We start from the raw sequence: 46,063 nt of genomic DNA, 5'->3' as shown, positions 1-46,063 counted from the left end.
AAAGCATGCCGCCAGCGTTCAATCTGAGCCAGGATCAAACTCTTCAGTTCAATTCCAAGCAAATTTTCTGGCACGCAAGATCAAAGAAACATCAAGATATCTCTCGTCTTGCAGTGCAAGTGTTTGGTCATCGACCGAGCACTTACACCTATCGGTTATTCGTTTTGTTAAAGAACGGTGCAGATCGCTGCGCTTCGTTTCCGCCGCTGCGTTGTCTGCTGAGGAGGCGAACTATACGTCACCCCCCTAAACCCGTCAACACCTTTTGTGAAAGTTTTTTGACGAAAGCCGCCTCCTGCAGGCTATCTCCATGATTTATATTGAATCATCCGCGCAAACAAACTTGAGACTCCCCGCCGGCACTGATAAGGACTGTCGCTTTCGGATTGAAAAAACGATAATTCCTCCCCTCGTCCGCCCTTCTAGAAGCACGACAATGCGCAACAAAACTTGGATTTTCGACTTGGACGACACGCTGCACCACGCCAGCGGCGGGATTTTCGCCCACATCAGCCATGCGATGTCCGCCTATATGATGAAACATCTGCAGGTGGACGCAGTGGAAGCGCGCTTGTTGCGAGAACGTTACTGGGCGCAGTACGGCGCCACCATGCACGGCCTGGTGACTCATCACAACATTGATCCGCACGACTTTCTATTGGAAACCCATAAGCTGGAGGAGCTGGAGCAGTGGCTGTTCGCCGAACACAATCTGGCGGAGTCGCTGCGCGCCCTACCCGGCCGCAAGGTGATTTTCTCCAACGGGCCGCATCACTATGTGGAGGGCATCTTGCAGCGTCTGGCGATAGAGCGGCACTTCCACTCCATATATGGCGTCGAGCAACTGGACTATGTGCCCAAGCCTCACGTGGGCGCCTTCCGTAAAGTGCTGGCCAGAGAGAAACTGGATCCGCGGCACTGCATCATGGTGGAGGACTCGCTGCCCAATCTGCTGACGGCGAAGAAGCTGGGCATGAAAACAATCTGGGTCAGCAAGCAGGTGCGGCGACCGGCGCATGTAGACATCCGCATCGCCTCCATAGGAGAGTTGGCGCGCCGACGCTGGGACTGAGATGAAAAAAGGCCGGTTTCCCGGCCTTTTCCTATATAGAGTGTCCCGCTTACTTCAACTTGATCTCGGACCACACCTTGTTCAGCTCGCGGCGGTCCTTGGCGTTCAGGTCTTTCAACTGCTGCAGGCGCGGCAGTTCGCCGGCGGTCGGGAAGATCGCATGTACCTTGGTCAGTTCCGGTTTAACGAACTTGCCGGCGGCGGCGTTGGGGTTGCCCGAGCCCATCTCGTTGGTCAGACCGGAAGCGTTCTTGCCGTCCAGCATGAAGTTGATGAACTTGTAGGCCAGGTCCTTGCGCGGCGCATCCTTCAATACCACAAAGTTGTCCAGCGACAGGGTGTTGCCTTCCTTCTGCAAGGAGAAGTTGACACCGAACTTGCGGCCGGCTTTCTTCGCGTCCTGCTGCGCCTGGTACATATCGTTGGAATAGCCCAACGCGACATATATATTGCCTACCGTCAACTCCTTAATGTAGGACTGATTGTTGAAGGCGGCCCAGTAAGGCTTGGCCTTCAGGATCACGTCGCGCGCGGCTTTCCAGTCCGCCGGGTTGGTCGAGTTGGCCGGCTTGCCCAGATACATCAAAGCGGCGGACACCAGTTCGCGCTGGGAATCCAGCACCGTGATCTTGCCCTTGAGCTTGGCCAATACGACCGGATCAAAGATCAAGGCCCAGCTATTGGCCTTGTCCAGCAAGCCCAGCTCTTTCAATTTGGTTTCGTTGTAGCCCAGCAGCGTGGTGGTGAAGGCGTAAGGGACGGAATACTGGTTGCCCTTGTCGAAGAAGCTGTTCAGATAGCCTGCGTTCAGGTTCTTGAAATTGGACAGCTGCTTTTTATCCAGCGGCTGAGCCTTGCCCTGCTTGATCAGCGCTTCCACCGCGAAGCCGGTGGGCACCACAATGTCGTAGCCCTTGGCGCCGGCGGCCAGCTTGGCCAGCATTTCTTCGTTGTCGCCGTAGAAGTCCTGAACCAGCTTGCACTTGCAGTAAGCTTCAAAGCTCTTGGCGGTGCTTTCCGACAGGTAGTTGTTCCAGTTGTAGAGGTGCAGTTCTTCCGCTGCGTACGCCTGAGCAGATACGGCCAGGGCAAGCGTCACGAGGACTTTTTTCATTGCGTTTTTCCTTCTATTCGCACAAGTGCGTTGCGACTACATGAAAAACCGGCCGGCTCCCTTGCGCCCGGCCGGGGCCCTACTACTTAAAACAGACTCTCAAAGCGTGTTTACGATCTCGCGAGCTAGAGCGGGACAAGGCGAAAACAGCTGAAGAAGCGGACTGTACATAGAGTACATGAGCATTCTGAAGGTGTTTTCAACGCCGTATCGCCGACGCGCAGCAAATCGTAAACAGGCTTTCAGCCATTGGCCCGCAACGCGCTGGGCGACACGCGCGAAGCAATGACGATCAGCACCAAGGTCAACAGCATTAGCAAACTGGAAACGGCGTTCACTTCCGGCGTTACCGCGATCTTGATCATCGAGTAGATCTCCAACGGCAGCATGCTGGCGCCGGCGCCGGCGGTGAAGAAGGTGATCACGAAGTCGTCGATGGACAGGGTGAAGGCCATCAGCGCCCCGGCGATGATGCCCGGCTTGATCACCGGCAGAGTGATCAGACGGAAGGCCTGAAACGGCGTCGCGCCCAGATCTCGCGCCGCTTCCACCAGGCTGTCGTCCATGCCCTGCATCCGCGCGCGCACCACGATGGCGACGAAACCGATGCAGAAGGCCACATGGGACAGCAGGATGGTGATCATGCCCAGTTCCAGAATGCCGAGGAGTTGGTTGACGATGACGAAGAAGATCACCAGCGACACCCCCATCAACAATTCCGGAATGGCGATGGGCGTCAGCACCAGGAAGGGCAGGAGGCGCAGCTTGTAGCGATGCATGGCGATGCCGGCCAAGGTACCCAGCACGGTGGAGCAGGCGCTGGCGATGATGCCGATGATTAGCGAGTTGGCCGCCGCGCTCAGCATCTTCTCGTTGTGGAACAGTTTGTCGTACCACTTGAGGGTGAAGCCCACCCATTCCGCATTGAGCCTGGAGTCGTTGAACGAGTACAGCACCACGATCACCAGCGGCAGATAGAGGAAGGCGTAGGTCAGCATCGCCGACGCCCACAACCAACGGGATTGTTTCTTAGCCACGTTTCTTGCCTCCTCTACCCACCATTGCGCCCAAGGCCGCAATCAGCAGCACGCCGCCCGTCAACATGATGGACAGCACCGAGCCAAACGGCCAATCGCGAGTGTCCAGTATCTGCTGCTTGATCAGGTTGCCTATCATGATGGAATCGGTGCCGCCCAGGATGTCCGGAATCGCGAACATGCCTAGCGCCGGGATGAACACCAGCGCGGAGCCCGCGAACACGCCGGGCAACGACAGCGGCCAGGTGACGCGCCAGAAGCGTTGCCAGACGTTGGCGCCCAAATCCTGTGCCGCGTCCAGCAAAGCCATATCGTGCTTTTCCAGATTGGCGTACAACGGCAACACCATGAAGGGCAGGTGCACATAGACCAGGCCGACGATGACGGCGAACGGGGTGAACAGCAGGCGCACCGGTTCAAAACCCAGCGAGGTCACCACCACGTTCAGCATCTTGGTGAACGCCGATTGCGGCCCCAGGATAATCATCCAGGCGTAGATGCGGATCAGGAAGTTGGACCAGAACGGCAGGATCACCAGCAGCAGCATCAGGTCGCGGTATTTCTTGCCGGAGCGGGCGATCAGCCAGGCCAGCGGGTAGGCCATCAGCAGGCAGACCATGGTGGTGATCCCCGCGTAGCCGGCGGATTTGATGAACAGCTCGATATAGAGCGGTTCCTCCACCAGCCGGTAGAAGTTGTCCAGGGTCAGATCCCAGACCAGCTTGCCTTCCTCGAGGTAATACATCGGCGCGAGGCCGCCGTAATCGCCCGGATTGCGGAAAGCCGCCACCACCATGATCAGCGACGGCACCAGGAAAAACAGGATCAGGTAGACCAGCGGCGGCCACGACAGCGCCCACTTGCCGAATCGATCTCGAATCGCCATGCGCGTTTACTCCGTCAGGAAGCTGCCGGCGTCGAAGCGCCAGGCCAGTTCCACGATGTCGTTGTCGTCAAAGAATTTGGCGACGCCCGGGATGCTGTTGGGCAGCATCGCTTCCACCATCACGCCTTCGCCCACTTCCACCACGTAGAGCGTGACGTCGCCCAGGTACAGGCAATCGTGAACGCGGCCCTTGAAATAAGCCTCGTCGTGGTGAGCAGGCAAGCTTTTGTCCAGCTTGACCTTCTCCGGCCGCAACGCCAGCCAGCCGGTCTGCCCTTCGCGCACGTCCGGCACGGTCAGACAGCGCACTTCGCCGCAGCCTTTCAGGTCCACCAGCATGGTGTCGCCGTCCACGCTCTTGACCTTGCCTTCCAGCACATTGCACTGACCGAGAAAGTCCGCGACGAAGCGGTTCTTGGGTTTGCTGTAAATGGTTTCCGGCGCGTCCAATTGCTCCACCTGGCCGTGGCTCATCACCGCGATGCGGTGGCTGAGCGCCAGCGCTTCGCCCTGGTCGTGGGTAACGTACACAAAGGTGATGCCCACTTCTTTTTGCAGATTGATCAGTTCCAACTGCATTTCTTCGCGCAGTTTGGCGTCCAGCGCGGACAAGGGTTCGTCCAACAGCAGCAGCCGCGGACGATCCACCAGCGCTCGGGCGATGGCCACGCGCTGACGCTGGCCGCCGGACATCTCATGCGGGTAGCGGTCGCCGAACTGGGTCAGGCGCACGTCTTCCAGCAACTCATCCACCTGAGCGGCGATCTTGACCTTGTCCCACTTGGCCATCTTGAGCGGAAAGGCGATGTTCTCGCGCACTGTCATATGCGGGAACAAGGCATAGCTTTGAAACACGGTGTGCACCGGACGTTTTTCCGGCTGCACCTGCGACATGTCTTGGCCATCCAGCAGAATCTGGCCGGAATCCGGCTGCTCGAAACCGGCCAACATGCGCAGCAAGGTGGTCTTGCCGCAACCGGAGGGCCCGAGCAGGGTGAAGAACTCGCCGGCTTCTACCGACAAGCTGACATTGTTGACCGCCGTGTAGTCGCCGAAGCGCTTGACGACATTTTTGATTTCAAGGAGAGCCATTATCTTCCCCGCCCAAGAAAAAGGGCGCCAGTTTAACAAAAAAGATAAAGCTGAGGCCGTTGAAATCCCTTGAAAATTCAAGACCTCAGCGCATTTTTTCCATTGTGCGTGCCAAGCGTTCGAACTGGGGCGGTAAGTTGCTATTTTCTCAGCAGAAAACCGCGCGCCGCCCGCTGGTTTTCGGTGCGGCGCAACATGGTTCCAATTCAAATAATTGATGCTTTTTGACAACAACTGTCGGCATCTCGCCGTCTACGAGCCGCCAAACAGCGCTTACCACTGCCCTTCGTTGAAGAAGCGGCGGTAGCGCTCCACCCAGCTCGAGATGTCGAAACCGTTGGCCTTCAGCCAGTCGTGGTTGTAGTAGCTGCCCAGGTAGCGGTTGCCGTCATCGCAGATCAGCGTGACGATGGAACCGCTGCGGCCCTGGCTGCGCATCTGCCCCACCAGCTCGCAAACGCCGTAAAAATTAGTGCCGGTGGAGCCGCCGCAACGGCGTCCCAGCACTTCTTCCAGAAAGTGGATGGCGGCGTAGCTGGCGACATTGGGCACCCGGATAACACTGTCGATGACAGTCGGAATGAAAGAGGGTTCCACCCGCGGCCGGCCTATGCCCTCAACCCCGGAGCCGCCTTCGCAGCGACAATCCATGCTGCCAGTATGGAAACTGTCGTAGAACACCGAGTTTTCCGGGTCCACCACGCACACCTTGGTCGGCAACTTCTGGTAGCGCACATAGCGGCCAAAAGTGGCCGAGGTGCCGCCGGTGCCGGCGCCGCAGACGATCCAGTCCGGCACCGGATTGGGCTCGTACGCCATTTGGGTGAAAATGGTGTCGGCGATATTATTGTTGCCGCGCCAGTCGGTGGCGCGTTCGGCGTAGGTGAACTGGTCCATATAATGGCCGTTCAGCTCCTGCGCCAGGCGTTTGGACTCGTCGTAAATGGTGGCCGGATCGTCCACCAAGTGGCTGCAACCGCCATAGAATTCGATGGCGCGGATTTTTTCCTGCGAGGTGCTCTTGGGCATCACCGCGATGAAGGGCAGGCCCAACAAGCGGGAAAAATAGGCCTCGGACACCGCGGTGCTGCCGCTGGAGGCCTCGATGATGGTGCTGCCTTCGCGAATCCAGCCATTGCACAAGCCGTACAGAAACAGCGAGCGCGCCAGCCTGTGCTTGAGGCTGCCGGTGGGGTGAGTGGATTCGTCCTTGAAATAGAGCTGTATCTCCGGCGCGCCGGGGATGGGCAACGGAATCAGATGCGTGTCGCTGGAGCGATTGAAATCGGCCTCGATCTTGCGCACCGCCTGGGCAACCCAATCAGTCATCTTGCTTCTCCAGTGTCGGAAAGTTCTCAATCGGCCATTCTAACGCGACAAGCAAGAAAAAACGCCCCGTAGGGCGTCTTGGGCTCGTAAAGGTTTTACGATCAGAACTTGGTGCCGAAGCCGATGCCGAATACCCACGGGTCGATCTTCAGTTCGCCCAGTTTGGCGCCGCCCAGTTGATCCGCGGTCACGTCGGTCTTGATCCAGATTTTCTTGACGTCCAGGTTGACGAACCAGCTTTTGTTGATCGCGTAGTCCGCGCCCAGTTGCAGCGCCGGGCCCCAGCTGTTTTTCTTCACGCTCAGATCCGTCACGCCGCCCACTTTCAGGCCGTCATTGTAGAAACGGGTGTAGTTGATGCCGGCGCCCACGTACGGACGGAAGGTGGCTTCCGGCGCGAAGTGGTATTGCAGGGTCAGGGTCGGCGGCAGCACCGAGACTTTGCCGACGGAGCCGAAGGCGTTGGTGGTGATTTCGTGGCGGGTGGTGCCCAGAATCAGCTCGGCGCCGATATTGTTGGTGATCATGTAGGTGAAATCGACCTCAGGCGCCCAGCTGTCCTTGGCGTCGACATTCAAGCCCGCCACCGCGCCGGAGTTGCTCCAGCTGGCGTCCGGGTTAACATTGATCACGCGGAAGCGCGCCAGGATGTCGCCTTGGGCGGCAAAAGCGCTAGCGGAAACCAGGCCGATCATTGCGGCGAGAGCGAGCTTTTTCATATTGGGTTCTCCTGTCATGTTTGGTCGAATGCAGGCCTGGCGCTTGCCGCCATCGTTGACTTTGACTGCGGGCAGCAGTAGCGTTCGGCGTCCGGTGGCAGATTATCCAAGCACCTAATATCAAACTTTGCGCCAGATCATGAGATGGTCATGAAATATGCAGATTTACGGGAGTTTGTCTCCCAATTGGAACAACAAGGCCTGCTGAAACGAATTGCGGCCCCGGTCTCCCCACATCTGGAGATGACCGAGATCGGCGACAGGGTACTGAAAGCCGGCGGTCCCGCGCTGCTGTTCGAACAGCCAGTCAAGGATGGCAAACGCTTCGATTACCCAGTGCTGGCCAATCTGTTCGGCACGCCCGAGCGCGTGGCGCTGGGCATGGGCGCCGCCGACGTGATGCAGCTGCGCGAGATCGGCAAGACCCTGGCCTATCTGAAAGAACCGGAGCCGCCCAAGGGCCTGAAAGACGTCTGGGACAAGCTGCCCTTGCTGAAACAGCTGCTGTCGATGGCGCCGAAGGAGGTCAGCAAGGCGCCGTGCCAGCAAATCGTCTGGGAAGGCGAGGAAGTGGATCTGGAACGGCTGCCCATCCAGCACTGCTGGCCCGGAGACGTGGCCCCGTTGATCACCTGGGGCCTGACCGTGACCCGCGGTCCCAACAAGAAACGCCAGAACCTGGGCATTTATCGCCAGCAGCTGATAGGCAGGAACCGCGTCATCATGCGCTGGCTGGCCCACCGCGGCGGCGCGCTGGATTACCGCGAATTCTGCCAACAGCACCCCGGCAAACCTTACCCGGTGGCGGTGGTGCTGGGCTGCGACCCGGCGACGATACTGGGCGCGGTGACGCCGGTGCCGGACAGCTTGTCCGAGTATCAGTTCGCCGGCCTGCTGCGCGGCAGCCGCACCGAGCTGGTGAAATGCCTGGGTTCGGACCTGCAAGTGCCGGCGCGCGCCGAAATCGTGCTGGAAGGCCATATCCACCCTGACGATACCGCGATGGAAGGCCCTTACGGCGACCACACCGGCTATTACAACGAACAGGACCGCTTCCCGGTGCTGACCGTGGACCGCGTCACCCTGCGCGAGAACGCGATCTACCACAGCACCTACACCGGCAAGCCGCCGGACGAGCCGGCGGTGCTGGGCGTGGCGCTGAACGAGGTGTTCGTGCCCATCCTGCAAAAGCAGTTTCCGGAAATCGTCGATTTCTACCTGCCGCCGGAAGGCTGCAGCTACCGGATGGCGGTGGTCAGCATCAAGAAGCAATACCCCGGCCACGCCAAGCGGGTGATGATGGGATGCTGGAGCTTCCTGCGCCAGTTCATGTACACCAAATTCATCGTGGTGGTGGACGACGACGTCAACACCCGGGACTGGAAGGAAGTGATCTGGGCGATCACCACGCGCATGGATCCGGTGCGCGACACCACCTTGATCGAGCACACGCCGATCGACTACCTGGACTTCGCCAGCCCGGTGTCGGGCCTGGGCGGCAAGATGGGCCTGGACGCCACCAACAAGATGCCGGGCGAAACCAGCCGCGAATGGGGCGTGCCCATCGTGATGGACGAGGCGGTCAAGCAGCGCGTAGACGGGATGTGGCGGGATTTGGGCCTGTAAGCCCGGAATACAAACGCCTGGCCTCTTTCGAAGCCAGGCGTTTTTTACGATTCAACGCGGTTCAAGCACTTCCGCCTGCAGCAACACGGCCTCGCGCCCCAGCAACGGATGGGTTAGGTAAGGCCCGACCCGATAGCGAATGCGCGAACCAGTCCGTTTCTTCAACGCGGCCACTTCCGCGGCCCCCAGGCCCTTGCCGTCGGTAGCGGGCTGGATGACGAAGGTGCCGCCATCCCCCTTTTCCACTCCCAAGCGCACCAGCGGCGGCGCGCCGACGGCCACCAGGGTGCCCTCCTCCCACGGCGGCAGCGACATCGCGCCGGCGCCGGCGCAAAGACCTAGCCACAGCAGCAGCCCGCGCATCATGGCTTGACCAGGATCAGATGGCTGTTGGCCGGCACCGTCACTCGCGCCACGCCGCGTGACAGCGGCAGGCTCTGCTTATAGGTTTCCGCCGTCGCCAACGCGCTCCAGCCGATTTCCTGCGCCTGGAACGGCACCGCCGGCAGCAACAAACTCTTGCCGTTGGGGAAGTACTGATTGGCCGGCAGGCTCAGCGTCTTGGCCGGGAAGCCGTAACCGCTGGCAGGATTGCCGCCCAGCGCCAGCGTGGTGTTGAGGCGCAGCATCAAGCTGCTGTAATCCCCGGCGCCCGCCGCGCGCAAACCATCGTTCAAGGCGCGCTCGCCGGTATTGGCTCCAGTCACCCACGGCTTCATCACCCCCGCGCCGAACTGGTGCAGCATCTGCATGCCCGCCGCCAACGCTTTCGGGTAGCAGGTGTAATTCGACGCCGCCACGCTCCAGCCCTTCAGATTGCAGGCCGGCCGGCGCAGGAAGCTTTCAAAGTCCCCGCCGCGGCGCAGGTCCGGATGGGAGTTGGCGTCGCTGCCGCGTCCGCCGGTGAAGGTGTCCGCCGACACCAGATAGCCCATGGTCTGGGCCGCCAGCTCGTTTTCCCACACCGTTGGACTGCCGGAGCCCGGCGGCTTGCGCAAAATCTTGTTGTAGGCGTAGAGCACGTGCAGGTATTCGTGAGCCAGCGTGGACAAGGCCAGGCTGGGGCCATTGCCCTTCATGCTCCAGTTGCGGCCCGGATCCGCCTGGGCGAAGGTATCCAGGTCCACGAAGGTGGCCAAGGCCTGGTTGCTCTTGCCCACCACGTCGCGGCACTCTTGATCCGCGCCGCACATGGTCGGCGCGGCCGACGCCAGCAAGGCGTTGGTCCAGCGCACATAGCCGAGCAAGCGGCTTCCATTGGCCTGATTCGGATCATTCAGCCGGCTCAGCACCAGATGCACGTCCTTGGTGTCGCCGGGCAGGGCCAGCGCGCGCCAGCCCGGATCGATGTCATCGCCCCAGGGCTCGCTGACGACCGAAGCTTCCAGCGGGTAGACGCTGTTGGCGAAGCGCTCGGCCAGCGCGTCGGCCTGATCGCTGCCGACGCTGACGTCCAACCCGTCCTGCGCCCACACATAGACCTTGCCGCCACCGTTGGGCAAATCCCGCATGGCTTGCAGGCTGGTGGCGCTGTCACTGTCCATATCATGCCAAACCCGTTTGTCGCCGATAACGTAGCTGGCCGCCTGCAAACTGGCCTGCTCCGCCAACAAGCGGTGCGAACCAGCGCCCCGCAACGACAAAGCGCCGGAGCGCGCCGCCGCGCCCACCGCGGCCGTCACCGCCTGGCTTTCCGCCTCCAGGCGCTCCGCGGCGGCGTCGGACCCGCCGCGCAGACCGGAGGCGCCGAGCTTGGCCTGGCTGGAGGTGTCGCCGGCGCTGACACGCGATACCACCATTTGCCAGGCGGCGCTCAAGGGATTGCCGCTGATAGAGACCGTTTGCGCCTGCGCGCCGGTATTGGTGTACTGGTAGACAGAGCCCGGTTGCGCCCTGCTGGCCGACGCCGGCAAACGGCACACATTGCCCGAGCACTGCAATGAGGTCACCTCCGCGCCGTCCGCCGCCAGCATCCTCCCAGATGCCGACGCTCCAGCGGCCGAACCGCTACTGCCGGCGCTGCCGCCGCCACCTCCGCCGCATGCGCTCAACAACGCTGAAATCACGGATACCGCCAATATTGTTTTTGTGTGTTTCATCCCTGTAGTCATCCATTTCATGTATTGAGAATGAGAAAAAATACTAATTCCATTCCAATGGCAATGACTACGGCAAATAATTACATTTTTTTATGATATTTGTTTAGTTAGAGTGACAGAAACCTACGCACAGCCGACGAAGCGCAAAGCGGGCAAGCCTGCTATCATCGCCAGGTCTTTGAATAAGGAGCTGTCATGTCCCTTCGCAACCCCAATTCCCCGCATCGCCTGAGCCGCCTGAAAACCCGTCAACGCAAGAAAATGCGCGTTGGCGAATTCCGCGAACTGGGCTTCCATCTGATCGCCTTGCTGCACGAGGGCGCGGATTCCGAAACCCTGCTGGACGCCTGGCTGGTCCAGGTGGACGACGCCGGCATCAGCTTCGGCGGCCATTTCGACGGCGCCGGCAAGCTGGAAGGCGTGGCCTTCCCGGTGGGCGAGGTCAAGATCAGCGACGAGTTGCGCCAGCAACTGCTGTCCTGGCTGCAAGCGCGCGCCGAAGTGAAATCGGTGGAAGGCGGCGAATTGATCGATCTGTGGCATAACCACTGATCTTCCTCCCTCCAATGTGAAAAAACCGGCTTCTAGCCGGTTTTTTTTATGCCGCGTCCAATGGACTGACCATCTGATAGCGTCAGGACAGCTTGCGGAACACTCTATAGCCGATATAGAGCCAGGTTTCCCTGGCCAGAAAGCGGGACCAACTGGACAGCGTCCGGTAGCGGCTGGATTGCGTGGGCGCGGGATAGGCGGTCAGGCCGATGTCGGTGGCCATCAGCACCGAGCGGCGCATATGCAGCGGATCGCTGACCAAGAGGAAGGAACGGATGCCGAACTGGCTGCTCAACTCGCGTGCGTTCTCCAAGTTTTGCCAAGTGGTGCGCGACTGGTTTTCCGCCAACATCGCCGTCATCGGCACGCCTTGCTTGGCGGCGAAGTCGCGGCCCACATCGGCTTCCGATGGATAACCCGGTTCCGGCGTACCGCCGGTGAACACGATCCAGCGCACCTTGCCGGATTTATACAGTTTGACCGCGTGGTTGATGCGCTCGCGGAACACCGGCGACGGGCGCTTGCCCCAAGCCGCCGCCCCCAACACCAGCGCCGCATCGGCTTGCGGTTCATTTGCGCTGCCGCCGAAATCGACAATGCTCCAGGCTACGTAGCTGAAGCCCAGCACCACCAGCAAAATCGCCAGCACAAAGCCTTTCAACATCAAACGCAAGTAGAGCATGGGTACCGCAAGTGAAGGGTGGAACGCCGATTGTACCCGTAAACCGGAGGCTAGCGGCAAGGCCGCACGCGCGGCGTCTACTTCTCCAATTCCCAAATCGCAGCCTGCAAGGACTCCATCCGCGCGGCGAGCGCCAGTTGCACGTCGTCCAACGCCTTGTTGTAAATGTCACTGCCGATTTTATCGGCGACGAAGTCCAGCAAAAATTGCGCGTCGAACTGCCCCAGTTCGATGCCGAACTGGTCTTGCGCATACTGTTGCAATTGCGGAGCCAGCGCTTGCAGCTGAGCGGGGGTCAACATTGAATGATTGGCCATGGCGTGCCGCCCTGTGCGATTGAAAGCCGCGATTATGGCGGCTATTCGCCGATGCTGGAAGCGGTTTCCCCACCCACTGTTAAGTGGACAGCGTCCGCCCCCATTTCAGCAGGCCCGCCCGCCACTGCCGCTGGCCGTTCAATTGCCAGGCAAGCAGTTGGTCGCCGGCCTCGCCGCGCCAGAGGGGATGCGCCCGCATTTCGTTGAGCAAGGCCTCCGCGGCCTGGCTGTCGTCAAAACACAGCGCCAGCCAATCCGCCCGCGCTCGCGTCAACACGCGGCGCAGCTTGTCCGGCCACGGCGCGGTGCCGCGCCACACCCCGACGCCGTAAAAACAGCCTGAGCGCAGCCATTGTCGCCGGATGCGCCACTGTTCGGCGCTCAGCGCGCACAGTCCGCGCGGAAACTCCAAGCTCCACCATAGCGCAGCTTGCATGTGTCGCCCTCTCAATTGTGCGGTGCACCATTTTTTATACCCGTATTCCGCTTTCGCCGCAAGCGCCGCCAGCGCGGATAAAAAAACAGGCCGCGCAAGGCGGCCTGATCAAGTTGAAACGCTCACAACGATAAGTCATACAAGGGAAATCAATTACACGGTCACCCAACGCGGCCGGGTCAGCTCTTCCGGCTTCAGCAGCAAATCCAGCTGCTCGCGGCTCAGCAGGCCTTGTTCCAGCACGATGTCGGCGACGCTGCCGCCGGTGGCGTGCGCCTGCGCCGCCACATTGGTGGCGGCGGCGTAGCCGATGATGGGGTTGAGTGCGGTCACCAGACCAATGGAGTTCTCGACGCTGGCGTGCAGGCGTTCGCGATTCGCGGTGATGCCTTTGACGCAGTTCTCGGTCAGCGTGGCGCAGGCGGCGGCCAGATGGCCCATGCTGCGGAACAGGCTGTAGGCGATCACCGGCTCGAAGGCGTTCAGCTGCAACTGCCCGGCTTCCGCCGCCATGGTGATGGTGACGTCGTTGCCTATCACCTCGTAAGCCACTTGGCTCACCACTTCCGGAATCACCGGATTCACCTTGCCCGGCATGATGGACGAACCGGCCTGCCGCGCCGGCAGGTTGATCTCGCCGAAGCCGGCGCGCGGGCCGGACGACAGCAGACGCAAGTCGTTGCAGCTCTTGGACAGTTTGACCGCGATGCGCTTGAGCACGCTGGACAGTTGCACAAAGGCGCCGCAGTCCTGGGTGGCTTCGATCAGATTCGGCGCGGTCAGCAAGGTGTGGCCGCTCAGCTCGGACAGATGCAGGCAGGCCAGACGCGCGTAATCCGGATGCGCGGTAATCCCGGTGCCGATGGCGGTGGCGCCCAGATTGATCTCCAACATCAGCGCGCTGGCTTCCATCAAGCGCTGCTCGTCCTCTTGCAGCATCACCGCGTAGGTCATGAACTCCTGGCCCAGCGTCATCGGCACCGCGTCCTGCAGCTGGGTGCGCCCCATCTTCAGGTAGTCCTTGAACTCGTCGGCCTTGACGGCGAAGGCCTCGCGCAACGCCGCCATCCGGGTCAGCAGCTTGTTGGCGCCCCAGAACGCCGCCAGCCGCAAGGCGGTCGGATAAACGTCGTTGGTGCTCTGGCACAGATTGACATGCTCGTTGGGGTGCAGATGTTGATACTCGCCCTTGGCGTGCCCCATCAGTTCCAAGGCGCGGTTGGCGATCACCTCGTTGGCGTTCATATTGGTCGAGGTGCCTGCCCCGCCCTGGATCGCATCCACCACAAACTGCTCATGCCAGCGGCCGGCGCGGATTTCCTCGCAGGCGGCGATGATGGCCTGGGCGATGGGCGCCGGCAACAGCCCCAGATCGCGGTTGGCCTGGGCGGCGGCCTGCTTGATACAGGCCAAGGCGCGGATCAGATCGCCGTAGCCGGCGATACTCTGGCCGGTAATGGGAAAGTTTTCGACTGCGCGCAAGGTGTGCACGCCCCAGTAGACATCGGCGGGCACTTCACGATCGCCTAACAGATCATGTTCTATGCGGGTCGTCATGGATGCTTCTCCTGATACGGATGACGCCACGCGCTCGCGTGGCTTGAAGCAGCGCACTCTATGCCATGCCGCGACGGCTGGCCAATTCGAAATGCCGATGGGGTCATGCAGGAAACGCATAACCTTGCCGGCGCCCGCAACGCGCCTGATCGCCCTCCTCAACAAGCCTGATATTGGCGCGTCAGATAATCCCAAAAAGCCTTCAAAGCCGGGCGCTGACGCTTCTGATCCACGTAAAGGCGAATGTCCATCTCCACCTGCCAGGACTCGTCGCCGGCGGCCGCCAACAAACCCTCCTGCGTCTCCCGGCGCGCCGAACTCTCCGGCAAGAAAGCCAGGCCATGCCCTTCCAGCACCATGTGTTTGAGGCCTTCCGCCATATCGGTTTCATAGCGCAGCGCCAACTTGGCCGGCTGCGGAGCGGACTCCAGGATCAGATCGCTCATCAACCGGAAATAGGCGTTGCTGGCGTAGCCGAGAAAGGGCAACGGCTGCTGCCCGCTGCCGGGCAGTTGGTAGCGCGGCCGACCGGCCTCCGCGATCGAGAACGGCCTCAGCCGCTCAACGCCCAGCTTCAGTCCCTGATAGCGGGCGTCGGTCAATTCCACCGGCTGCTTGGGATGGTGGTAGCACATCAATAGGTCGCTGCCGCCTTCCACGAAAGCCAGCAGCGCGTCGTGCACATTGCTGGCCTGCAACCTACAGGGCAAAGCGCCGTAACCGCTCTGCGCCTGGGACAGCCATTTGGGAAAGAAGGAGAAGGACAGCGTGTGCGGCACCGCGAACTCCAGCGTACCGGCGGCCAGCGGCTGCAAACCGCGCAACAGAGCGCGGCTGGTGTTGAGCTGGGACAGCATGGTCACCGCCTGCTCTCGAAACAGCGCGCCGGCCTCGGTCAAGCGCGTAGGATAGGTGGTACGGTCGATCAGGTCAGCCCCAAGCCAGCTCTCCAGCGACTTGATTCGCCGCGAGAACGCCGGTTGAGTCAGGTGGCGCAGTTCCGCCGCGCGGGTAAAGCTGCCGGTTTCCGCCAGCACTAGGAAGTCTTCAAGCCACCGGGTTTCCATCGCGCTGTTCCGCCAGGTTGATCAGGAGTTGCGATAGTAGCGCAAACGCAGCGCAAGCCGGCGACTTTGACCTGCTGCAAACCCAAAGTCATAAACCGGGGTAGAATAACGCAACTATCTGGCACCATCCGCATGCATATTACTCATTTCATCTGGCAAAAGCTGCTGGGCATGGCGCCCGGCGAGATCCAGAGCGGCGACACGCTCTGGCTGCTGAGCCCTCGCCAGCACATGCCCTTGCTGACGCAGCGACGCGCGCTGATGCTGGTCAACCGCTGCCGGCTGTTCGCCATCTTGTTCTCCGCGCTGACGCCGGCTTGGGCGGTGATCGACTTGCTGACCCTGCCCTATCCGCTGTCGCTGCAACTGGCGGCGCTGCGCCTGTTGGTCTCCGCCGCCTTCGTCGCGCTGGCGGTCTGGCAGCCGATGGATGGCCGCCTGCCCTCGGCCTATCGCGGCATCGCGCTCTTGTTCGCCATCCCCACCCTGTTCTACATCGCCTCTCACTTGCTGCTGCGCCGTTATCATCTGGAGGGCTTGTCCGCCGCCATCGGCGCCGGCTACGCCTTCCTGCCCTTCGTGCTGCTGGCCGGGCTGGCGATCTTTCCGCTGACGCTGCTGGAGAGCCTGGCTTTCGCCAGCCCGGCCTTGCTCGGCTTCGTGCTGACCAGCCTGCTGGACCTGAACGGCGACAACCTGCCCGGCTTCGGCGGCGAGTTCTGGCTCTTGTCTCTGCTGGCCGGCGTCTCCGCCATCGCCAGCGTCAGCCAGTTGGCCTTCATCATCGTGCTGGTCCACCAGGCGATACGCGACCCGCTGACCGGGATCTTCTCGCGCCGCAGCGGCGAGGAGATGCTGGGCTTGCTGGAATTGCAGGCTCAACGCAGTCGGCAACCGCTGAGCCTGGCCTTTATCGATCTGGATCACTTCAAGGCGATCAACGACCACTATGGCCACCTGGCCGGCGATCAGGTCTTGCGCCATTTCGCCGAGCTGATGGAAGGAAGGCTGCGACGCAGCGATGTGCTGGTGCGTTGGGGCGGCGAGGAGTTCGTGCTGCTGATGCCCGGCGCGCAATTGGCCCACGCGGCCCAGGTCATCGCCCGGCTGCGCGCCCAGGGCCTGGGCGAGCGGCCTGAAGGCCTGCCCCTGACCGCCAGCATCGGCGTGGCGGAGTTGTTTCAGGATGGCTGCGCCGATTGGCGCGCGCTGGTGGACCTGGCCGATACCCGCATGTACCGGGCGAAGCAAGCTGGGCGCAACCAGGTCGTGATCTCCGACTAACGCTTTACCCGCCGGGCGAGTTTGCTTATCGTTGACGGCATGACCGTTCTCACCGCCTCGTTCCGTCTCCGCCCTCGCGGCGTCACCGCCGCGCTGCTACTCAGCCTGTTGGCCCATGGCGCGCTGCTGTGGCTGGCCAAGCCCGGCGGCCGCCCGGACGCCGATGCGGCCCCGCCGCTGCGAATACAGCTGAATCCGCCTGCTCCGGCCGTTGCCCCGCCTCCGGCGCACGCCGTCGCGTCCGAGCCTCCATCCCCAAAACCTGCCGCGGCTCCGCGGCGTCCGCCGGCCGCGGCGCGGATAGACGCTCACGGCCCCGGCGAGCGTCGCCATCAAGGCGGGCTTGGGCGAAGCCAAAGCGAAGCTTCGGCCCCCAGCCCGGGCTTGACCTTGGGCGGCCTGCGCCAGCAAGTGCGCGAACAAGCCGCCGCCGCGCCGGAAAAAATCGCCCCGCTGCCGGCCGACCCCGCCAAAACGAAATTGGCCCGCTCTATCGAGCGGGCCGAAAAACCGGACTGTAAGACCCGCTACTCCTCATTCGGCCTGCTGGCGATCCCTATCTTGGCTGTGCAAAGCGCGCGCGAGGACGGCTGCAAATGGTAAGCCGCCCGTCTCACGAGGCCGCGTTCGCCTGCGTCACCCAGTCCTGAGTGGCCTTGGCCGCGTGGAACTCGCGCACCGCTTTTTGCAGCAAGGCAAACGCCGCGGGCGCGTCAAGACGTCCGCAAGCCTCGTCCATGCTCGCCAGCACCTCCCGCATTTCCGTTTCCGGCAGGCAGTATTCCTGGGCCCGCATGATGCGCTCGTGATCGGTGGCCAGCACGTTGTCGCCGATCAGCAACTCCTCGTACAGCTTCTCCCCCGGCCTCAGGCCGGTGATGCGGATCTCGATGTCGCCGCCGGGCCGGCTCGCGTCCTTCAACTCCAGGCCGGACAGATGGACCATGCGCCGCGCCAAATCGATGATGCGCACCGGCTGGCCCATATCCAGCACGAACACGTCTCCGCCGTCCCCCATCGCGCCGGCTTGTATCACCAGCTGCGCCGCCTCGGGAATCGTCATGAAATAACGGGTGATATCGGCGTGGGTCAGCGTAATCGGTCCGCCTGCCTTGATCTGGGCTCGGAACAAGGGCACCACCGAGCCGGAACTACCCAACACATTGCCGAAGCGCACCATGACGAAGCGGGTGGCGCTGCCGCGCGTGTGTCGAGTCTGCAGCGTCAGCTCCGCCATGCGCTTGGTGGCGCCCATCACATTGGTGGGACGCACAGCCTTGTCGGTGGAGATCAGCACAAAGGTGTCCACGCCGCAATCCTCGGCCGCGCGCGCGGTGGTGTCGGTGCCAAACACATTGTTGACGATGCCGGCTACGGGATTGTGCTCTACCATGGGCACATGTTTGTAGGCGGCAGCGTGATAAACGGTATCCACCTTGAAGGCTCGCATCACCTGCACCAGCCGCTGGTAATCAGTAACCGAGCCCAGGACCGGCGTGCGCGCCGGCGAACCCGCGGCGCGATCCAGCTCCTGATCGATGGCGTACAGTGCGTATTCTGACTGCTCGAACAGGATGATGCGCGCCGGCTGGTTCTTGGCGATCTGGCGCACCAGTTCGGAGCCGATGGAGCCTCCGGCGCCGGTGACCATTACCACCTTGCCGTGGATATTGCGCGCCAGCAGATCGGGCTTGGGCGGCACCGGGTCGCGGCCCAACAGGTCTTCGATCTCAACCTCTTTCAGCTCCTCCACCCTCGCCTCGCCGGACACCAGGTCCGCCATGCCCGGCAAACGCTTGATCGGCACCCGCAGCAGTTCCAGAGTTTCCAGTATCTCGCGCTGGCGACTGCGGCTGACCGAAGGCATCGCCAACAGAATGCACTTGGCCTCCAGGTCTTTGACCAGCTGCGGCAGATCACGCGGCGGATGCACCGCCACGCCGCGGAAGGTGCGGCGATGCAGTTCGGGGCTGTCGTCGACGAAGGCCATCGGCCGATATTCGCGGCCGGCCTGCAGGGCCAGCATCAGTTGCACGCCGGCATGGCCGGCGCCGTAGATGATCACGTGCTCACGCGGCGCGTCCACCGCGTCGATGCGGCGCACCAGGCCGCGCAGCAGAAAACGGCTGCCCCCGATATAGGCCATGGCGAACACCCAGAAGATGATCACCGAGGTGCGCGGCATCGCCCAGATGTGAGCCATCTGCAGCACCGCCTGCAACACCAGCACCGACAAGGTCACCCCGGAGAACACGGTCAGGATGATCTTGTCGTCCAGATATTTGAGCACCGCGCGGTAGAGGCCCAGCTTGATGAAGATGGGAATCGCCCACAGCGGCGGAACGATGAAAATCCACAAATGCGGATTAAGCTTGGGGTCCCAATAGCCGCCCAGGCGGAGGAAAACCGCGCTCCACAGCGCCAGCGGCAACAGCAGCGCGTCCATCAGCGCCAGCATCGCCATCTTGTTGTGGCGGGAGAAGGCGAGCAGTTTTTCAAACATGGTCATTCTTTCGCGTCCGGCGGCCGTTGATACAGCGCATCCGGACAACATTCCTCGTTATCTTGGCCATCGCTCAGGCTCAGCAGCGCAAAGCCATGCGTCTCGTAGAAGCGGCGCGCGCTTTGATTGGCCTGGAACACGAACAGCCGGCAAGCCGGCGCCGGGGGCGACAACAACCGTTGCAGCAGCATTCCGCCGACTCCCGCGCCGCGATGTCCGGCGCTGACATATAGCTGGTCCAGCCATAGCACATCGTCTTGCAGCGACGCGGCAGCGAAGCCGGCGATATCGCCGTTCCGTTCCGCCAACCATGCTCCGCCGGACGGCAACAGCGTGCCGGCGAACCAGGCTCTCACCTCCGCCTCGGCATGCGCCAGCGGCGCATAATTCATCTCGCGGCGACAGGCCAGATAAATGTCCGTCAGAGCGACGACATCGGCGGGTCCGGCCAAGCGGATGGAAACCGTCATCGACTGACGATCTTCATCAGCGTGGCGACGATGATGCGGACATCTTCAAACAAGCTGTGGCTTTCGGCGTAGCGCACGTAATACGCCAATTTTTCCGGCAATACCTGCTCAATGTAAGCGCACTCCGGATCCTCGGCGCGGCCCAGGATTTCGTTCTCGTCTATCATCTTGATCGACGCCCAGTCGGTGATGCCCGGGCGCACCGACAACACGATGTCGCGGACCTCGTCCGGATAGTGGGCGACGTACTTGGGCACCTCGGGCCGCGGGCCAACCAAGCTCATATTGCCGAACAACACGTCGATCAACTGCGGCAGTTCGTCCAGCTTGGTCTTGCGCAGCAGGCGGCCGGCGCCGGTGACGCGCGCGTCCGCGCCGACGGTCAGCTGGCCGTGGCGCTCGGTGTCCACCTGCATGGTGCGGAATTTGTGGATGCGGAACAGCGTGCCGTTCCGCCCCACACGCACCTGGCGGAAAAACACCGGGCCCGGCGAATCCAGCTTCACCCACAGCGCCACCGCGAGCAGCGGCAGCGCCAGCACGGCCAGGCCCAGGCCCGCGGCGACGATGTCGAAGCCGCGCTTCAACAGCCGCGAACCGTGGCGGCGCGGGCGGCAGCACGGCGGCAACAGGCCGCCGCTGTCTGAACCACGCTCGCTCATGCGCTCAGAATCTCGCGCACCGCGGCGATCACTCGGCTCTGGTCATCGTCCGTCATCCGGGTGTACAGCGGCAGGGTCACTTCGGCCTCGAAGGCGGCGTCGGTCACCGGGAACTGTTCGCGCGTCAGCTGATAGCCGTCGCGCCACACCGGCTGGCGATGCAGCGGAATGAAGTGCACCGAGCAGCCTATGCCCTTTTCCGCCATCCGGGCGATGAAGTCGTCGCGGCTGACGCCGGCCTCCGGCTTGATGCGCACCGGATATAGATGCCAGGCGTGATTGCTGCCCGCGTCCTTGGGCCGCGCCGGCAGGATCAGTGGCAGGTCGGCCAGCTCGCGGTCGAAGCGCTGGGCCATCGCCTCGCGTAATTCCTGGAAGCGGCGGATCTTCTTCAACTGGTGGATGCCCATCGCCGCGGCGGTATCCGGCATATTGTATTTGAAGCCGGGCGCCACCACTTCGTAGAACCAGGCCGGGGTCTTGGACACATAACGGTCGAAGGCGTCGCGGCTGATGCCGTGCAGACGCATCACCTTGCAACGCGCGATGATGTCCTTGTTCTTGGACACCACCATGCCGCCTTCGCCGGTGGTCATGGTCTTGTTGGCGTAGAAGCTGAACACGGTGACGTCGGAGTCCAAGGTGCCCACCAGCTTGCCCTTGTAATAAGTGGGCAACGCATGGGCCGCGTCTTCAACGACCTTCAGCCCGTGTTCGCGGGCAATGGCGATGATCTCGTCCATCTCGCAAGCGAGGCCGGCGAAGTGCACCGGCATGATGGCGCGGGTCTTGGCGGTGATCGCGGCGCGGATCGCGTCCGGGCTGATATTGAAGGTGGCCGCGTCCACATCCACGCATACCGGGTGCGCGCCCAGGTAGCGCACCACTTCGGCGGTGGCGGTGAAGGTATAACTCGGCACGATGACTTCGTCACCGGGGCCGATGCCTATCGCTTCCAGCGCCAGGTGCAGGCCGGCGGTGGCCGAGTTGACGGCGATCGCCTCGACGCCGTCGCCGATGAACTGCGCGAAATCGGCCTCAAACTGCTTGGTCTTGGGACCGGTGGTGACCCAACCGGAACGCAGCGCGTCGACCACTTCGTTGATCTCGTCCTCGCCGATGTCCGGCAGGGCGAAGGGCAGGAATTTTTGTTCGCTCATTTCTCAGTCTTTCGTCTTTGAGCAGCCGCTCTCGGCCGCCCTCCATGTCCATCGCCTCACGCCCCGCGCACGACCTGCAAAATCATTCGTAGGGCGGAGGCTCCAGTGGAGCCTTCCGCTATTTTCATCCACGACATCGACAACTTGACGGAATGCCCTCAAACGGGCTTCCGCCCTTCGACAACGCTACCGCTTCACCGCTGCCAGAAAGCGCCGCGCCAGCACCGCGTAATCATGGTGTTCCAGCACATAAGCGCGGCCGGCCACGCCCATCGCTTCGCGTTCGGCTATAGGCGTCGCCGCCATCCGCCGCGCAGCGTCGGCAATCGCGGCCGGGTCCTCGGCGCCCACGCTGATGCCGGCGCCGGCGTCTTTCACCATATCGTTGCCGGCCTCCACCGAGTGGATCACCGGCTTGGCGGCCATCAGGTAGTCGAACAGTTTATTGGGGTTGATGCCAAAGCGATAGATCGGCAGCTTGCGCCAGCCTATGTAGAGCGCGTCGCACTCTGCCAGGAAGACCGGCACGCTGCGTTTGGCAATGGATGGCAGCAACATCACATTGTCCAGCCCCAACTCGGCCGCGCGCGCCGCCAAGGCCGCCTTGTCCGGACCGTCGCCGACCAGCACGAAAGTCACCGCCGCGTCCCGCATCAGCGCCGCCGCCTCCAGCAAATAATCCAACGCATTGGCCAAGCCGTGCCCGCCGGCGTAGCCGATCAGGAAACGCCCTTGCGCCTTCAATTCCGCCAGCCGCATCCGGTGCTCGACCGGCAGGGCCTCAGCCTCGCCCCGCCATTCCGCGACGTCGACGCCGTTGGGAATCACCACGTACTTGGCCGGGTCCATACCGTGCGCCACCATATAGTCCTTGGCGCAGGGCAGCATGGACACCACGGTGTCGGCCTTGCGGTAGCCGAAATCCTCGGCCCACTGCAGCAGGCGGATGAAGGGATGTTTGGGCGACATGCCGCCCACCTCCACCGGCGTCAGCGGCCACAAATCATGCACTTCGTACACCAGGCGCGCGCCGGTCTTGGCGGCGATCCACGCCGCCGGCACCGTATCCAGCGGATAGGTGGACGAGGCGATCACCACATCCGGCTTCCACTGCTTCAGATAGCGGCCAGACAAGCCCATCACCCGGGCCAGAAAACTGAAGATATTGAGCACGCGACCAAGCCCGTTGCCGTCGTAAGGGCGGGTCTTGCACCAGGTGTAGCGGATGCCGTCTATGTCTTCGTCCCGGTATTTGCCGTCCACCTGCGGATGGGTCTGCCGCAGATGGGACACATCGGCGGCCAACATATTGACTTCATGGCCGGCGCTCACCCATTCCCGCGCCAGATAATAGGGGCGGAATTCCATGCCGTGCCGGGGGCTGCCGGCATAGTGGTTGATGTAGAGTATTTTCATGATTTACAGCGTTGCGTACAGCTTGACCAGCTTGTCGGCCTCGGCCGCCCAACTGTATTTGTTCAATATCGCCTGCTTGCCGGCTTCGCCTAAGGCACGCATGCGCGCTTCGTCGGTCATCAGTTCCTTGACAGCTGCGGCGATGGCGGCCGGGTCCTGCGGGTCCACCAGCAGGCCGCAGCCGGCGTCGTCCACGATTTCGCGCCACACAGGGAAGTCCGACGCGATTACCGGCATGCCGGCGGCCATGTATTCGAACAGCTTGATCGGCAAGGCGTCGACGTAATTCGGCGTCGGAAACAGCGTCACCAGGCCGATCTTGCTCTTGGCCAGCACCTCGGCCACGCCCTTGCGGTCCAGCACGCCGAGGTCGTTGACCCGCGCCCAGCCGGGCAGCGCCGACACCCGGGCCTTCAAATCGCTCTCGCTCCACGGCCCGGCCAGGTTCAGCCGCGTCGCGGTGTCCGGCAGTGCCTCGACGATGGGTTCAATGCCGCGGATGCGCGAGATGCCGCCGATATAGCACAGTTCGTTGCGGCGCTGTTCCCACGGCGTGTCGCGCACCAGTTCTTCCAGAATGGGAAAGTTGCATACGTCCAGCGCGCGGGCGCCCAGTTTCTCGAAGCGCTTGCGGATATGCGGCGTCGAAGTCACCACCGCGTCGAAGCGGCGCGCCGCCCAGTCCTCCAGCGCTTCAAAGCCGCTAGACACCAGGGACCGCACCGCGCCGGGTATCCAGTATTTGGCCAGGATCTGGCGCGGCACGTCCTCATGCACGTCGTAAACCACCTTGATACCGGCCTGCTTCAGGCGCAGCGCGGCGGGGATCAGCTCCGGGTCGTGAAAGTGGACCACGTCCGGACGTAGCTTCAGCGCCGCCTGGTAGACGCGCTTGACAGTGCTGGTCATCCGCGCCAAACGGCCGCCGGATTTAGGGCCCACATCGTGAAAGCGCACGCCGCGGTTGATCTCCTCGCCTTGGCCGTCGGCCACGATCAGCGTCACCTCGTGCCCTGCCGCGGCCAGACTTGCGCATTCCTTGACGAAGATGCGGATGTCGTGGCGCGGGTGAGCGGAAGTGAGATGGGCAATTTTCATATTAAGCTCTGTTTAGCGGCCGGCCGGCCCACGACGATCTCGGGCCCGCGGCAAAATTCCTAGTTGTCGAACCCCATCAGTTCCCGGTACAGCCGGGCAAAGCCGGCCATATTCGGCTGATGCAGCCCCTTGTCCGCCACCAGCCGGCGGTTGAGCGCCGCGGCCTCGTCCAGCTTCGCATCCTCGCCGGCCCATTCCATCGCGCGCAGCAAGGCCTCGTCCAAACACCCCACGTCCTCGGCGATCAGGCCGTTGAGCCCGTCTATCACCCATTCGCCGTTGGCCGGCAGATTGGACAGCAGGGGCAAGCAGCCGTGGCCCATCGCTTCCAGCAGACTGATGCTGGTGGCGTCCGAGCGCGGCACGCTGACGAAGACCCTGGACTCCGCGTACATCCGCCCCAGCGTCTCGCTGTCGACAAAGCCGGCGAAGTCCACGCGGCTCAGGCCCAGTTCGGCGGCCAGGCGCTTCAAGGCCTCGGTGTCGCTGCCGCTGGCGGCCACGGTCAAGCGCCAATCGCCGAAGCGGCCGCCGCGTTCCACCCGCTCCCAGGCGCGCAGAATGGCGTCGATGCGGTACAAAGGCTTGTGCAGCCGGCAGGACAGCACCGTCTTGCCCTTACCCGCGCTGGCCGCCGGCTCCGGCATGGCGTCCATGCCGTAATTGAGCTGGCGGATGCGACAGCCTTCGCCGGCCAGTTCGCGGATTTTCGCCGCCATGTGCAGCGAATCCGAGGTGATCGCGTCGGCGGCGGCCAGATTGGCGCGCACCATCGCCCGCATCAGCGGGTTGCGGTCCGGCAGCAAGAGCACATCGGAGCCCCAGGCGGTCAGCACCATGGGCAAATCCAGGCTGGCGGCGGCGCGGCTGCCGTGCCAGGCCACGCTATTGGCCTGGTGGATGTGCAGCAGCTGCGGCCGCGTCTCGCGCAGCCAGGCGCGCAAGCGCGCCGCCGTGCCCAGCGCCGCCAGGCGAAAATCCACGCGCAGGCTGCCGGTCAGCAAGGCGGCCACGTCCGCCGGAATCTCGCCGTTGCAGGCCAGGAATAATTGATCCACATGCGGCGCGATGCCGCGCAGGAAACGCCAGGTATGCACCGAGGCGGAGCCCAGCACCGCAACGCTGGCGACCTTGTCTCTCATGGGCTCAGTCATGCGCCCAGGCCTCGTACAAGGGAAGCAACTCCGGATGCTCGTCCAGCCATTTGGCGTCCATCTCGCGGGTATCGCCCACTACCCGCGCCGGATTGCCGGCCAGGATGGCGAAATCGGGATAAACGCCGGCCGGCACATAACTGTAAGCCGACACCATGCAGCCCTTGCCCAGCTCCACGCCCGGCATCAGCACCGAGTGCGGGCCTACGAAACTGTACGGGCCCAGCTTGGTGGGCTTTTTCAGATAGCCGACGTGATTGTTGCTCTCCAGGTAGCGGTCGCCGTACAGGCGGATGGCCACATGGCTGGAGTGGGTCAGCAGAGAAACATAGTTGGTGATCTGACAACCTTCGCCGATATACAGGCCGCCGGAGGCGTCGATCAGATTGAAATGGCCGATGTAGACGTTGTCGTCCACCATCAGCTTGCCGACATGTTCGATGCGGGTCATGTTGGACACCCGGGTGCGTTTGAGGAACACCCCGTCGCCGCGGGTGAATCCATACACCATTCTGGGCTGCACCCACGCCGACAGGCGGAAACGGATGCGGCTGAATAGAGCGTGCCAATTCATCGGGCTGCCTTGTAAAGCCATGAAAAATAAGCCAGGAAGTAAGCGGCCATCACCACCGAGACCAATTGGAAGGTGGCCACCGCGTCGTTCCACAGCGCGAAACCGACCCACATCGTGCCCAGGAACAACACAGCCTGCAGCAAAGACCACAGGAAGGCCTGGCGCTGACGATTGATCACCGGCGGCACCATGCCCAGCGGCGAGGCGACGAAGTGGAACAGGATATAAAGCGACATCGCCTCCGCGTAGCGGCCGGCGGTGGCCCAGTTCTGGCCGAACACCAGCGAGAACAAAGGCTCCCCGGCCAGTTGTATCACCAGGAAGGGCAGCAAGGCCATGCCGCCCAGCGTCAACATCATCTTGCGCAGAATGGGACGCAGCGGCAGACGCTGATTGCGGGCGTCGGCCAGCTCGCGATAGGCCACCTGCGCCACCGCCTGGCCGATCAGCGCCGCTGGCAGCTTCAGTACCCGCATCATCAGTCCGTAAAAGCCCACCGAGGCGGTGCCGGCCAGCATGGTCAGCGCCACCAAGGTCGCCGAATCCAGCAAGGCGGTGCTCAAGGCGTGCGGCGCGTTGATCTTGGGAAACTCGATATAGGCGCGCGCTACCTCGCGCATGCCGACGCGGCTGAGCTCATGGCGCCAAGCGAAGCGGGCCTTGAGGTCCTGCCAGGTTTGCGCCAACAGAGAGCCTAGTTGACCGGCCAGCTGGCCCAGAATCAGCCCGGCAACGCCGGCGCCGGTCCAGCCCAGCCCCACTTGAGTGGCCGCCATGCTCAAGGACTGCAGCATGCGGCCGTTGGCGTTGGCCTGGTAGCGGCGGTGACGGTTGTTCCAGTTGGTCCAAGCTTGCATCAAACCCGCCAGCGCCACGGACAACGGCAACAGCAGCAGCCAGGGCTCCAGTTCCGGCGCGCCCAGATGGCGGGCGATATGGGCGTGGCCGTCAAAGGCCACCACCACGCCCACCGACAAGGACAGGGCCAATGCGCAAGCGATGGACAAGCCCATCAGATTGCTGGCCCGCCTCTCCTCCGCCGGCAACACGATGGCCATCTCGTAACGCGCGGTGGCCAGCACCGCCAGCGTGGACAGCCAGGAGACGTAAACCGCCTGCACCCCCACCTCGTGCGGGTTGTACAGGCGGGTGATCAGCGGCGACACCAGCAACGGAATCACCTGCGCCACCGCCGCCCCGGTGACCAGGGTGATGATGTGGCGGATGAAGCCGCTCTTGGGCAGGCGAAACAGCAACAAGCTCATGCGCTCAGGCCAGCACCTGTTTGACTGCGGCGACGATGGCGTCTTGCGTCGCTTCGTCCAGGAAAGGATGCATCGGCAGGCTCATCACGCGGCGGCCGGCGGCCTCCGACAGCGGGAAGCTGCCTTCGGGCAGGTTCAGATGGGCGAAGGCCGGCTGCAGATGCAGTGGAATCGGGTAATGTACGGCGGTGGGCACGCCCAGCTCCTTCAACTTGGCCTGCACCGCTTCGCGATTGTCCACCTCGATGGTGTACTGCGCGTAGACGTGGCTGTTGCCCTCGGCAATCACTGGCACCCGCGCCACATCGCGCAACAGCGCGCTGTAGCGCGCGCCAATACGTTCGCGCGCCGCCACTTCGTCCGCAAAGCTGGGCAGCTTGGCCAGCAGCACCGCCGCCTGTATGGTGTCCAAGCGGCCGTTCAGGCCGATGATGGGGTGGTGATAGCGGCGATCCTGGCCGTGCACGCGGATCTCGCGCATTTTCTTGGCCAGAGCCTCGTCGCTGGTGAAGCAAGCGCCGCCGTCGCCGTAGCAACCCAGGGGCTTGCTGGGGAAGAAACTGGTGCAGCCTATGGTGGAAAGGTTGCCGGACTTCTTGCCGTTCTGGCTGGCGCCGAAGCTCTGAGCGCCGTCCTCTATCACCGCGATGCCGTGTTTGGCGGCGATGGCGTTGATGGCGTCGAAATCAGCGCACTGGCCGTACAGACTCACCGGCATGATGGCGCGGGTGCGGGGCGTGATCGCCGCTTCCAACAGCGCCGGGTCCAGGTTGTAGCTGACGGGGTCGATGTCGACGAACACCGGCTTGGCGCCCAGCAGCGCGATCATCTCGCCGGTGGCGATAAAGGTGAACGGAGTGGTGATCACCTCGTCGCCGGGACCGATGTCCAGGGCCATCATCGCGATCAGCAGCGCCTTGGTGCCGTCGCAAACGCCGATGGCGTGCTTGGCGCCGGTGTATTCCGCCAGCCCCTGCTCCACCTCCTTCACCTCCGGCCCCATGATGTACTGGCCGTGGTCCAGCACGGCGTGGATGCGGGCGTCGATATCGGCTTTCAGGTGCTGGTATTGCGCTTTCAGATCAATGAACTGGATGGACATAAGAGGATCAACCCCAAATCAATTTTTGAAAGATATCGCTCATATAGCGACACGCGGAACGACGGAGAGATGCTTGTCAGTCGTTCTTGAGCGGCGAGCAATGATTGCCGCCCACCTCGTAATGCTTGGCGCAGGCCGGGCAGCTATGGGTGCCGATGTCGTTGGCCAACCTCTCGCCGCAAGAGCACATCCAACCGATGCGTTTGGCCGGCGTGCCCACCATCAGAGCGTAGGCCGGCACGTCGCGGGTCACCACCGCGCCGGCGCCGACGAAGGCGTACTCGCCTATGGTGTGGCCGCACACGACAGTGGCGTTGGCGCCGATGGACGCGCCTTTTTTCACCAGGGTACGGCGGTATTCATGCTTGCGCGCAACGTGGCTGCGCGGATTGTTGACATTGGTGAACACCATGGACGGGCCGCAGAACACGTCGTCCTCCAGCGTCACCGCGTCGTAGATGGACACATTGTTCTGCACCTTGACGTTGTCGCCGATCAGCACGTCGTTGCCGACGAACACGTTTTGGCCGAAGGAACAGCCGGCGCCGATCTGCGCGCCGCCGCAAATATGGACCCAGTGCCAGACTCGGGTGTTCTCGCCGATCTGCGCGCCGTCGTCTACGATGGCGCTGGGGTGGATGTGAACCTGGCTCATTTTTGCCGCTCCCATTTATCCAAAATTTTATCCAGGCGGCTTAGTTGTTTCTCGGAGCGCGCCATGGACTGCTCCTGGCGAGCCAATAATTTCTCGCTGCGCGACCATTGATCTTCCACGCTGCCGGATTGGGCCGCGCGGGCGGCAGACTTGCGTTCGACCTGCTGATGGCTGTTGAATGCCGAAAACATCAGCATCAAGCCGCCACCAACCAGCCAGAACCCCAAGCCCCACAATGCGCCATCCAGAATCTTCCGCATCATGCCTTGGCCTCAATAATCCAGTGGCAGACTGACCCGACGACCGTCGCGCGCGGACAGGTACATCGCGATCAGCAGCTCAAGCGACTTCAGCCCTTCGCGGCCATCGGTCTCCGGCTCGGCTTCGCCACGCATGGTCTTGATCACATTGTCGTAGTACAAGGGGTGCCCGAAACCGTAAACGCTGGTGGTGGCGTAGCTGGCCTGCTTGATGTCCTCGTCCATCGCGTGCGGCTCAGAAAACTCCCAGTGCTGGATTTCGTTGACCGCCATGCCGCCGACGCGCACCGAGCCCTTCTCGCCTAGAATGGTGATGCTGCCTTCCAGGTTCTTCGGGTAGGTCAGCATGGTCACGTTCATGCTGCCCAGCGCGCCGCTGCGCCATTTGACGCTGACGGTCCCGGTGTCTTCCACCTCGATATTGCGCGCCAGCGTCGCGGTGTAAGCCTGCACGCTTTCCACCGGGCCGATCAGCCAGTCCAGCAAGTCCACGTAATGGCTGGCCTGGTTCATGAAGGCGCCGCCGTCGAACTCCCAGGTGCCGCGCCAGCCGGCCGCGTCGTAATACTCCTGCGGCCGGGTCCAGAACACATTGACGTTGACCATGTAGATGCGACCGAAACGCTTCTCCTGCATCGCCCGCTTCAAGAGCTGCAAGGTGGCGTTGCGGCGGTTTTGCTTGACCACGAACAGATGCTTGTTGGCGCGGTCGGCCGCCTTGACCATTTCCAGGCCGTCTTCCCAGCGCGTGGCCATCGGCTTTTCCGTCATCACGTGGAAACCAGCCTCAGAGCAGGCGATGCTCTGACTCGGATGCAGGCCGGACGGAGTGGTCAGGATAACGATGTCGGCGTCGGTCTTGGCCAGCATCTCGGCCAGATTGGCGTGGCCGCGCGCGCCGGTGCGCTCGACCGCCGCCTTCAAAGCGGCCGGGTCGATGTCGCAGACATCCATCAGCTCGGCGCGGTCGGCGTGCTTTTCCAGCGCGCCGAAGTGATTCTGGGCGATGCGGCCGCAGCCCACCAGCGCAAAGCGGATCTTACGGTCGGTAATCGGGGGAAGGTGCAATGTTTGCATGGTTCTGCCTCAAATTCCTTCAAAACACGCGGGCGCATCTCAACGATGCGCCCGCCTGGGCGCTTGTTTCACCGCGCCTTGCAAGCGACTGGAACAAGCCGTGGGACGGCTTACGCCTTGACGATATTGTCAGCCGGTTCCAGATACTTGCCGCGGCTGTCCACCACCAGCTGCGCATGCGCCTTGATCTGCGCGTAGTCGAACTTGTCGTGGTCGGTGGCCAGCAGCACGCAATCGTAGCTGGCGATGGCGGCATCGCTCAGCGCCACGCTGGACAGCTCGAAATGATGCTCGCGCATCTTGGGGAACACCGGCACGTGCGGATCGCTGTAAGCCACTTCCGCGCCCAGATCGCGCAGCTTTTCCATCAGGAACACCGACGGGCTTTCGCGCATATCGTCGACGTTCTTCTTATAGGCGATGCCCAGCACCAGCACGCGGCTGCCGTTGATGGACTTCTTGCGCAGGTTCAGCGCGGCCGCCACTTTGGACACCACGTAGTCGGGCATATTGCTGTTCACTTCGCCGGCCAGCTCGATGAAACGGGTGTTGACGCCGTATTCGCGCGCTTTCCAGGTCAGGTAGAACGGGTCGATCGGGATACAGTGGCCGCCCAGGCCCGGGCCCGGATAGTAGGGCACGAAACCGAAAGGCTTGGTGGCCGCGGCGCGGATCACTTCGTGGATGTCGATGCCCATCTTGTCGGCCACGATCTTCATCTCGTTGACCAGGCCGATATTCACCGCGCGGTGGATGTTTTCCAGCAGCTTGGTCATTTCCGCGGCGCGGGTGGAGGACACCGGCACCACCTTGTCGATCACCGCGCCGTAGAGCGCGACGCCGATTTCCTGGCAGGCGGGGGTCACGCCGCCGCAGACCTTGGGAATGGTGCGGGTGGTGAAGTTGGGATTGCCCGGATCTTCTCGCTCCGGCGAGAACACCAGGAAGGCGTTTTCGCCCACCTTCAGGCCGCGCGACTCCATGCGCGGCAGCAGCTCTTCGTCGGTGGTGCCCGGATAGGTAGTGGACTCCAACGACACCAAGTGGCCTTCGCGCAGATAGGGCACCAGGCTGTCCATGGTGTCCAGCACGAAGGACAGGTCCGGTTCGCGGTATTTGTTCAGCGGCGTCGGCACGCACAGAATCAGGGTATCGGCTTCCGGCACGCGGCTGAAATCGGTGGTGGCTTCGAAGCCGCGGCTCAGCGCGGTGGCGATACTGTCCGCGCCGATGTGTTCGATATAACTTTGACCGGCCATCAGGGCGTCCACCTTGCCCTGGTCGATATCGAAGCCCAGCACTTTGTAGCCGACTTCGGCGAAGCGCAGCATCAGCGGCAGGCCTACATAGCCCAGGCCCACAATGCCGATGACGGCGGATTTATCTGCAATCCGATTGAGCAGTTGCTGCTTGATCACGGTGTAAGTCCCAACAGTATGTAAATACGATAGCGGCGGATCAGACGACGTTCACGGCTAGCGGCGCGGAAGCGAAACCGCCCGCGCCGCGCCTGCCCTAAACTGTCCGATCCACCGCCATAAAGTTCATTCAAACGGCAAGCCAGCTTGCCGCCTTCCGTTTCTGTCCGTACTGATCTGCCTCAGAAACCGCCCAAGCGGATTCTCTTCGCAGTTGAGCTTGAGGGTGCAAATCGTCCCGCAAACACCCTTGGCCGCAGTTAACCGCCCGCTGACGGCATGTATGCCGGCATTATACGCCGCTTCCCAACCGCCATTGAGTAAGCAAATGTACGCCGGGCGGCACGCTTCAAATCAGCAGATGGCCCGCGGTGTGCTGATTAGTCAACTTCAAGCGATTGACGAACTCTCCGAACTCCAAACCGAAACGGCACTCCATCCGGTCGGCCCGCTCCTTCAAGGCCTCCCATTGAGTCAGCGTCGGGCTCTGACGGAAAGCCATTACCGCCACATTGCCATGACTGGCGGAAGGCAGCTCCAGCACCCGGCCTTCGAACACATTGAGCAAACGTTCGACAAAGCTTTGATAGCGTTTGTCGCCGCTCCACCAATTGGTGACGAACACCCCCTTGGGACTCAAGGCGCGCTTGCAGTCCTCAAAGAAGTCCTCGGTGGTCAACTCGTCAACAATCTGCAAGCCATCGAAACCATCCACCAGGATGGCATCGGTGGAGCCGCGGAAAATTTTCACGTAGTCCGCGCCGTCGGCCTCGATGATCTCGAAAAAGTCGCCTTCCTCCGGCAACTGGAAAAAAGCCCGCGCCACCGCGATCACCTGGGGATTGATGTCCACCGCCACGCTGACCGCGTCCGGCAAATACTCATCAATGAAGCGCGCCAGCGAGCCGCCACCCAGCCCAATCTGCAAAATGTGCTGCGGCTCGTCGTTCCACAGCAGAAAACCCATCATCGCGCGGCTATACGACAACACCAGTTCGGCGGGCTCATCCAGGTCCATCGAACTCTGTATGGTTTCCGAGCCCAGATGCAGCGAGCGGATATTGCCGGCCTCCGATATCTCCACCTCCGGCATTTCATCCACAGCGGCGCGCACGCGGCGGCGGAACGGATGCAAGGCTCTACGCGCCACAGCCGGATCCCTCGCTCGCCGGGCTGCGCGAATCCAGAATGCTGATGGTGCGCTTCTTCGGCGCCGCTTCCGCCTCCTCGTCTCGCGGCGGCGGCGGATCGCGGAATTCTTCCTTGTCGAAAGCGGTGTCTCCGCCTTCAAACGGCGCGTCGCCGGTCTTCAGGCCGGCAAAGTCGAATAAAGCGGTGTCGGCCAGGTGGGACGGCACCACATTTTGCAGCGAGCGGAACATGCTCTCCAGCCGGCCGGGGAAGCGTCGGTCCCAGTCGTTGACCATTTCCTTGACCACTTGGCGCTGCAGATTGGGCTGCGAGCCGCACAGATTGCATGGAATGATGGGGAATTCGCGCAGCGCGGCGTAGCGTTCAATATCCTTCTCGCGGCAATAAGCCAGCGGGCGGATCACCATGTGGCGGCCATCGTCGGACACCAGTTTGGGCGGCATAGATTTCAGCTTGCCGCCGTAGAACATGTTCAGGAACAGAGTGTGCAGGATGTCGTCGCGGTGATGACCCAGCGCGATCTTGGTCGCGCCCAATTCGTCGGCCACGCGGTAGAGAATGCCGCGACGCAGCCGCGAACACAGGCTGCACGTGGTCTTGCCTTCGGGCACCAGCCGCTTGACGATGGAATAGGTGTCTTCTTCGACGATGCGGTACTCCACGCCGATGGCGTCCAGGTATTCCGGCAGCACGTGCTCGGGGAAGCCCGGCTGTTTCTGGTCCAGATTGACCGCCACGATGGAGAAATCGATAGGCGCGGACTTTTGCAAGCCGCGCAGAATGTCCAGCAAGGTATAGCTGTCCTTGCCGCCGGACAGGCAGACCATCACGCGGTCGCCCTCTTCTATCATATTGAAGTCATTGATGGCGTCACCCACATGGTGGCGCAGGCGCTTGGCCAGTTTATTGCCTTCAAACACGGCCTTTTTGGCCTTGTCGTCGAGGACGCTGCTTGCTTCGGACATGGAGTACGGCTAAGAAATTGAAAAACAGGAGATTTTACTGTTTTTCCGCGGCAAAATCCATGACGATGAATATGGCGCGGGCGCGGCCAACCCCTCCCGCGCCTACAGCACCACGCTGCGGCCGCCGTCCACCGCCAGAATCTGGCCGGTAACGTAGCCGGCGTCCAACAGCAGGAAAGCCACTGCCTGGGCGATGTCTTCCGGCACCCCGGTGCGGCGCAAGGGAATGCTGGCCTCTATCGCCGCGCGCTCCGCCGCATCGAAAGACGCGTTGTCCTCCGGCCACAGATTCACCCCGGGCGAAACGCCGTTGACCCGCACCGTCGGCGCCAGCTCTATCGCCAGGCTGCGAATCAGCTGGGCGTGGCCGGCCTTGGCCAGGTTGTAAACCACGTGCCGAGCCATCGGCCGCTCCACATGGATATCGGCGATGCCGACAATGGCCCCGCGACGCTTGGCCAGCTCGGGCGCCAGCGCCTGGGACAGGAATAAAGGCGCCTTCAGATTGCTGCCCATCAGATCATGCCAGGCCGCCTCGTCGATCCGGCCCACCTCGGTGGGGAAGAAACTGGACGCGTTGTTCACCAAGCCGTCCAGCCGTCCGAACGCCGCCACCGCCTGCGCCGCCAGCGCCGGCAAAGCCGCCGTGTCCAGCAAATCGCCCTGCAGCAGCCGCGCGGAGTCCGGCCGCGCCGCGTTCAGTTCCGCCGCCAAGGCTTCCGCCTCGCCGCGCGAACCGCGATAGTGCAGCACCACCCGCAGGCCGCGCGCATGCAAATGGTGGGCGATGCCCGCGCCCACGCGCCGCGCCGCGCCGCTGATCAGCGCCACCCGCTGTTCCCCTGTCGTCCCCTGATCCGCCATTCCCGCTCCTCTGAATCGCCGCCTGCCGCCGCAGGCTCCCATACACGCGTTGCGCCGCGATGACGCCGGCGCAGCTTACTTCTTGCCCATGCAGGGCTGGGCCACCGCCAGAGCAGCCTGGCTGGACTGCGGCAAGGCGAAACGCGCCACCAGCTTGCCGTGCTTGCGGCTGGCGCCGTCTATCGTCACCAGCAGCTCCTTGTGCGTGGCGGATTGCCAAGCGAAGAACTCGCCTCGCGACGGCCACTCGAACACAAAGCGGCCGCTCGCCTCGTACCAGCCGGCAAAATGACTGTCCACGCTGCGACGCAGCCCGCTCACGCTCAGTTTCAGCTTGCGGCGCTCGCCCAGGCCGCCCGGTCCCTCGAACGGACGCACGTCCCAACCGCCCAGTTGGTCGGACACATGCAGCGACAGCCGCAGCGGCGGGCTGTCGGCCCGGCAGGCCAGTTCCAGCCTCGCCGGAAAACGACTGCGCCCCACCGTCGCCTCGCCGTCCAGGCTGGCCACTTGCAAAGGATTGTCCGGATACGGTTTCGACACCGCCCACTGCGGCGCCGCTAGCGCCGGCCCCAGCAACAGGCCGCCCGCGCAGCCGGCCATCCAACGGTAAAATCCGCTCACCCTCTTCTCCTGTCTCTCAGTTTCCACCACAATCGCGGCACATTGTAGCAGGATGACCGCCATGACCACCTTACCCGCCGCCAGCGCCGACGCGCTGGCCATCAGCCAACGCCTCGTCCACGCCATCCAGGCGGAAATCCGCCAGCACGGCGGCTGGATGCCGTTCTCCCGCTACATGGAACTGGCGCTGTACGCGCCCGGCCTCGGCTACTACGCCGCCGGCAGCCGTAAACTGGGCGCGGCCGGCGACTTCACCACCGCGCCGGAAATGAGCGTCTTGTTCGGCCGCGCGCTGGCGCGCCAGCTGGCGGAGCTGCTGCCGCAAACCGCCAACATTCTCTACGAATTTGGCGCCGGCACCGGCAAGCTCGCCATCGACATCCTCAGCGAACTGCAAGCGCTGGACGCGCTGCCGGAACGCTATTGCATCGTCGACCTGTCGCCGGACCTGATCGAGCGCCAGCAACACAATATCCGCCAGGCGCTGCCTCATCTGGCCGAGCGCGTGCAGTGGCTGGATCAGTTGCCGGAACAGCTGGACGGCGTGATCATCGGCAACGAAGTGCTGGACGCCATGCCCTGCGAGCTGATCCACTGGACCCCCGAACCGCAACAGCGCGGCGTGGGGCTGGACGGCGAACGCTTCGTCTGGGCGGACCGCGCCATCGAAGACCCGCAACTACTGCAACTGGCCCAGGCCATCCAGCCGCGTCACGACGACTATGTTTCCGAAATCAGCCCGGCCAATATCGGTTTCCTCCACACCCTGGCGCGGAAGCTGGCGCGCGGCGCCGTGCTGCTGCTGGATTACGGCTTCCCCGCCGCCGAGTACTATCACCCGCAGCGCCATATGGGCACGCTGATAGGCCATTACCGCCACCATACCGTGGACGATCCCTTCTTCCTTCCCGGCCTGATGGACTTGACCTGCCACGTTGATTTCAGCGCGACGGCCCAAGCCGGCATAGACGCCGGACTGGACCTGATCGGCTACACCACCCAGGCTCAATTCCTGATCAACGCCGGCATCACCCAATTGCTGGAGCAACTGGACCCGGCCGACGCCGCCGGCTATCTGCCGCACGCCGCCGCGGTGCAGAAGCTGCTGTCTCCGTCGGAAATGGGCGAGTTGTTCAAGGCCATAGGCTTCGGCAAAAACATCAGCATAGACTGGAACGGTTTCCTGCGCGGCGATCGCTGCTACACCCTGTAAGCCGGCCGCCGCGAGAATCTTGTTGACAGCCTGCTTTCGGCTGCGTATATTTCGCGTCTCGGTGCACTCGTGCATCGAAAACGTGGCGAATTAGCTCAGTCGGTTAGAGCGACGGAATCATAATCCGCAGGTCCGGGGTTCGAGTCCCTGATTCGCCACCACAGTTTGCGAAGAGTTGTTTTCGACAAGTCTTCACGGCGAATTAGCTCAGTCGGTTAGAGCGACGGAATCATAATCCGCAGGTCCGGGGTTCGAGTCCCTGATTCGCCACCAAAATGAAAAGGGTCAGCGCAAGCTGACCCTTTTCGCATTCCCGCCGTCTTCGGCCCCTTCCCGTTTATCCACAGATCCGCACGGCTACGCAAAGTTATCCCCAGCCTTCGCCCGGCTATAGTAAAGCATCCCCCGCCGGAGCCTCGCCATGCGCCGACTTTTCCGCCTCGCCGTCCACGGCCTGGCCTCTGCCGCGGCGCTATGCGCCGGACCGGTCCTGGCCGCGCCTCAGCCGGCCGTCAGCGTCTGCACCCGGGAGTTGAGCGTAGGCTGGGACAGTTGGCCCCCTTACCACTACCTGTCCGCGCGCCAACAGCTGGACGGCTACTCCGTCGCCGTTCTCAACGAAGCCGCGCGCCGGACCGGCTGCCGGCTCAACTATCAGCAAATGCCCTGGCCGCGCACCTTGCTGAGCCTGAAAAACGGATTGGTGGACTTGGCGATGGAAGCGCTGAAAACGCCTGAGCGCGAATCTTTCGCCCGCTTCGTCTGGGCCTACAGCCCCACCACCGTGCGTTTGTGGGGCCTGCGCAGCCGCGCCGCGCAATGGCCGACGCACCGGCTGGAGGACCTGGGCAAGCACGGCCAGCTCATCCTCGGCGTCACCCGCGGCGACAGCTACGGGGCGAACATCGACGCCTGGCTGAAACTGCCGCCACCCACGGTCAGCGTGGACATCGGGCCGACGCTGGACATCAATATCCAAAAACTGCGGGCCAAGCGGCTAGACCTGTTGCTGGCCAATAGCGCCACCCTGCGCGCGGCGCTGCAGGCCCAGCCTGCGGGACCGGAGATCGTGCCGCTCGCCCCTGTCTGGAATATCGGCGGCGCCTATTTCATCTTCAGCAAAAGCAGCGTGCCGCGGCCGGTGGTGGACGCCTTTCAGCAAGCCTTGACCGGCATGCGGCGGGACGGCTCAATCCAGGCTCTGTACCAGCAACACTTCGAAGCGCCGTATCCGGAGGAATAAGCCGGGTCGGCCGCCTCAATCCTCGCCGCCGCCCTGTAGCCGTTCCGCCAGCGGCAGCAGCAGTGTTTCCGCCAGTTGCGCGAACAGAGGATCGTCCAGCGGCTGCTGATGGCGAAAGGCCAGCGCGATCGCGGCCTCGTCCTTTTGCGCCATGCCGCCTTCGCGAACAAAGCTTGGATCCCACTTCTCCAGCGCCTTCTGCATCGCCTTGTCGCGCCGCTCCGGCTCCGCGGCCAAGGCCTCGGCGTAAGCCCAACTAGTGCGGCCGAACCAGGGCAAGGGCTGATCCTGCCCCTGACGCCAACGCGCCAGCCACGGCTCCAGCAAGGCCAAGGCCTCCGGCTCGTCCTCCAACAGCAGGCTGCCGGCATCGTCGTAACAGACGGTGCGGCAGGCCACGCCCGGCGGCCGCGCCGCGCACAGAATCAGGTGGCTCAGCCACAGGGCCACGCGCTGAGCGGCGTTGATCTTGCCGACGACAAAGTCCAGCTGACCTTCGGGACGCAGCCCGGTGAGCTCGCCCACCAGGGTGAGACCGGCCGCGTGCAGATGGACCGGCTGCGGCGGCAGAACGTCCCGGCTCAGAGCGGCCGGCAGCCGCGCCGCCAGCTTGACGCTGGAACGCGCCTCCTCCACCAGCCAGGCCCGGCCCAGCGCGGCCGGCGGCAATAGGCCGGCGGCGGCGACGCGCTCGCGCACCGGCGCTTGCGGACGGCGGTGCAACATGGCGTCCACCAGTTGCCTGCGCACCGCCTGGCTGGCGTCGCCGTCCACGGCGAAGGGCTCGCGCACCGGCAACTCCTCGTCGCCGCCAAACAAACGGATGGCGAGCCGGTCCGCCAGCCAGGCGCGCACCGGATTGCGCCAGAAGCGGATGAAATCATGCAGATTGACCACGCCGCTGAGCGCCGCCGGCGGCAAAACGCCGGCGAAGGAACGCGGCGCGGCCTCCGGCTGAGACAAGGCCGCAGCGAAGGTGGGCTCGAAACTGGCCAGCCGCAGATCCGCGCCGTCGTAGGCGGCAGGCGAAAATGGCTGCAGCGGATGGCGCACCGTCAAGGTCCGGCCGAGATCCTGGCCGCACATGGCGGAGAAGCAGTCCAGCAACTCGGCGATCAGCGGCGACGGCGGCAGGGTTTCTCCGCTGCGGGCGGACTGCCCCACATAGGACAAGTACAGTTTTTCGCGCGCGGAGAGGATGGCCTCCAGAAACAGATAGCGGTCGTCGAAGCGCCGCGAGCGGTCGCCGCGGCGCGGATGGCGCGCCACCAAGTCGAAGCTGACCGGGCGTTCGTCGCGCGGGTAAGCGCCATCGTTCATGCCGATCAGACACAGCACGCGGAAGGGAATGGAGCGCATCGGCACCATCGCGCAGAAGGTGACGCCGCCGGAAAGAAAGCCCAGCGGAGAGGCCAGCGTGAGCTTGCGCTTGAGCCAGTCCCGCACCACCGGCAAGCCCACCGGCTGTTCAAAACCGGCCAGCTCCGCGTCCTCCGCCAATTCCGCCAGCGCGCCGCGCAGGACTTCCAGCGCTTTCTCGTCGTCGGCGTCGGCGTCGAACAAACGCTCGCAAGCCTGCTGCAGCCGCTCCGCCCACCGCGCAGGGCTGGCCGGGAGCGCCCATTCCTCCGCCGCCCGTTCCAGTTCGCTGTAGCAAGCGGCGAAACGCCCCAGCGCTTCCGCCAGCTGGCCCTGAGCGCTGCTGTGCGGCAGCAGGCCGGCGTACAGGCCGCTGTCGTCTCCGGCCAAGGCCGGCGGCAACACCGCGCCCAGCAGCAGCCGGTCCAGACCCCAGCGCCAGGTAAACACGGGATCCGCCGGCAAGCCCAGCGCCGCCTTGTGCGCGGCGTCCCGCCCCCAGCGGATGCCGGCTTCCCGCGCCCATTGACGCACAAAGGGCACGTCGGCGTCGTCCAAGCCAAAGCGGCGCAGCAGAGCCGGCGCGTCCAGCAAGGCCAGCACCTGATCGGCGGCGAAGCGGGAGTCCGCCAGATCCAGCAAGGCGGCGTAGCTGGCCAGCAACGGTTCTTCCCGCGCGATGCGGCGGTCGGCGATGCTGTAAGGGATATCCGGCGCCGCGTCCTCCTGCGGACGGGCGCCGAATACGGCGTCGATATAGGGCGCGTAGCTATTGATGTCCGGCGTCAGCACCGCCACGTCGGCGGGATTGAGACTCGGGTCGTCGCGGAACATCGCCAGCAAGCGGTCTTTCAACACCTCCAATTCGCGCATCGGCCCGTGGGCGGCGTGGATCTGCACCGACTCGTCGTCCGCCGCCAGCGGCCGCGGCGCGTCCTTGGGGTCGTTCAATTGCAGGATGTCGCGTTGCAGCCTCGCCAGCAGCGCATCGCCGCGCGGGGCGTCGAACAAGGGGCGCGCGTCCAGTTCGCTGTCTTCGGCGATCAACTCGAAAAAATCACGCCCCTGTTTGCCCAAGGAGGCCAATAAGGGATGGCCCTCGGTGGCGAACAAATCGCCCTTTTGCCGCAGCTTGAGCTTGCGACGTGCGTCGACGATGTCGCCCCAATACGCTTCGCAGGGATTGAGGGTGAACAGGCAGACGTCGGTGAGTTGGGACAGGCGCTTGACCAGGGCCAGATACATGGGCGCCAGGCTGGCGATGCCGAACAGCGTCACTCGTTCCGGCAAGTGCTCGGCCTTCAGTTCGGCGAAGAATTCATCCAGCATGCGCACGCGATGGCGGCTGGAATCGCTGTCGGCCAGCCGCCGCCACAGCGCGGCCTGCCAGGCTTCGTCCTCGCCCAAGTCCTGCAACTGGCCGGCCTCCCAACCGCGGATCCAATCTGGCCGAAACACCAAGTATTGGTCGAAGATGTCCGCCACTTTGCCGGCCAGCTCGAAACAGGCGGCCTCGCCGCCCTCCAGATAGCGCGACAGAGCGAGAAAAGGCTCGCCCTCCAGCGTGGGCAGCAGCTCCATCAGCCGCCAGCTCAGCACTTCCGGCGCAAACGAGGACTTGCGCGGCAGCTCCGGCATCACCCGCTGCATCAGCCTCCAGGCGAAGGCCGCCGGCAACACGAAGTCCAGATTGGCGGCCACGCCGTTGCTGCGCGCCAGGTCCAGCGTGATCCAGCGCCCCATGCCGCGACTCTGCACGATCACGGTTTCCGGCGCGAAGGGATCAGACAGCGGCAAGCTCTGGCTCATGCCGCAAAACAGCTGGCCCAATTGCTCCAAGCGGTTGGACTGGTAAAGAAGCAGCATGAGGGAATCGACGGGTGGTGAAATCAGGCCAAGTGTAGCATCCGCGGCCCGGATCGACCGCATGCGCCGCGCGCGGCAGATTATGCCGAGCCGCAACGTATCGGCGGCGGCTTGCATCTCGACAGGATATTTACAAAGCATATTGATGCCAATCAATACCAATATGGATCCAATAACGCTAAAATATGACGTTTATTTAACAAGGCGATGTCGTGAGCGCATTCGTCCGGCCTCAAGGCCATTCCGGCTTCACCCTGATCGAGATGATGGTGGTGGCCGCCATCGTCGGCATCCTGCTCTTGGTGGCGGTGCCGTCCTACCAGCGCCACGTACAGGCCGCCAAGGCCAATACCGCCAAGAGCGACCTGATGGCCTTGAGCCTGGCCCTGGAAAATCACAAACTGCTGCACTTGGCTTACCCCACCGCCAGCGCGGACAACGCCAGCGCCATCCGCGCCGCGCTGGGCAACAATAGCTGGCAGCCGGCGCAGCCTGAATTCAACTATCGCTACCAACCCCAGGGCGGCAGCTTCCTGCTCACCGCCAGCGGCGTCAGCCCGCAGCTGTCCGGCTGCGTGTTGAAGCTCGACGGCGCGGATCAAAGCGCCAACACCAGCAGCGCCGACTGCCGGACCCAATGGTGACCCAGCCCCGCCGCCAGAGCGGCCTGACCCTGATGGAATTGTGCGCGACGCTGGCGCTGATCGGCCTGTTGGCGCTGCTCAGCGTGCCGCTGGCGCAAGGCTGGAGCGACGCTCACAAACTGGCGCTGGGCCGCAGCCAACTAGCTCGGGCTTACGCCCAAACCCAGGCCGCGGCGCTGAGCAACCCGCAGGCCACGCCGCCGGACCAAGCGGCCGCGGTGTTGATGTCCAGCGCCGAAGGCCAGTTGTGCGTATTCGCCGGCGCGCCGGCCAGCGGCACCCAAGGCGAGCGCTGCCACGGCGCGGCGCTGTGGCGCGCCGCCGCGCCCCGCCCGGTGACGCTGGGGAGAAACTGCCTGACGACGCCCGCCGCGCAATGCCTGGCCTTGAACAACCAGGGCCAGCCGCTGGCGACGCAAGCGGCCGGCGTAGTCTGCGGCACGCGGCCGGTCTACTGCATTCGCGGGACTCAACAGGAGCTCAGCGGTGACTTATAAGGCGCAAAACGGCGTCAGCCTGCTGGAAAGCCTGATCGCCATGTTGCTGCTGATGCTGACCGGCCTGGGCATCGTTTTCGTCAATGCGCGGAGTCTGGGCAGCCAACAGCAACTGCAACAGCACGCGCTGGCCCTGAGCAAGGCGCGGGAACAGCTGCAACAGGGCGGCCTGCCCTGCGACAGCGCCGACGACTGGCCGCTGGCCAGCGGCGTCAGCGCCACCGCGCGGCTGGCCTGCCGTTCCACGCCCGCGGTGACGCTGCGCGGCCAAGCGCAAAACGGCGGCGCCAAGATCTCCGCCAAGGCCGCGCTGCGCGGCCAAACCTTGCAACTGCGGGATGCGGCCTCGTCCACCCTAAGCCTGAGCAATCATGAATAAACGCGCCTCTGGCTTTAGCCTGCTGGAGCTCTTGATCGGCATGCTGCTGGCGCTGATCACCACGCTGGCGATGCTGACCCTGTATCGACAGACTGCGCGCAGCGTGTTCGACCCGGACCAAGGCAGCGCCAAACTGGCGCAGCGGGACAGCCAGTTGATGGCGGCCTTGCTTAGCGTGCAGCAGCAGGCGCAGGAAGCCGGCTTCGGCGCCGGCGGCGGCCGCGAACAGAACCTGCAGCTGCTGTCGATAAGCGATTTGCGCCTGGACGCCGACGGCGCCGTCACCGCGCTCAGCGCCGCGCCGGTGGCCTCCGGCAGCGCCAACGCCGCGGTGTGGCGCTATCGCCCGCAGCTGGACGCCGGCGCTTACGCCTGCCGCGGCGTGGCCCGGCTGGGCGAGGCCGGGCAGAACAGCGTCGTGTACCAGCTGCAAGCCGACGACTGCGCCGTCATCTCAGACGCGCTAAGCCAGCCTTCGCAATGGCGGGCACGGGCGCTGACCGGGCCGCTGCCGCCGCGCCATAGGCTCAACATGGCTTTGCGGCTGGAACAGCCCTGCTGGCCCTATGCGGCGGCAACGGCGGCCAGCCAGACCTTTCCCCAGCTGCTGCTCAACTACGACAACGCGCAACAAGGCGAGAGCCGCAGCTTCGCCAGCTGTCTGACCAATCTGGCGGCCCCCGCATGAAGGCCCGCCCCCTCCCGCCGCGCCGGCAACGCGGCGTCGCCGCGGTACTGATGGTGCTGCTCACCGGCATGGCCCTGACCGCGCTGGCCCTGGGCGGCATGCACCACCTGCGTGGCCAGCAGGAACTGACCCGCTCCTTGCGCGGCAATAGCGAAGCGCAGTGGCGCGCCTGGACAGGCGCGGAATTGGTGCGGCAATACCTGTCGGCGCTGACGCCGGCGCAAATTAAGGCGCTGGAACGGGACGGCGCGGCGCTGAGCCTGGACCGCGCCAGCTTGCCGCTGGAAAGCCAGGCGCTGGCCGACGCTCTCCAGATCAAGCTGCTGCCGGCGCCGCGCGCCGCCGGCGCCGTGGTCGAAGACGACAAGGTCGCCGCCTGGATCACCGCCCGCAGCGGCGACGCCACGGTGACGCTGGAAGTGGTCTACCAATTGAACGGCACGCCCCCGCCACCGGCCGCCAACGCCGCGGCGCAAATCCGCGGCGGCCTGTCCACCAGCGGCAATATTGTGGTCACCGGCGCCAAGGACGCGCTCTTGCAAGTGGAAGGCGCGGTGGACACCAGCGGCAGCCTGAGCGGCGTCAGCGCGATCCAGGCCACCGGCGACATCCTGTTCCAGGGCAATCCGGCCCGCGGCGACGGCCAGGCCCCGCTCAGCCTGTGGAGCAACGGCGACATCCGCGTCAACAGCGGCCAGTTCCTGACGCTGAAAGCGCGCGGCAACATCGTCATGGGCAGCGGCAGCGACGTGGAAACCGCCGCCGCCAACGGCGCGATCGGCAGCAGCGGCGAACGGGTGGGCCGGCTGGCCGCCATCGGCGACGTGACCCTGGCCGGCAACGTCGCCGTTTCCGCGCAATTGCTGAGCCAAGGCGATGTGCGCACCAGCAGCAGCAATCGGCTAAACGCCTTGCGCGCCCAGGGCCTGCTGGACAGCCGCGGCAACGCCAACATCGACGACGGCCTCATCGGCGGCGCCTTCACCCACAACGGCGCGCCGATCTTCGACGCCGCCGGCCAACCGCGCCAAGCGCCGCCGAACACCGTGCGGGTACGCCATCAGGCCGGGCTGAAAGTGCCGCTGGAACCGGTGCCCGAGTTCCGACTGGGCGCGACCCGCATCAACGCCAACGATTACCGCGATGCCGCCAACCTCATCGTCTACTGGGATGCGGCGGACCGTTCCTCCGACGCCTTGCAGCGCATCCGCGTCCGGCTGCAACACGTGGCCGGCGTACCGGACGGCGCGGTCTACCGGCTGGGCCGGCAGCGGACCGACGACTGGCAGCGCAACGATCTATGCCCGGCCTTGCAGGCCGACGGCAAGCGCTGTGCCCCGGTGGCCGGCCAGCCGGCCTTGCGACTATGCGAGAGCGACGCGGAGAGCTGCTTGTCCGGCAGCACCACACAGCAATGGCTGCTGCGCCTCAAGCCGCCTCAGGGCATGCTGCCCGGCGTGGCGTTGTTCGAAGGCAATCTGTCGCTGTACGGCCGGCTGGACAACGCCATCCTCGCCACCGGCCACATCGAAACCAGCAGCAATGTCGAACTGTGGAGCCTGCGCCAGGCCGGCGCGGCGCGAGTATGCCGCAGCGCGGACTTCCCGGAGGTCTATCCGCTGAACCATTGCGGCGCGGACCGGAGTTCGCTGCGCGAATCCCCTCTGCTCGGCATCGCCTTGCTGGCCGGCGGCTACGATGCGGCCCAAGCTTTCAGCGGCGGCAAGATCAAGCTGGGCGCCAGCAATCGGATACACGGCGCGGTGTTGGCCGGCGACACGCTGGACACCGCCGGCAGCACGCATATCTACGGCTCTGTCAGCGCGGCGCTGCAAAGCCGGCCGCCCGGCGCTCCGCCGCCGAACCGGCCGCTGAACAGCCTGGGCGCGGAAACCGTGATCGACATCAGCGGTCAGAACGGTTTGCCGGGCGAAGGCGGCGGCGGCACGCCGAACCCGCAAACGGGCGCGGCGCGGGTATTATGGGCGCGCTATCGTTAAGCGCGCTCAAGCCCTAAAGCTTGCCCAAGGTTTCACCAAGCGCAGCGGACATTCAACAGGTTTTTAACTTCCGGACGCCTATGTATCCTTATCTGATCGTCAAACACGCCCACATGGGCTTCGCCTATCTGTCGATTCTCTTGTTCGCCGTGCGCGGCGGCCTGATGCTGGGCGGCAAACAGCACCTCCTGGCGCTAAAGCCGGTGCGCATCCTGCCCCACGTCATCGACACCCTGCTGCTGGGCTGTGCCATCGCGCTGGTGGTCATGGGCGGCTGGCCCATCCTGCAAAGCCCGTGGCTGCTGGCCAAGATCGTGGGCCTGGTGCTCTACGTGGCGCTGGGCACCATCGCGCTGCGCCGCGGCAAAACGCCGCAAACCCGGCTGATCGCCTTCCTCTGCGCGCTGGTCGCGGTGTTCTACATCGTGCTGGTGGCCAAGACCAAGATGGTAGTGCCCTTCTTCTGATTCTCCAGGCGCCCGGCCTGCGCTTGACCCAGAACAAGGCCCCGCGACGCGGGGCTTGTTATCGTCGGTGGGTTTTAAACCGGACCGACCAAGATGGCTCTGCACACATCCCTGCCCGAGCTGGTCTGCCCCGCCGGCAGCCTGCCGGCGCTCAAGGCCGCGGTGGACAACGGCGCCGACACCGTTTACCTGGGCCTGAAAAACCAGACCAACGCCCGCAATTTCGCCGGGCTGAATTTCGACGACGCCAGCGCGCGCGAAGGCATCGCCTATGCGCATCGCCACGGTCGCAAAGTGCTGCTGGCGATCAACACCTTCGCCCAAGGCGCCGACGCCGGCCGCTGGCGCGCGGCGGTGGACCAAGGCGCGGCCCTGGGCGCCGACGCGCTGATCCTGGCCGACCTGGGCCTGATGGCCTA

47 protein-coding genes and 2 tRNA genes (1 of these 49 cut by a window edge) are annotated in these 46,063 nt (G+C 63.7%); 17 read left to right on the top strand and 32 right to left on the bottom strand.

Annotated elements, in window-relative coordinates:
• Both B0T39_RS25825 and B0T39_RS10930 read left to right on the top strand, forming a co-directional pair.
• On the top strand, positions 1–250 hold a 250-nt coding region (locus tag B0T39_RS25825; RefSeq protein ID WP_217806223.1), incomplete at its 5' end, for a hypothetical protein.
• Between the two features lie 186 nt (positions 251–436).
• Positions 437–1,072 carry a pyrimidine 5'-nucleotidase gene (locus tag B0T39_RS10930; protein ID WP_081546480.1) on the top strand — a complete coding sequence of 212 codons (636 nt, stop codon included), beginning with the start codon at positions 437–439 and terminating at the stop codon, positions 1,070–1,072.
• Between the two features lie 49 nt (positions 1,073–1,121).
• Here the strand turns inward: B0T39_RS10930 and B0T39_RS10925 are convergent, their stop codons facing one another.
• From B0T39_RS10925 to B0T39_RS10900, 6 genes are all read right to left on the bottom strand, one after another.
• Positions 1,122–2,186, bottom strand: coding sequence for an ABC transporter substrate-binding protein (locus tag B0T39_RS10925; protein WP_081546478.1), 1,065 nt, complete (start codon positions 2,184–2,186; stop codon positions 1,122–1,124).
• A 242-nt stretch (positions 2,187–2,428) separates the two neighbouring features.
• Complete coding sequence (locus B0T39_RS10920) at positions 2,429–3,223, bottom strand: ABC transporter permease (RefSeq protein WP_254894535.1); 795 nt, start codon at positions 3,221–3,223, stop codon at positions 2,429–2,431.
• Positions 3,216–4,109, bottom strand: a complete 894-nt coding sequence (locus B0T39_RS10915) for an ABC transporter permease (RefSeq protein WP_176219538.1) — start codon at positions 4,107–4,109, stop codon at positions 3,216–3,218. The genes B0T39_RS10920 and B0T39_RS10915 overlap by 8 nt, the downstream gene beginning before the upstream one ends.
• A gap of 6 nt (positions 4,110–4,115) precedes the next feature.
• The gene (locus tag B0T39_RS10910) at positions 4,116–5,201 is read right to left on the bottom strand and encodes an ABC transporter ATP-binding protein (RefSeq protein WP_081546474.1); all 1,086 of its coding nucleotides are present in this window, start codon (positions 5,199–5,201) and stop codon (positions 4,116–4,118) included.
• Positions 5,202–5,474: 273 nt separating this feature from the next.
• Entirely contained in the window at positions 5,475–6,530 is a 1,056-nt protein-coding gene (locus B0T39_RS10905; RefSeq protein ID WP_081546472.1) for a PLP-dependent cysteine synthase family protein, read from the bottom strand.
• Positions 6,531–6,631: 101 nt separating this feature from the next.
• The gene (locus B0T39_RS10900; protein WP_081546470.1) at positions 6,632–7,249 is read right to left on the bottom strand and encodes an OmpW/AlkL family protein; all 618 of its coding nucleotides are present in this window, start codon (positions 7,247–7,249) and stop codon (positions 6,632–6,634) included.
• A 150-nt stretch (positions 7,250–7,399) separates the two neighbouring features.
• Between B0T39_RS10900 and ubiD the strand changes: the two genes are divergently transcribed.
• Entirely contained in the window at positions 7,400–8,875 is a 1,476-nt protein-coding gene (ubiD, locus tag B0T39_RS10895) for a 4-hydroxy-3-polyprenylbenzoate decarboxylase (RefSeq protein ID WP_081546468.1), read from the top strand.
• Between the two features lie 51 nt (positions 8,876–8,926).
• On the opposite strand, the gene B0T39_RS10890 is transcribed toward ubiD, so the two are convergent.
• Together B0T39_RS10890 and B0T39_RS10885 are read right to left on the bottom strand one after the other, a co-directional pair.
• Positions 8,927–9,241, bottom strand: a complete 315-nt coding sequence (locus B0T39_RS10890) for a hypothetical protein (RefSeq protein ID WP_141111176.1) — start codon at positions 9,239–9,241, stop codon at positions 8,927–8,929.
• Positions 9,238–10,941, bottom strand: coding sequence for a hypothetical protein (locus B0T39_RS10885; protein ID WP_176219537.1), 1,704 nt, complete (start codon positions 10,939–10,941; stop codon positions 9,238–9,240). The genes B0T39_RS10890 and B0T39_RS10885 overlap by 4 nt, the downstream gene beginning before the upstream one ends.
• Before the next feature lie 228 nt (positions 10,942–11,169).
• Between B0T39_RS10885 and B0T39_RS10880 the strand changes: the two genes are divergently transcribed.
• Positions 11,170–11,526 carry a 50S ribosome-binding protein YggL gene (locus B0T39_RS10880; protein WP_081546462.1) on the top strand — a complete coding sequence of 119 codons (357 nt, stop codon included), beginning with the start codon at positions 11,170–11,172 and terminating at the stop codon, positions 11,524–11,526.
• A gap of 82 nt (positions 11,527–11,608) precedes the next feature.
• On the opposite strand, the gene B0T39_RS10875 is transcribed toward B0T39_RS10880, so the two are convergent.
• From B0T39_RS10875 to B0T39_RS10855, 5 genes are all read right to left on the bottom strand, one after another.
• The gene (locus B0T39_RS10875; protein WP_019103655.1) at positions 11,609–12,208 is read right to left on the bottom strand and encodes a YdcF family protein; all 600 of its coding nucleotides are present in this window, start codon (positions 12,206–12,208) and stop codon (positions 11,609–11,611) included.
• Positions 12,209–12,285: 77 nt separating this feature from the next.
• Positions 12,286–12,525, bottom strand: a complete 240-nt coding sequence (locus B0T39_RS10870) for a DUF2164 domain-containing protein (RefSeq protein ID WP_081546460.1) — start codon at positions 12,523–12,525, stop codon at positions 12,286–12,288.
• Positions 12,526–12,604: 79 nt separating this feature from the next.
• A complete protein-coding gene (locus B0T39_RS10865; protein ID WP_081546458.1) occupies positions 12,605–12,961 on the bottom strand; it encodes a hypothetical protein in 357 nt (118 codons plus the stop codon).
• A 153-nt stretch (positions 12,962–13,114) separates the two neighbouring features.
• Entirely contained in the window at positions 13,115–14,518 is a 1,404-nt protein-coding gene (gene aspA, locus B0T39_RS10860; RefSeq protein ID WP_081546456.1) for an aspartate ammonia-lyase, read from the bottom strand.
• Positions 14,519–14,676: 158 nt separating this feature from the next.
• Positions 14,677–15,585 carry a LysR family transcriptional regulator gene (locus tag B0T39_RS10855; protein WP_081546454.1) on the bottom strand — a complete coding sequence of 303 codons (909 nt, stop codon included), beginning with the start codon at positions 15,583–15,585 and terminating at the stop codon, positions 14,677–14,679.
• Positions 15,586–15,717: 132 nt separating this feature from the next.
• Here B0T39_RS10855 and B0T39_RS10850 point away from each other — a divergent pair, with 132 nt between their 5' ends.
• Positions 15,718–16,869: a GGDEF domain-containing protein gene (locus B0T39_RS10850; protein WP_081546452.1), complete on the top strand. Its 1,152-nt coding sequence runs from the start codon at positions 15,718–15,720 to the stop codon at positions 16,867–16,869.
• Between the two features lie 39 nt (positions 16,870–16,908).
• On the top strand, positions 16,909–17,472 hold the full coding sequence (locus tag B0T39_RS10845; protein ID WP_081546450.1) for a hypothetical protein: 564 nt from the start codon (positions 16,909–16,911) through the stop codon (positions 17,470–17,472).
• A gap of 10 nt (positions 17,473–17,482) precedes the next feature.
• Here the strand turns inward: B0T39_RS10845 and B0T39_RS10840 are convergent, their stop codons facing one another.
• From B0T39_RS10840 to B0T39_RS10755, 18 genes are all read right to left on the bottom strand, one after another.
• Positions 17,483–19,372, bottom strand: coding sequence for a polysaccharide biosynthesis protein (locus tag B0T39_RS10840; protein WP_081546448.1), 1,890 nt, complete (start codon positions 19,370–19,372; stop codon positions 17,483–17,485).
• 2 nt (positions 19,373–19,374) lie between these two features.
• A complete protein-coding gene (locus B0T39_RS10835) occupies positions 19,375–19,842 on the bottom strand; it encodes a GNAT family N-acetyltransferase (RefSeq protein WP_081546446.1) in 468 nt (155 codons plus the stop codon).
• A complete protein-coding gene (locus tag B0T39_RS10830) occupies positions 19,839–20,504 on the bottom strand; it encodes a sugar transferase (RefSeq protein ID WP_081546444.1) in 666 nt (221 codons plus the stop codon). Before B0T39_RS10830 ends, B0T39_RS10835 begins: the two co-directional genes overlap by 4 nt.
• A complete protein-coding gene (locus B0T39_RS10825) occupies positions 20,501–21,664 on the bottom strand; it encodes a DegT/DnrJ/EryC1/StrS family aminotransferase (protein WP_081546442.1) in 1,164 nt (387 codons plus the stop codon). The genes B0T39_RS10830 and B0T39_RS10825 overlap by 4 nt, the downstream gene beginning before the upstream one ends.
• 186 nt (positions 21,665–21,850) lie before the next feature.
• Positions 21,851–23,080 (bottom strand): glycosyltransferase family 4 protein, encoded by a 1,230-nt coding sequence (locus tag B0T39_RS10820; protein WP_081546440.1) that lies wholly within the window; start codon positions 23,078–23,080, stop codon positions 21,851–21,853.
• A gap of 3 nt (positions 23,081–23,083) precedes the next feature.
• Complete coding sequence (locus tag B0T39_RS10815) at positions 23,084–24,178, bottom strand: glycosyltransferase family 4 protein (protein WP_081546438.1); 1,095 nt, start codon at positions 24,176–24,178, stop codon at positions 23,084–23,086.
• A gap of 59 nt (positions 24,179–24,237) precedes the next feature.
• Positions 24,238–25,320 (bottom strand): glycosyltransferase family 4 protein, encoded by a 1,083-nt coding sequence (locus tag B0T39_RS10810; protein WP_081546436.1) that lies wholly within the window; start codon positions 25,318–25,320, stop codon positions 24,238–24,240.
• Positions 25,321–25,324: 4 nt separating this feature from the next.
• Positions 25,325–25,906, bottom strand: coding sequence for an acyltransferase (locus tag B0T39_RS10805; RefSeq protein ID WP_081546434.1), 582 nt, complete (start codon positions 25,904–25,906; stop codon positions 25,325–25,327).
• Complete coding sequence (locus B0T39_RS10800) at positions 25,903–27,171, bottom strand: lipopolysaccharide biosynthesis protein (protein ID WP_081546432.1); 1,269 nt, start codon at positions 27,169–27,171, stop codon at positions 25,903–25,905. Before B0T39_RS10800 ends, B0T39_RS10805 begins: the two co-directional genes overlap by 4 nt.
• A 4-nt stretch (positions 27,172–27,175) precedes the next feature.
• Complete coding sequence (locus B0T39_RS10795; protein WP_081546430.1) at positions 27,176–28,273, bottom strand: DegT/DnrJ/EryC1/StrS family aminotransferase; 1,098 nt, start codon at positions 28,271–28,273, stop codon at positions 27,176–27,178.
• A gap of 76 nt (positions 28,274–28,349) precedes the next feature.
• Positions 28,350–28,928: an acyltransferase gene (locus B0T39_RS10790; RefSeq protein ID WP_081546428.1), complete on the bottom strand. Its 579-nt coding sequence runs from the start codon at positions 28,926–28,928 to the stop codon at positions 28,350–28,352.
• Positions 28,925–29,191: a hypothetical protein gene (locus B0T39_RS10785; RefSeq protein ID WP_081546426.1), complete on the bottom strand. Its 267-nt coding sequence runs from the start codon at positions 29,189–29,191 to the stop codon at positions 28,925–28,927. The genes B0T39_RS10790 and B0T39_RS10785 overlap by 4 nt, the downstream gene beginning before the upstream one ends.
• A gap of 9 nt (positions 29,192–29,200) precedes the next feature.
• Positions 29,201–30,265: a Gfo/Idh/MocA family protein gene (locus B0T39_RS10780; protein WP_081546424.1), complete on the bottom strand. Its 1,065-nt coding sequence runs from the start codon at positions 30,263–30,265 to the stop codon at positions 29,201–29,203.
• A 110-nt stretch (positions 30,266–30,375) separates the two neighbouring features.
• On the bottom strand, positions 30,376–31,680 hold the full coding sequence (locus B0T39_RS10775; protein WP_081546488.1) for a nucleotide sugar dehydrogenase: 1,305 nt from the start codon (positions 31,678–31,680) through the stop codon (positions 30,376–30,378).
• Positions 31,681–32,032: 352 nt separating this feature from the next.
• Positions 32,033–32,833, bottom strand: coding sequence for a polyamine aminopropyltransferase (locus B0T39_RS10770; protein ID WP_081546422.1), 801 nt, complete (start codon positions 32,831–32,833; stop codon positions 32,033–32,035).
• Positions 32,823–33,800 carry a tRNA 2-thiocytidine(32) synthetase TtcA gene (ttcA, locus tag B0T39_RS10765; RefSeq protein ID WP_081546420.1) on the bottom strand — a complete coding sequence of 326 codons (978 nt, stop codon included), beginning with the start codon at positions 33,798–33,800 and terminating at the stop codon, positions 32,823–32,825. The genes B0T39_RS10770 and ttcA overlap by 11 nt, the downstream gene beginning before the upstream one ends.
• 102 nt (positions 33,801–33,902) lie before the next feature.
• The gene (locus B0T39_RS10760; protein WP_081546418.1) at positions 33,903–34,664 is read right to left on the bottom strand and encodes a pteridine reductase; all 762 of its coding nucleotides are present in this window, start codon (positions 34,662–34,664) and stop codon (positions 33,903–33,905) included.
• 75 nt (positions 34,665–34,739) lie between these two features.
• Positions 34,740–35,288, bottom strand: coding sequence for a hypothetical protein (locus tag B0T39_RS10755; RefSeq protein WP_141111174.1), 549 nt, complete (start codon positions 35,286–35,288; stop codon positions 34,740–34,742).
• A gap of 61 nt (positions 35,289–35,349) precedes the next feature.
• Here B0T39_RS10755 and B0T39_RS10750 point away from each other — a divergent pair, with 61 nt between their 5' ends.
• The 4 genes from B0T39_RS10750 to B0T39_RS10735 all read left to right on the top strand — a co-directional run bounded on the left by B0T39_RS10750 (position 35,350) and on the right by B0T39_RS10735 (position 37,744).
• The gene (locus B0T39_RS10750; protein ID WP_081546414.1) at positions 35,350–36,501 is read left to right on the top strand and encodes a class I SAM-dependent methyltransferase; all 1,152 of its coding nucleotides are present in this window, start codon (positions 35,350–35,352) and stop codon (positions 36,499–36,501) included.
• Positions 36,502–36,585: 84 nt separating this feature from the next.
• Positions 36,586–36,662: transfer RNA gene (locus tag B0T39_RS10745), tRNA-Met, on the top strand.
• Positions 36,663–36,697: 35 nt separating this feature from the next.
• Positions 36,698–36,774: transfer RNA gene (locus B0T39_RS10740), tRNA-Met, on the top strand.
• Positions 36,775–36,922: 148 nt separating this feature from the next.
• The gene (locus tag B0T39_RS10735; RefSeq protein WP_081546412.1) at positions 36,923–37,744 is read left to right on the top strand and encodes a substrate-binding periplasmic protein; all 822 of its coding nucleotides are present in this window, start codon (positions 36,923–36,925) and stop codon (positions 37,742–37,744) included.
• 15 nt (positions 37,745–37,759) lie between these two features.
• On the opposite strand, the gene recC is transcribed toward B0T39_RS10735, so the two are convergent.
• On the bottom strand, positions 37,760–40,969 hold the full coding sequence (recC, locus tag B0T39_RS10730; RefSeq protein WP_081546410.1) for an exodeoxyribonuclease V subunit gamma: 3,210 nt from the start codon (positions 40,967–40,969) through the stop codon (positions 37,760–37,762).
• 212 nt (positions 40,970–41,181) lie between these two features.
• Between recC and B0T39_RS10725 the strand changes: the two genes are divergently transcribed.
• The 7 genes from B0T39_RS10725 to ubiU form a co-directional block, all read left to right on the top strand.
• Positions 41,182–41,613, top strand: a complete 432-nt coding sequence (locus B0T39_RS10725) for a type IV pilin protein (RefSeq protein ID WP_081546408.1) — start codon at positions 41,182–41,184, stop codon at positions 41,611–41,613.
• A complete protein-coding gene (locus B0T39_RS10720; RefSeq protein WP_081546406.1) occupies positions 41,607–42,110 on the top strand; it encodes a hypothetical protein in 504 nt (167 codons plus the stop codon). The genes B0T39_RS10725 and B0T39_RS10720 overlap by 7 nt, the downstream gene beginning before the upstream one ends.
• Entirely contained in the window at positions 42,100–42,489 is a 390-nt protein-coding gene (locus B0T39_RS10715; RefSeq protein ID WP_081546404.1) for a hypothetical protein, read from the top strand. Before B0T39_RS10720 ends, B0T39_RS10715 begins: the two co-directional genes overlap by 11 nt.
• On the top strand, positions 42,482–43,177 hold the full coding sequence (locus B0T39_RS10710) for a hypothetical protein (RefSeq protein WP_081546402.1): 696 nt from the start codon (positions 42,482–42,484) through the stop codon (positions 43,175–43,177). Before B0T39_RS10715 ends, B0T39_RS10710 begins: the two co-directional genes overlap by 8 nt.
• A complete protein-coding gene (locus tag B0T39_RS10705; protein WP_081546400.1) occupies positions 43,174–45,177 on the top strand; it encodes a hypothetical protein in 2,004 nt (667 codons plus the stop codon). The genes B0T39_RS10710 and B0T39_RS10705 overlap by 4 nt, the downstream gene beginning before the upstream one ends.
• A gap of 80 nt (positions 45,178–45,257) precedes the next feature.
• Entirely contained in the window at positions 45,258–45,644 is a 387-nt protein-coding gene (locus B0T39_RS10700) for a SirB2 family protein (protein WP_019102352.1), read from the top strand.
• Positions 45,645–45,737: 93 nt separating this feature from the next.
• Positions 45,738–46,063 carry the start of a ubiquinone anaerobic biosynthesis protein UbiU gene (ubiU, locus tag B0T39_RS10695; RefSeq protein ID WP_081546398.1) on the top strand. The gene runs 691 nt beyond the window's last position, so the window shows 326 of its 1,017 coding nt (coding positions 1–326); its start codon is at positions 45,738–45,740; the stop codon falls past the right edge of the window.

The sequence above is a fragment of the Chromobacterium haemolyticum genome, from assembly GCF_002081825.1.
Taxonomy (GTDB): domain Bacteria; phylum Pseudomonadota; class Gammaproteobacteria; order Burkholderiales; family Chromobacteriaceae; genus Chromobacterium; species Chromobacterium fluminis.
The sequence above is the reverse complement of the archived record's forward strand: the minus strand, read 5'-3'. Positions and strand labels throughout refer to the sequence as shown.

Bases quoted from the DNA above. Each gene is read 5' to 3' on its own strand.
- B0T39_RS10930 (WP_081546480.1), top strand. From the start codon at position 437: ATGCGCAACAAAACTTGGATTTTCGACTTGGACGACACGCTGCACCAC.
- B0T39_RS10925 (WP_081546478.1), bottom strand. From the start codon at position 2,186: ATGAAAAAAGTCCTCGTGACGCTTGCCCTGGCCGTATCTGCTCAGGCG.
- B0T39_RS10915 (WP_176219538.1), bottom strand. From the start codon at position 4,109: ATGGCGATTCGAGATCGATTCGGCAAGTGGGCGCTGTCGTGGCCGCCG.
- B0T39_RS10910 (WP_081546474.1), bottom strand. From the start codon at position 5,201: ATGGCTCTCCTTGAAATCAAAAATGTCGTCAAGCGCTTCGGCGACTAC.
- B0T39_RS10905 (WP_081546472.1), bottom strand. From the start codon at position 6,530: ATGACTGATTGGGTTGCCCAGGCGGTGCGCAAGATCGAGGCCGATTTC.
- B0T39_RS10900 (WP_081546470.1), bottom strand. From the start codon at position 7,249: ATGAAAAAGCTCGCTCTCGCCGCAATGATCGGCCTGGTTTCCGCTAGC.
- ubiD (WP_081546468.1), top strand. From the start codon at position 7,400: ATGAAATATGCAGATTTACGGGAGTTTGTCTCCCAATTGGAACAACAA.
- B0T39_RS10890 (WP_141111176.1), bottom strand. From the start codon at position 9,241: ATGATGCGCGGGCTGCTGCTGTGGCTAGGTCTTTGCGCCGGCGCCGGC.
- B0T39_RS10880 (WP_081546462.1), top strand. From the start codon at position 11,170: ATGTCCCTTCGCAACCCCAATTCCCCGCATCGCCTGAGCCGCCTGAAA.
- B0T39_RS10875 (WP_019103655.1), bottom strand. From the start codon at position 12,208: ATGCTCTACTTGCGTTTGATGTTGAAAGGCTTTGTGCTGGCGATTTTG.
- B0T39_RS10870 (WP_081546460.1), bottom strand. From the start codon at position 12,525: ATGGCCAATCATTCAATGTTGACCCCCGCTCAGCTGCAAGCGCTGGCT.
- B0T39_RS10865 (WP_081546458.1), bottom strand. From the start codon at position 12,961: ATGCAAGCTGCGCTATGGTGGAGCTTGGAGTTTCCGCGCGGACTGTGC.
- aspA (WP_081546456.1), bottom strand. From the start codon at position 14,518: ATGACGACCCGCATAGAACATGATCTGTTAGGCGATCGTGAAGTGCCC.
- B0T39_RS10855 (WP_081546454.1), bottom strand. From the start codon at position 15,585: ATGGAAACCCGGTGGCTTGAAGACTTCCTAGTGCTGGCGGAAACCGGC.
- B0T39_RS10850 (WP_081546452.1), top strand. From the start codon at position 15,718: ATGCATATTACTCATTTCATCTGGCAAAAGCTGCTGGGCATGGCGCCC.
- B0T39_RS10845 (WP_081546450.1), top strand. From the start codon at position 16,909: ATGACCGTTCTCACCGCCTCGTTCCGTCTCCGCCCTCGCGGCGTCACC.
- B0T39_RS10840 (WP_081546448.1), bottom strand. From the start codon at position 19,372: ATGTTTGAAAAACTGCTCGCCTTCTCCCGCCACAACAAGATGGCGATG.
- B0T39_RS10835 (WP_081546446.1), bottom strand. From the start codon at position 19,842: ATGACGGTTTCCATCCGCTTGGCCGGACCCGCCGATGTCGTCGCTCTG.
- B0T39_RS10830 (WP_081546444.1), bottom strand. From the start codon at position 20,504: ATGAGCGAGCGTGGTTCAGACAGCGGCGGCCTGTTGCCGCCGTGCTGC.
- B0T39_RS10825 (WP_081546442.1), bottom strand. From the start codon at position 21,664: ATGAGCGAACAAAAATTCCTGCCCTTCGCCCTGCCGGACATCGGCGAG.
- B0T39_RS10820 (WP_081546440.1), bottom strand. From the start codon at position 23,080: ATGAAAATACTCTACATCAACCACTATGCCGGCAGCCCCCGGCACGGC.
- B0T39_RS10815 (WP_081546438.1), bottom strand. From the start codon at position 24,178: ATGAAAATTGCCCATCTCACTTCCGCTCACCCGCGCCACGACATCCGC.
- B0T39_RS10810 (WP_081546436.1), bottom strand. From the start codon at position 25,320: ATGAGAGACAAGGTCGCCAGCGTTGCGGTGCTGGGCTCCGCCTCGGTG.
- B0T39_RS10805 (WP_081546434.1), bottom strand. From the start codon at position 25,906: ATGAATTGGCACGCTCTATTCAGCCGCATCCGTTTCCGCCTGTCGGCG.
- B0T39_RS10800 (WP_081546432.1), bottom strand. From the start codon at position 27,171: ATGAGCTTGTTGCTGTTTCGCCTGCCCAAGAGCGGCTTCATCCGCCAC.
- B0T39_RS10795 (WP_081546430.1), bottom strand. From the start codon at position 28,273: ATGTCCATCCAGTTCATTGATCTGAAAGCGCAATACCAGCACCTGAAA.
- B0T39_RS10790 (WP_081546428.1), bottom strand. From the start codon at position 28,928: ATGAGCCAGGTTCACATCCACCCCAGCGCCATCGTAGACGACGGCGCG.
- B0T39_RS10785 (WP_081546426.1), bottom strand. From the start codon at position 29,191: ATGATGCGGAAGATTCTGGATGGCGCATTGTGGGGCTTGGGGTTCTGG.
- B0T39_RS10780 (WP_081546424.1), bottom strand. From the start codon at position 30,265: ATGCAAACATTGCACCTTCCCCCGATTACCGACCGTAAGATCCGCTTT.
- ttcA (WP_081546420.1), bottom strand. From the start codon at position 33,800: ATGTCCGAAGCAAGCAGCGTCCTCGACGACAAGGCCAAAAAGGCCGTG.
- B0T39_RS10760 (WP_081546418.1), bottom strand. From the start codon at position 34,664: ATGGCGGATCAGGGGACGACAGGGGAACAGCGGGTGGCGCTGATCAGC.
- B0T39_RS10750 (WP_081546414.1), top strand. From the start codon at position 35,350: ATGACCACCTTACCCGCCGCCAGCGCCGACGCGCTGGCCATCAGCCAA.
- B0T39_RS10735 (WP_081546412.1), top strand. From the start codon at position 36,923: ATGCGCCGACTTTTCCGCCTCGCCGTCCACGGCCTGGCCTCTGCCGCG.
- recC (WP_081546410.1), bottom strand. From the start codon at position 40,969: ATGCTGCTTCTTTACCAGTCCAACCGCTTGGAGCAATTGGGCCAGCTG.
- B0T39_RS10720 (WP_081546406.1), top strand. From the start codon at position 41,607: ATGGTGACCCAGCCCCGCCGCCAGAGCGGCCTGACCCTGATGGAATTG.
- B0T39_RS10710 (WP_081546402.1), top strand. From the start codon at position 42,482: ATGAATAAACGCGCCTCTGGCTTTAGCCTGCTGGAGCTCTTGATCGGC.
- B0T39_RS10705 (WP_081546400.1), top strand. From the start codon at position 43,174: ATGAAGGCCCGCCCCCTCCCGCCGCGCCGGCAACGCGGCGTCGCCGCG.
- B0T39_RS10700 (WP_019102352.1), top strand. From the start codon at position 45,258: ATGTATCCTTATCTGATCGTCAAACACGCCCACATGGGCTTCGCCTAT.